Origin of the sequence: Luteibacter sp. UNC138MFCol5.1 (assembly GCF_900110505.1) — a bacterium.
Classification (GTDB): domain Bacteria; phylum Pseudomonadota; class Gammaproteobacteria; order Xanthomonadales; family Rhodanobacteraceae; genus Luteibacter.
Genome location: NZ_FODZ01000001.1, coordinates 462,216 through 519,886, shown reverse-complemented (window position 1 = coordinate 519,886; position 57,671 = coordinate 462,216). Strand labels below are relative to the sequence as shown.

The following is a 57,671-nucleotide window of genomic DNA, read 5'->3' as shown; positions in this document are numbered from 1 at the left end:
GCCGTCCGGAAAACGCGTTCTTCAGCTGCGGCCGCTGCCGCAAGACGACGCGCCACGACAACCGCACCATTCGCGCATGGCAGGCCGGCAAGGACAGGTACTTCTGCGCGACATGTCACCGTGCCTGGCTAGCCACGCGACCGGCGCATGAGGCGCCCCGATCACCCTCCGGGCCGCGACCCTCGCAAGCGGCGCCGCACCCTGACGACGCACCCCCATCGCGCGGCACCGCGACGAGGCGCACCGACGAGGCACCCCGCCGCGACGCTGCCGAGGCAAACACGCGCCCGCCGCCCGTGTACCGAGGCTCACCCCGGGGCTCGAAAGGTTGCCTCGGCATGGTCATTCTCATCATCGGCCTGCCGATCGGCATCGCCCTCGCCTGCCTGCATTACGCGACCGGCAGCTGACCATAGGTGCCCTCCCCCGGGGCGAGCGCGCTCGTGGTAAGCACGCTCCTGTGGGATGCGCGCTGTCGTGGGAAGCGCGCTCGCGCGCGAAGGGTGCTCGCGAAAGCCTCCCACAGAACGAGGACGGACGCCCACGCACTGATGATCACCGCACCGACAGTCCCAAAACTTCCGTGCGCATTTGCGGCCACCGGCGCCAAACGCCCCCACCTCGGCATCAACCAGCCCCAACCCCGCCGACAGACACCGCCGCCCCCATTCGCTACACTTCACCGCCGCACGCGGGCCTATAGCTCAACGGTTAGAGCAGGGGACTCATAATCCCTTGGTTCCAGGTTCGAATCCTGGTGGGCCCACCAACGCACTCCGGGCTATCTCGCCAGAAAAAAAGTGTTCTGAAAAGCATAGATCGGCCCAGCCGGCCATTTTTGATTTTTTGAAACGCGACGATCTTTTCATGTCATGGCACGGCGACCTGCCTTAATGGGCGAAAAATAATCCGAAGACATCGTGAGGAGCCCGTTCCGGGTGCGTGACCCACGTTGCGCAAACCCTTACTATGCTGGCAGTAAGGCTATAGGGGATAGCATTGGCCAGCAGACCGCGCTACTCAGCAGAATTCATAACGCTCGCGGACATCTACCGCGCCTACCGAAAAGCGAAGGCTGAAGCGTTCTACGAGGGAATGCATTGCGACCCACTGAAGTTTGACGCCTATGAGCGCAACCTTGGTGTAAACCTCAAGGCGCTGCAAAGCCGCCTTGAGCGGGGCGACTGGGTGGACGACACCAGGTTCATCGGTGGGTACGCTTACGTCCCCAAATCAATCACTGAGCCTGACTCTTGGAAGTCGGGGTCTATGCATTTCTCGATCTCTGATGTTACCGATGATTGGAGTCATCGTTATCAAGAATCGTCGCGAGAACGCGCCCGCGCCGACTTCCGACTAGTTATTCGGGCCTCGATCGAGTATCAAATCGTTTCTGCTCTATGGATCATCAAGGCCGGTGAAGGCTACGACGCGAAGCTCGATCCTAAATGCACCTACGGTAACAGGTTGCGTCGTGCAGGGTCATCGAAACACAGCGCGGGCGTAGTCAACGAAGAGTGTGCAGGCTTATTTGTTCCATACTTCGGCGCGTACAGCGCCTGGCGAAAGCGTGGTCTTCAAGCAATGCGCACAGCCCTCGTTCGGGACCTCCCGATTATCTCCGTGACAATGGATATTCGGCGCTTCTATCACAACGTGTCCCCTACGTTTCTTCTAGCGCCCGAGTTTATGGAAGTGTGCGGCGTCCATCTAAGCGAAGATCAGAGATTATTTACTCAAGATTTCATCGAAAGCATCCAGAATTGGTACCGAAGGACTCCCGACGCCAAGGTGCGTCCAGAAGGCGGCCTTCCAGTGGGCCTGTCTGCGTCGAAGATCATCTCAAACCTTGTATTGGTTGAATTTGACCGGCTTATCCAGAAAAAACTCAAGCCAATCTACTACGGCCGATACGTCGACGACCTTTTCCTTGTGTGTTCACGAGATGCTGGAATTAGCTCCGGGCGAGACTTCCTCAAGTGGATCGCTGAGCTCTCCCCGAAATCGTTGAAGGTAATCAGTGGAGACCGCAGTCCACCGACGCTGCTCTTCGCACCGCCATATGCCGAGGACTCACTTATCGAGTTTTCCGGTGACAAACAGAAAATCTTCGTGCTATCCGGGCGACAGGGCCTGGATCTGATCGACCAAATCGAGGATCAGATCAAGCAGAAGTCAAGCGAGCATCGACTCCTTCCGGACCTCCCTGAGGACGACAGTGAGATGATTTCGAAGGCCTTGCTTGCCACTCCTGATGCGACGTTAGAGGCTGATGCACTTCGAAAAGCTGACGTTGTGTCAGTTCGGAGGCTAGGCTTTGCTCTTCTTCTTCGGGACATCGAAGCTCATGCACGCGATCTAAAGCCGAGGGCTTGGCTTAGTCAGCGAAGTGCCTTCTACGGTCTCGTGCTTCGCCACGTCCTAACACCAAGGGGATTCTTTAATTATCACGCGTACTTGGATCGTGTCTTCGGGCTGATGGTCGCTTGCGGCGACCACGAGTTCGCGAGCCAGTTTCTTGACGCCTTTGAAAGGGTCGCAACGCTAATTAAATCTACCTCGACTGCCGGGACAGATCAGGCAAAGGCCTTTAGAAGCTGCCTAAAGTTTTACGGCGAAGGCTTCTACAGAACGGCAATCCAGTCGTCAACTGTTGGCGGATTCAAGTTCTCGCCAGAGTTTCTTGGTGTTCTTCGTAAGATCAAGAGGACTTACGACGTTCGCGGCGTGCCGCAGGCTAAGAATACAGTAAAGGACCTTTCCGAGCGCGTTCTTCGATGTGATTTCGGAAGACGTTCCTATAAGGACTTTTGGTTCGAGGATAATCGTGATTCGGGACGCCAGCCTCCGGTGTCGAAAGACAAGAACGTACTGCGCGCGCTCCGCCTGGCTGGAATCACTAGATTTCGCAAACGCGTAACAAGCGGGCTCAAGAGACCGTATTGGCCTGCGATAGCATTTCCGACGCGGCCGTTATCTGTTGCAGAGATTATTTTCTCAGCACCGGCTCTTCTTGAAAGTCCGGTGCAGCTAGAAGACGCAATTTTCTCGCTTCGGGGCGCGCGAATCCGGATTGACCGTGCTCCACGGATGTCGAGAAACGAACTTCGCCCACACGTAAACAGTCTCTCCATACCATATAGGTCGAAGCCAACCTATAAGGTTGCGCTAACCAGCTTCCTCTCAAGCGACGAGCAATGGAATCGCGCGCTCCTTAAATCTCCAGATCTTGGTGTTAGACGTTACAAACGAATTCATCGACTCATCAATGACATTCTTCGATGTGATGAGCCTGTGGATTACATTGTATTTCCCGAGGCCAGCTTGCCCCGCCGCTGGGCAATTCCGGTGTCCATTAAGCTTGCTAAGCTCGGGATCTCGGTTCTCTGCGGACTAGAGAACTGGAAGCGAACTGGCGCCGTTCGAAACGACGCATTGATCTCGTTGGCCAGCCGCTGGCCGGGATATGGATCACATGTCTTGTATGCTCAGCCAAAGATGATTCCCGCCCATCACGAGGCGGAAGCTGTTGAGAACGCTGGACGCGTCTTCTACAAGCCTCCATGCATTGAAGAATGCAGGCCAATATTTCGGCACGGGTCGCACTTCTTCAGTGTCTTGCTGTGTAGCGACCTCACCAATATAGACAATCGTCGACACGCACAGGGCTTCGTGGATAGTGTGTTTGCACTTGAATGGAACCCCGATACGACGTCTTTCTCAGCACTTGTTGAGTCCGCAGCGCTAGATGTTCATGCGTACGTTGTGCAGGTCAATAATCGCAGGTACGGCGACAGCCGGGTTAGAGCCCCTTTTCGTCGCGACTTCGAGCGAGATGTCGTTCGCGTGAAGGGGGGGGATGAGGACTACTTTGTGGTTGCCTCTCTCAACGTCGCGGCCCTCAGATCCTTCCATAGGGCAGCAACAATATCGAAAGACGATCTCTACAAACCGCTTCCCATCGGATTTGAGATGTCAATTGATAGAGAGCTCGAGGTTTAGGGTACGGCCTCGCAACGTACGAGAGGGCCACTCGGCCCAAGGGAGCGGCGCGAACATTTGATGTCATCGGATTGCCGAGCCGACGCTCCCGCTTTCAGTGACAGATCGAACTAGCGTCCGATGCTGGTCAAGTCACTCATCCTCTACGCGGCGCACGAGCACTAAATCGTGCTCGGGCTCCGTGTAATGGATAAGACCAAAACTCCCGAACTCGATCATGACGCCTGCCCCGAGGTAGGCCCACTGATCGGACGAATATTCGGCAGCACTCCCGTATTGACCGCCGTCGATATCGCAAACTACCGTACCCAGCTTTCCTCCCAAGGAAACGATGTCGCCTAGCTGGCTGACTTGTCCGTCGCAATACTTCATTGGGCACTCCGGAAGATATTCGATTGGGATCGAGCCGGGCACAGGCCGGTACCAGCCTGTTCGGCCCCGCCGAACATATTTGAACACCCATTGTTCATCCCTGTCAGTCCCCGATCAATATTGTTCTTGGTAGCTTGAATCCATCGGCGCGACGCGTTGGAAGCCATCGGCTTTTCGCTCCGCTCGCGCACTGGTTCAACAGGCTACGGAGATAGATATGCAGATCGGATTCATCGGTCTTGGGAGCATGGGCTCCGCCATGGCCCGCAACCTGGTGAAGGCAGGCCATGAGGTGCATGCGTGGAATCGCAGTCGCGTCGATCCCGACGCGGTGCCCGGGGTGACGCTTCTCGACAGTCCGCAGGACGCGTTCCGCGCGGAGGTGGTCTTCACGATGTTGTCGGATGACGCGGTCATCCGCGAGGTCGTGCTGGATGCCGGCCTGCTTCGCGATGCGCGTCCTGGGTTGATCCACGTCGTCACCTCGACGATCTCGGTCGCGTTCGCACGGGAACTGGCTGGGCTTCATGAGGCCGCGGGCCTCGGCTACGTGTCGGCGCCGGTGCTTGGCCGACCGAATGTCGCGGCGAACGGGCAGCTCAACATCCTCGCCGCTGGCAAGCCCGCCACGATCGCCGCCATCGAGCCCGTGCTCGCGCCGCTCAGCAAGAAGGTGTGGAAGCTGGGCGACGACCCGGTGCGGGCCAACGCCGCCAAACTCGCGGCGAACATGATGATCGCGATGGCGATCGAGGCGATGGTGGAAGGCGTCGCGCTCACCGAGAGCGTCGGCCTCGATCGCGCCGATTTCTTCGAGCTCATCCTCGGCACGCTGTTCGCCGGCCGAGCTTATGAGAGCTATAGCGCGCAGATGACCGAGCGCAACTTCGAGCCCGGCTTCAAGGCGAAGCTCGCGCTCAAGGACATGCGCCTCGCCAGCGCGCTGGGCGAGGAATCCGGTCGCCCCCTGCCGATGCTCGACGTCGTTCGCGAGCGGCTGACGCGCGTCGTGTCGGCCGGCCTCGGCGAGAAGGACTGGTCGATCATGGCCGAGGTCGACCAAGCCGGCGACGGGTCGACGTCGTCGTCCGGCCGCAGCGTGGAGGGACACGCATGAAGACCTGGCTCATCACCGGCTGCTCGAGTGGCTTCGGCCAGCGACTCGCGCTCGCCGCCGCGGCGCGTGGCGATCGGGTGGTCGCGACCGCCCGCAACGTCGACGCGATCCGCGACATGGCCGTGCCCTTCGAGGGGCGCATGCTCGCCCTGCCCCTCGACGTGACCCGCGTGGAATCGATCGATGCCGCGGTCGCGACGGCTCTCGAGACATTCGGCACGATCGACGTTCTCGTCAACAACGCCGGCTATGGTCTGTTCGGCGCGATCGAAGAGGGCACGCCGGAGGAATATCGCCCGCTGTTCGAGGTGAACGTCTTCGGCCTGATCGAAACGACACGCGCCGTGCTGCCGACCCTGCGACGCAACGGCGGCACGATCGTCAACATGTCCTCGGGCGCGGGCGTCGCCGGCAGTGGCGGCGGTGGCTATTACAACGCCAGCAAGTTCGCCGTCGAAGGTCTGTCCGAAGCGCTGTCGGGTGAGCTCGCACCGTTCGGCGTGCGGGTGATCCTCGCCGAACCCGGCCCGTTCCGTACGGAGTTCCTGGGTCGCTCGATCACGATGGCGGCGAACGAGATGCCTGAATACGCGGCAAGTTCGCGGCGCCGGTATCGCGAAACGAACGACGGCAAGCAGGCGGGCGATCCCGATAAGGCCGTGGCCGTGATCCTGCAGGCCATCGATGACGACGAGCCGCCGCTGCATCTTCCGCTCGGCCCCGTGGCTCACGCGATCGTCGAGCGAAAGCTGGCCTCGTTGCGCCACGACGTCGACGCATGGCGCGACGTGTCGATCGACACCGATTTCGATAACCCATGAGCACGGGCGCTCGCCCCGCGATGGAGTCAAGCATGTTCCCCACGTTACCCGGCTTCACCCAGCAACTGGTTCCGGTCAACGGCATCCGGATCAATGCCGTCACGGGCGGCGAAGGCACGCCCATCCTCCTGCTCCACGGATGGCCCGAAACCTGGTGGGAGTGGCATCACGTGATGCCGTTACTCGCCAGGCATCACAGCGTGGTCGCCATCGACCTTCGCGGTGCGGGCTTCTCCGATTGCCCGCTGGACGGCTACGACAAGGCGACGATGGCGCGCGACGCGCATGAGGTGATGCGCGCGCTCGGCCATGAACGCTACGCGGTGTGCGGCCACGACATCGGCGGCATGGTCGCGCTGCCGCAGGCGGCGCTGTTCCGGGACGCGGTCACGCATCTCGCGGTTCTCGACGTTCCGCTTCCGGGATGGAGCGGATGGGAGGAGACCATCGCGAAGCTGTGGCACTTCTCGTTCCATATGAATCGCGATCTGCCGGAGCGGATGATCCATGGACGCGAGTACGACTACGTCTCGGCGTTCATGGCCGAGCGGTTCCACGACCACAGCCGCTTCGATCCGGCCGATGTCGAGATCTTCGCCAAAGCCATGGCGCTACCCGGCCGCACACGCGGCGGCATGGAGTGGTACCGGACGCTCACCGCGGACCACGCCGCGTCGCTCGAATACAAGAAGCAGCCCCTGGACATACCCGTCCTCGCGCTGGGCGGCGACCAGCGCTTCGGCCCACGGATGGTACCCATGCTGCGCGAGTTCGCGAGCGACGTCACGGGCGGCTCGATCGCGCAGTGCAGCCACTACGTCGCGGACGAACGGCCCGATGAGGTCGCCGCGGCACTGATCGATTTCCTGGGCGCCCGGTGATCCGGGACGACCTCGGCACGCTTCACGTCAACACCCTAACCCAATGGAGACCATCATGTCTGCACCTGAAATCCGCGGCGTCAACCACGTCGGCATCACCGTTCCGGACATCGAAGCGGCGAAAGCGTTCCTCATCGAGGCCTTCGGCGGCCAGCTCCTCTATCAGTCGTTCGGACCGCAGGATCCGCCGCGACAGGGCCCCGAGTTCGAGCGTGCGGTTGGCGCCTACCCGGGCACCGTCGTCCGCGCCCAGGCGATGGTGAAGATCGGCACCGGCCCCGACATCGAGCTGTTCGAGATGCACGGTCCGGAACAGGCGCAGCCGATCCGCGCCAGCGACTTCGGCATCACGCATTTCGCGCTGTACACCGACGACATCGACGCCTCCGTCGCGCGCTTCGAGAAGGCGGGTGGCAAGGCGCTCACCGCGCCTCGCGCCATTCCGTACGCCACCGAGAAGGGACCGGGCAACAAGGTCTGCTACTGTCAGATGCCGTGGGGCACGACGATGGAGTTCATCACCACGCCCGATCGCATGCCCTACCACGATCAGACGGACCTGCGTCGTTGGCAGGACGAGGGTTGATTGAAGCCGGAAGCGCCGACGGTACGGCTCACACGAGGATCGACGAATGCCATCCATGGTGCGGGCTGCCGCGGCGCTTCTCCTGCTTCTCTCCACGGCCCATGCACAGGTGGCGCCGGTCGATCCCGTCCAGCGCGGCAGTGACATACCGAAGGCATGGCAGGAACCGGCTCGCGATGACGATTTCGTCAGGCGCGAGGTGATGATCCCGATGCGTGACGGCGTGAAGCTGCATACGGTGATCGTCATCCCGCGTGGCGCGACGGGCGAACCGATGCTGCTCGAACGCACGCCATACGATGCGAGCTCGTTCGTATCCGACGGCGGCGCAAGGCTCCGCGATCGCCTGCTCCCGGGCGATCGCGTCTGGGCCGACAACGGCTACATCCTCGTCGCGCAGGACGTACGCGGCAAGTACGGTTCGGAAGGCACGTACGTCATGACGAGGCCTCCCATCGGTCCGCTCAATCCCACGAAGACCGACGACACGACCGATGCCTACGACACGATCGACTGGCTGGTGAAGCATGTGCCCGAAAGCAACGGTCGCGTCGGCATGATCGGTTCGTCGTACGACGGCTGGGCGGTCGTCATGGCGTTGTTGCATCCGCACCCGGCACTGAAGGTGGCGGCACCCGAGAGTCCGATGATCGACGGCTGGATGGGCGACGACTGGTTTCAGCACGGGGCCTTCCGTCAGAAGATGTTCGACTACGTCGTCGAGCAAACCACCGCGAAGGGAAAAGGACGCGCCGTTCCCCGGACGGGGCGCGACGATTACCAGGAAATGCTCGACGCCGGCTCGGCAGGTGCATACGCCGCGCTGCACGGCATCGATCGGCTTCCATGGTGGCAACGCCTGTCGAGCCATCCCGCCTACGACGCGCTCTGGCAGGGCCAGGCGCTCGACCGACTCGTCGCCGCACATCCCTCGTCGGTTCCAACCATGTGGGTGCAGGGACTATGGGATCAGGAAGACATCTACGGCGCCGTCCATAGCTGGGAAGCGCTGAAGGCGAAGAGGATGGCGGCGACCAATCACCTCGCCATGGGGCCCTGGTACCACAGCCAGGTGAACGGCCGCGCCGATGCGCTCGGCCCCTTGCGCTGGAGCGGCGACACCGCGGCCTGGTTTCGCAGCGAGGTACTGCTGCCCTTCTTCGATACCTATCTTCGCGATCGCAAGCCGGCGCGGCCCACGCCGCACGTGATCATCTACAACCCGGCGGAGGATCGCTGGGAGCGCTTCGCCGACTGGCCCGGCGCCGGTCCCGACGAACTCACGCCGATGTACCTGCAACCGGAGGGCGGCCTCGCGCGCACGCTCCCCGACGCGGGTCGCGACAATTACGTCTCCGATCCCGCCAAGCCGGTACCGTTCGAGCCACTGCCGATCCGCATGGGCGATCACGCGAGCTGGTCGACGTGGCTGGTGCAGGATCAGCGCTTCGTATCCACGCGGCCCGACGTGATGAGCTACCAGACGCCGATCCTCGAGGCGCCGGTGCATGTTCAGGGCGCACCTGTCGCCGACATCTTCATGAGCACCACGGGAAGCGACGCCGATGTGGTCGTGAAGATCGTCGACGTCTACCCGGCCAGCAACGCCGACGCGCCGGAACTGTCCGGCTACCAGCTTCCCGTGAGCCTCGCGATGTTCCGTGGGCGTTACCGGAAGAGCTTCGAACATCCCTCCGCCATCGATCCGGGCGTCGTGCAGGAATACAGGTTCCGACTGCCGACGATCAATTACACGTTCAGGCCGGGCCATCGTCTCATGGTCCAGGTGCAGTCGTCGCTTTTCCCGCTCTACGATCGCAACCCACAAACATATGTGCCCAACATTTTTTTCGCGCAACCGCATGACTATCGGCCCGCGACAGTGACGATCGAGCATGGCAGTCAGGGACCGAGCGCCGTCTTGCTTCCGATTGTGCCGTCGTCCACCGCGATCGCGCCGTAGCGCATCGAAACGCGCGAAACCATGCGCACGCGTACGTCGTTTCACGCACGTCGAAAAGCCGCCCAGACACCCAGACGGCCACCGCTGAAATCACTTCCGTGAAGTATCGACGCGCATCAATGTGAGAATCCGGCCCCACTCTGTGATAAGAACACGTGCTTATCATGGGGATTCGGGGCCTCGTCCCGAACGCTAACTGGCAACCACTCGGGAGACAGCACAGAGCATGACGGACGAACCGAAGACCGAATCAGGGGCGAACGACCGCGCGAGCGACGCGCGCACGGACACCCAGGGGAACATCCAGCTTTCACGCCGCAGCTTCATCACGGGCACCGCTATCGCGGCGACGGGACTCATGATCGTCCCACGCCACGTCCTCGGCGGCGTGGGTCACACGGCACCCAGCGACAAGCTCAACATCGCCGGCATCGGCGTCGGCGGCATGGGCGCGAGCAACATCCGCAACCTCGCCAGCCAGAACATCGTGGCGCTGTGCGATGTCGACTGGGGTTACACCGACAAGTCGTTCCACAAGATGTTCGACAGCCTGGGCAAGGCGCAGGCGCGGCTCGACAAGGCGAAGACGCCCGCCGAGCGCAAGAAGGTGCAGGAGGACATCGAGCACATTCGCCTGCTCTCGCGCCAGTATGGCTCGATCAAGCGCCATACCGACTTCCGCCGGATGCTCGACGAGCAGAAGGACATCGACGCGGTGGTCATCGCCACGCCGGACCACCTGCACGCGACGATCGCCAGCGCGGCGATGAGCCACGGCAAGCACGTCTATCTTCAGAAGCCGTTGACGTGGTCGATCCACGAAGCGCGCTTCCTGTCGAAGAAGGCCATCGACAACCCGCGCATCGTCACGCAGATGGGCAACCAGGGGCACTCGTCCGACGACGCGCGCCTGGTCAACGATTACATCGCCGCCAACGCGATCGGCGAGGTCCGCGAAGTCCACGCATGGACGAACCGTCCGCTCGCGTACTGGCCGCAGGGCATTCCCCGCCCGGTCGCCGTGCCGCCCCCGGGTCCCGCGGATTGGGACATGAACGCGGTGACGGCCCGCCTCGCCAACGCGATGGTCGGCAACTACCCGCTGCCGAAGGGTCTGGAGTGGGACCTCTTCCTCGGCCCGGGGCCGGAAGTCGGCTATCACCCGGTCTATCACCCGTTCAACTGGCGCGGCTGGGTGGACTGGGGCGTGGGCGCCATCGGCGACATGGGCGCGCACCTGCTCGACTCGCCATTCTGGTCGCTCGACCTCGGCCTGCCCACCGCCATCGAAACGGTCTCGACGCCGTTCGACAAGGCCTCGTACCCGATGGCCACGATGACGCACTTCGACTTCCCGGCGCGCGGCGACAAGCCGCCGGTGAAGCTCACCTGGTACGACGGCGGGCTGGTGCCGCCGGGCCTCGAAGCGCTCGGCGCCGGCCAGATGCCCGACGGCGGCACGCTCTACGTCGGCTCGAAGGGCAAGCTCGTGCACGAAACCTACGGCGACAACCCGCGTCTGCTGCCGAAGTCGCTGCACGACTCGGTCGGCACGCCGCCGCAGACCGTCGCGCGCATCAAGACGTCCCACGAGATGAACTGGGTGGATGCATGCAAGGGCAAGGGCGAGGCGACGTCGCCGTTCCCGTATGCCGCCAAGCTCACGGAAATCATGCTGCTGGGCGTCGTGGCCCTACGCGCGGGCGGCCGCATCGAGTACGACGCGGCCAACATGCGCATCACCAACCTGGCGGACGCCAACCAGTACCTGACCCGCGAGTACCGCAAGGGCTGGACCCTTTAAGGCTGGCCACCGGCGCGCAGGGACGCGCGCCGTCCGGGCACCGCCCGGTTTTCACATGATCCTTTGTAGGCTGCGCCGCGAGCCGGCCCCGTCCATGCCGGTCAAAGGATCCCATGTCGATCGAACCCGCCCTGCTGCTGACCCTGATGCTCGTGATCGGGTTCTTCTGCCAGTGGCTGGCGTGGCGCGTGCGCCTGCCCGCCATCCTGTTCCTGCTGCTCGCCGGCATCGTCGCCGGACCAGTCACCGGGCTGCTGCGGCCCGACAAGCTCATGGGCGACCTGCTGTTCCCGGTCGTGTCGCTGGCGGTCGCGGTGATCCTGTTCGAGGGGAGCCTGACGCTCCGCTTCCATGAGCTCAAAGGCATCGGCCATGCCGTCCGTGGGCTCGTATCCTACGGCGCCCTCCTGGCCCTGGCGCTGCTCGCCGCGGCGGCGCATGTCATCGGCGGGCTGGGCTGGGAGCTCTCGTTCCTGTTCGGCGCGCTCACCTGCGTGACGGGTCCCACGGTCATCGCGCCCATGCTGCGGACCGTCCGCCCGAACGCGCGCATCGCGAACGTGCTGCGCTGGGAAGGCATCGTGATCGATCCCATCGGGGCGCTGTTCGCGGTGCTGGTGTACGAGGCGATCGCGTCGCATCGCGAGGGCCATTCGCTGCAGGTGTTCCTCGGCACGATCGCGTGCGGCGCGGTGACGGGCGGCATCGCCGCGTTCCTGCACGGCAACCTCCTGCGGCGCCACTGGATTCCCGAGTACCTGCAGAACTTCGGCACGCTGGCCGCCGTGCTCATGACGTTCAGCCTGTCGAACGCGATCGCCCACGAGTCGGGCCTGCTCGCCGTGACGATCATGGGCATCGCGCTCGGCAACATGCGCGACGTGCACATCGACGACATCATGGATTTCAAGGAGCACCTGACGACGCTGCTGGTGTCCACGCTCTTCATCCTGCTGGCGGCGCGACTCGACTGGCCGCTTCCCGACGGCGCGCTCGTCGCCGGGCTCGCGATCTTCGCGGTGGCGCAGGTCGTGATCCGTCCGCTGTCGGTCTTCGTCTCCACCCTCGGCAGCGAACTGACGTGGCGCGAGCGCGCGCTCATCGGCTGGATCGCACCGCGCGGTATCGTCGCCGCGTCGGTCTCCGCCCTGTTCGCCATACGCATGGAGGAGACCGGCATGAACGGCGCGGACAGGCTCGTCCCGCTCGTCTTCCTCATGATCATCGGCACCGTGGTGTTCCAGAGCGCGACGGCGCGTCCGCTCGCGCGCTGGTTCAAGGTGGCCGAGCCCGAGCCGCGCGGCGTGCTGCTGTACGGCGCCAACGCCGTCGCCATCGAGGTGGCGCGGGCGCTGCATGCCATCGAGGGCCTGCGTGTCGTCGTCGCGGACGACGACTGGCATGGCATCCGGACCGTCCGCATGGAAGGCGTGCCGACGTTTTTCGGCAATCCCGCCTCGCAGGCCGCCGACCGCCACCTCGATCTCGCCGGCATCGGGCACCTGCTCGCGATGTCGACGCATCGCGAGCTGAATTCGCTGGTGAGCGTGCACTACCGCGAAGAATTCGGTCGCGACAAGGTGTTCCGTCTGCGCAATCTGTCGCCGGAGGAAAGCCATGGCCGCGTGTCGCTGGCGAGCAGCCTGCTCGCGCCGGCGCTGTTCGCCGAGGACATGACGCACGACCGCTTCGACGACCTGCTGCGCGACGGCTGGCGCGTGAAGACTACGCGCCTCAGCGAGACCTTCGACTGGACGGCATTCCTGGCCCGGTACGGCAGCGACGCCCTGCCGCTCTTCGGCGTCGAGCCGCGCGGCGACCTGCGCATCGCCACGGGTCCGCACCCTCTCGCGCCCCGCCCCGGCTGGACGGTGATCGCGCTCGTGCCGCCCCAGGCGAACGAGGCCTCAGACGGGACGTGAGTCCCGGCGGCACGGCCCCGTGGAGCCACGCACCACGAGCTCGGCCGAGAGGACGCGCTTGCGCGGCGGCACCTCGGGATCGTTGAGGATCTCGATCAGCATCGTCATGGCCTCGCGGCCCAGGGCGTTCTTCGGCTGCGACAGCGTCGTCAGCGCGGGCGTGGTGTAGCGCGAGAAGCGGATGTCGTCGAAGCCGACCACCGACACATCCTCCGGCACGCGCAGCCCGCGCGAGATCAATGCGCGCATCGCGCCGATGGCCATCTCGTCGTTGGAGCAGAACACGGCGGTGAAGGCGCCACCCTGCGCAAGCAGGTGATCGACCGCGCGCTCCCCGGCCTCGATGGAGAAGTCGCCCACCGCGGCCAGCGCCGGATTCGCGCGGATGCCGGCACGCTTCAGTCCCAGCTGGTAGCCCTCTTCGCGATCGACGCAGATGGGACTCGACGACGGGCCCGCGACGAACGCGATATCGCGATGGCCGAGGCTCACGAGGTAGTCGACGGCGGTGGCGGCGGCCGCCACGTTGTCCACGTACACGCTCGAGATCGAACGATCCTTCACGTATTCGCAGGCGTTGACGATCGGCAGGCGACCATCCACCGGGATGGTCGGTATGCGGTGGAACATGGTGATGATGCCGTCCGCCTGCCGCGCGGCCACCATGTCGGCGTACGCCTGTTCGCGGACGAGGTTGCTCTGCGTTTCACCGAGCAGCACGGAATAGCCGTTCTCGTAAGCGACCTGCTCGATGCCGCGGATCACTTCCGAGAAGAACGGATTGGCGATATCGGGAAGCAGCGCGACGATCAGGCGCGTGCGCGCCGTGCGCAGGTTGCGTGCGAGCGCGTTCGGCGTGTAGCCCAGCCGCTTGACGATCTCGTGGATGCGCTGGCGGGTTTCCTCACTGACGATTTCCGGACGCTGCAGCGCGCGCGACACCGTTGCGACGGAAACTTTCGCGATCGCGGCGATCTCCTTGACCGTACGCACGCGTACCGTCTGCGGCGCAACATGAGCGCCACGGCCCTTGCCGCTTTTCTTCTTCGGTCCTGGTCGCTCGACGCTCACCCGATCTCATCCCGTTCCTGCGTGGACGTGAACGAGCGAAACGCCGCTCGCACCGTTCCCTATATGTTGCGGTGCAACGTAACGGCTTGCATAAAACCGTTGCAGGGCTCTTCACCCATCTGATACATATCTTGGCATGTTCATGGCGCGCGACCCGCAAGCCGCCTGTTGAACCTCACACATCCCGTTCATGGTGAAGGACTTCGGGTCCACCGGCCATGCGGATGTAATCGAATACATTTTCAACGGCGGTGGGCCGTTGGGGGAAGCATGGCAAGCCAGTCGATTTCGACAAGCGCCAGGGTAACCGACCGGTGACGCCCGGCATGGATTCGTGCCCCTCGTCGGCACCCAAAGACTCGGAAAACTCTCTCATGATGACTCGCAGGCAGTTTCTTGCGCGGTCCGCGCTGTGCGGCACGGCGTTGGGGCTCGGTCTCGGCACGTCCGGGAAACTTCTCGCCGCCGCATCCGCGGGCAAGACGATGGGCATCCAGCTCTACATGGTGCTCGACGCGTACCAGAAGGATCCCGTCGGCACGCTCAAGACGCTGAAGTCGATCGGCTACGCCGAGATCGAGGCGATCGTCACCACCACCGCCGAAACGCTGCGCGACCAGCTGAAGGAAGCGGGCCTCGCCTGCCCCAGCATGCATTTCGACAGCATGGGTTTCGACAAGGGCATCGATGCCGCGCACGTGCTCGGGTCGAAGTACATCGTCAGCAGCATGCTGCCCGCGACGATGCAGAAGGAAAAAGGCGGCCAGGGCAAGCTCACCTATACGCTCGACGATGCAAAGCGCACGGCGGAGTACGCCAATCGTCTCGCCGAGAAGGCGAAGAAGGCCGGCCTGCAGTACGCGTATCACAACCACCACGACGAGTTCACCGACGTGGGTGGCGGCAAGACGTTCTTCGACGTGCTGCTCGCGGAAACGGATCCGAAGCTCGTGCAGTTCGAACTGGACTGCGGCTGGGTCCACGCCGGCGGCAAGAACCCGGCCGACTACTTCAAGGCCAACCCGGGCCGCATCCCGCTGATGCACGCGAAGGATTTCCTGCCCGGCAACGCGAAGGACTATCCCGGCGCCGAACTCGGTCGCGGCACGCTCGACTATAAGCCGATCATGGCCGCCGCCGACGCGGCCGGCCTGAAGCATTGCTTCGTCGAGCAGGAAGGCCCGTTCGCCCGCATGAGCTCGCTCGACGCCGCGCGCGTCGACTTCGATTACCTGCGCCCGCTGCGCTAAGGAACCCGTATGGAAAAGAACACATTCGACGCCATCGTCGTCGGTACCGGCGTGAGCGGCGGTTGGGCCGCCAAGGAACTCACGGAGAAGGGCGTCAAGACGCTCGTCCTCGATCGTGGCCCGATGGTGAAGCACCTCGACTACCCGACGGCCATGAAGGCGCCGTGGGAACTGCCGTACGGCGACGAGCCGACGCAGGAAGACCTCGCGCGCTGGCCGAAGCACACGCGCCCCTCGTTCTACGGCATCACGCAGTCCACGAAGCACTGGTTCGTCGACGACATCGACAATCCGTACGAGGAGACCAAGCCGTTCGACTGGTTCCGCGGCTATCACGTCGGCGGCCGCTCGCTGATGTGGGGCCGGCAGAGCTATCGCCTCAGCCCGATGGACTTCGAGGCGAACGGCAAGGAAGGCGTGGGCGTGGACTGGCCCATCCGTTACGACGACCTCGCTCCGTGGTACGACCACGTCGAGCACTTCATCGGCGTCAGCGGCAACAACGACCACCTGGCCCAGCTGCCGGACGGCGACTTCCTGCCGCCCATGGACCTCAACTGCGTCGAGAAGGACTTCCAGAGCAAGCTCGACGCGAAGTTCAACCGCAAGCTCATCATCGGCCGCACGGCCAACCTCTCCGCGCCGCTCAAGCACGACCAGAGCCCCCAGCGCGGCACCTGCCAGTACCGCAACCTGTGCATGCGCGGTTGTCCGTTCGGCGGCTACTTCAGCAGCAACTCGTCCACCCTGCCCTCCGCGGAGCGCACCGGCAACATGACGATGGTGACCAACGCCATCGTCTACGAGCTGATCTACGACAACGACAAGGGCAAGGCGACGGGCGTTCGCGTGCTGGACGCGGAGACCGGCAAGCAGACCGAGTACTTCGCCAAGGTGATCTTCATGTGCGCGTCGACCTTCGGCACCGCGCACATCCTGATGAACTCGACCTCGACGCGCTTCCCGAACGGCTTCGGCAACGACAGCGGCGAGCTCGGCCACAACATCATGGACCACCTCTTCGGCACCGGCGCGCGCGCCATGGTCGAGGGCCATGAAGACCGCTACTACTCCGGCCGCCGCCCCACCGGCTTCTACATTCCCCGCTATCGCAACATCGGCGCCGACAAGCAGAAGTACCTCCGTGGCTTCGGTTTCCAGGGTGGCGCCGGTCGTCAGGACTGGACGCGCCTCGTCGAGCAGCAGGCGCTGGGCGAAGACCTCAAGCGCGCCGCGCAGGAGCCCGGCCCGTGGTACGTCTCGATGATGGGCTTCGGCGAGATGCTGCCGTCGCACAAGAATTTCGTCACGCTCGACCGCAACCACAAGGACAAGTACGGCCTGCCGGTGCTCAACTTCGACGCCGCGCACCAGGAGAACGAAATCCTGATGAGCAAGGCGATCATCGAGGACGCGATGGAGATGCTGACCGGCGCCGGTTATCGCGACGTCGGCTCGTTCTCCATGAAGGCCAACGTCGGCGCCGGCATCCACGAGATGGGTACCGCGCGCATGGGCCGCGATCCGAAAACGTCGGTGCTCAATGGCTGGAACCAGATGCACGCGTGCAAGAACGTCTTCGTGACGGACGGCTCGGCCATGGCGTCGTCCGCCTGCCAGAATCCGTCCCTCACCTACATGGCGATGACCGCGCGCGCGGCCAACTACGCCGTGGAAGAACTCAAGCGCGGCAACATCTGAGGACCGACCCATGAATCGTCGCGAATGGTTGAAAAGCATGTCCACGCTGGCCGTCGGTGCCATCGCGGGCCCCTCGTTGCTCGCGGTGTTCGACGCGCATGCCGCGGCGAAGGCGCCGGGCGCCAAGCCGCAGTTCTTCAATCCGGCGCAGTACACGCTGGTCGGCACCGTCGCCGACATCGTGATTCCGCGTACCGATACCCCAGGCGCGACCGACGCCGGCGTGCCGCTGTTCATCGACCAGCTGTTCTTCGCGGTCTACGCGAAGCCCGACCAGGCGCGCTACACCACCGCCATGGCGGCCTTCGACAAGGCGGGCGGCAAGCCGTTCCAGCAGCTCGACCCCGCGCAGCGCAAGGCGCTCGTGGGGCGGCTGCACAAGGAAGCGCTCGCCGTGCCCAAGGGCGGCAAGATCCCGCCGGCCGCCGACTTCGTGCTGATGACCAAGAAGCTCACGATGCTGGGCTTCTTCCTCTCGCAGCCGGGCTGCACGCAGGTGCTTCAATACGCCGCCGTGCCCGCCCAGTGGAAGGCCGACATCCCGCTGTCCGAGGCCGGCAACGGCCGGGCGTGGGCCGTCGAGGCGGAACTGAAGATCTGACGGGAAGACACTCGCCACATGAGCATGCCTGACGACACGACCGATATCGGCCGCCGCTCCGCCCTGAGCCGCCTCGCCACCGCCGCCGCGCTGGCCGGCGCCGCGCCGCTCCTCGCTTCCGCCCAGGCGGTCGCCGGGAAAGCACCTTCGCCGGCACCCGGCGGTGGACGCCTCAAGCAGTCGCTCAGCCGCTGGACGTCCAAGGCGCCGCTGCCCGAACTGTGCAAGCGCCTGAAGACGATCGGCTTCACCGGTGTCGACCTGCTCTACGCGGACGAGTGGTCGGTGGTGGCCGATCACGGCATGGCCGTGTCGATGGGCTATCCCGCCAAGCGCGACAACTTCATCGAGATGGGCTTCAACGATCCGGCGAACCACGCGACGCTGATCAAGGAGATCGAGACCACGATCCCGCTCGCGAAGCGCGCCGGCGTCACCAACATCATCACCATGTTCGGCAACCGCAAGGCCGGCATCGACGACCAGCGCGCGATCGACAACTGCATCGCCGGCCTGTCGAAGATCGCGCCCTACGCCACGGAGAACGGCATCACGCTGTGCCTCGAGCTGCTCAACAGCAAGGTGGACCACCACGGCTACCAGGGCGACCACACGGCGTTCGGCGTGGCGGTGACGAAGGGTCTGAATTCGCCCAACGTCAAGCTGCTCTACGACATCTACCACATGCAGATCATGGAAGGCGACGTGATCCGCACGATCCGCGACAACATCCAGTGGATCGGTCACTTCCATACCGGCGGCGTGCCCGGTCGCCACGAGATCGACGGCACGCAGGAGCTGAATTACCGCGCCGTCGCGACCGCGATCGCGGACCTCAAGTACCAGGGCTTCATCGCGCACGAATTCATGCCGACCCACGCGGATCCGTTCGACTCGTTCGCCGAGGCGTTCCGGATCTGCGCTGTCTGACCCCCTCCCCAAGGAACGCCCATGAAACAGTTCAATCCGACGGCCCTCGCCCTCGCTGCCATCGCCACCCTCGGCGCGACGTCCGCCGTGGCGCAGGACGATCCGAAGGCCACGGAGCAGTGGGAACCGGTACCCAAGGTCGTCACGCCGGGCGCGACGGACAGCGCGCCGCCGTCCGACGCCGTCGTGCTCTTCGACGGCCGCAGCCTGGCCGGCTGGGAAATGTCGAAGGACCAGTCGCCCGCCGCCTGGAAGGTGCACGACGGCATCGTCACGGTCGACAAGACCACGGGCAACATCCAGACCAAGCAGCGCTTCCGCAACTACCAGCTGCACCTGGAATGGCAGATTCCGAAAGACATCACGGGTGAAGGCCAGGGCCGCGGCAACAGCGGCATCTTCCTCGCCTCCACCGGTCCGGGCGACGAGGGTTACGAAGTCCAGATCATGGATTCGTACCAGAACAAGACCTACGTCAACGGCCAGGCCGCGAGCATCTACAAGCAGACCGCGCCGCTCGTGAACGCCGCGCGCCGCCCGGGCGAGTGGCAGAGCTACGACATCGTCTGGACGGCGCCCGTGTTCGCCGCCGACGGCTCGGTGAAGTCGCCGGCGTACGTCACGCTGTATCACAACGGCGTGCTCGTGCAGAACCACACCGAACTCACCGGCGAAACCTTCTACATCGGCAAGCCGAAGTACAAGGCGTACACCGACGCGCCGATCAAGCTCCAGGCCCACGGCGACCACTCGCAGCCGATCAGCTTCCGCAACATCTGGGTCCGGCCGCTGAACTGAGCTAAAGAGCGTTACACGATGGGGTGATCCTGCGATCGAAGGTGACGTCGATCGACGTACAAGATCGGCCGGTTCGGCCGCTCTTGTCTGATGGGTGACAAGTGACGTCATCACATATGGCTCGATGCCAGGGGGCAAGGGAATGTCGATAAGGTACGTTGCGAGGCTGGCTGCTTTCGGCGCATCGCAGCTCTGCGCGGTTTCGGCCTTCAGCCAGGACATCGCCTACCCTCGTGGCGCCGATGGCAGGCCGACCTCGCAAGCGCCGGGCCTCACCGCTCGCGGGACGCCTGACCGGGGACCCATTTCGGTGAATGTAGCGCTACTACGGGAAGGTCCGGACGATGTACTGTCGATTCGGCTTTCCAACACGAGCGCTCATGTCGTCGAGATCGATCTGCGCGAGTCCCCGTGCAGTTCCACGGAACTTGCCACCATGGCTTTCGTAGGAAAGGGCGCGGTCGGCGTTCCACGGGAGCGCATAGGCATCGTGGAGTACGTGCTTCCCGTGAAGAAGGTGATCGAACCAGGTTCGACGCACACGTGCACGTTCTCGATCAGCCGATGGTACGACGGCAGGTGGAAGCCCGCCGATCGGCCGGATGTGAAGATATTCTGGGCCTTCGAGCCGCCCGAAGACGGCGTCTTCGATAAGAAGCTCTATGGGGGAGTGGTCAAGCTCCCGCAGCCCGGCCGCTGAATTGATCCGGATCACTCCGCGACGGCCGGGGCCTGCGAAGGTCCCAGCCATTGCAGCACCCGGCGTATCCACGCCCCTGCCGCATTACGATTCCAGACGAGCGTCGCGACGCTCTCCGCCGGCATGTCGTACTCGATCCGGTTCGCGCCCTGGGCGATCGACACGCGCCGCGCTTTCTTGTTGATGTTCACCAGGACGAGCACGTAGGCGTCGTCGCTCTCGTTCTGGAAGGCGACGTTGGCGATGTTCTTGTCGGCGTCGGTATCCGTGGACTTCAGGCGCACCGCGCCCCGCGTCACGAACTTGCTGAAGTGCGCGATCGCGTAGTACTCGTCGTTGCGCGTGACGGTCCCGGTCTGCGAATCGATCGTGACGATGCCCTTGCACAGCGCGCAGCCGCCGAAGTGCGGCCCATGGTTTTCGTCCAGCGCGAGGTTCCAGTAGATGGCCCCCTTCGCCCACTGGCGGATGCCGGTGACGAGGAGGTTGCGCGAGAACCAGAGCAGCTCGCCGTTGACGCTCAGCTCCCAGTCGCCACCGGAACACTCCGTGATGTAGGTGTTCTTGTCGGGATGGGCGCGGTGCACGCGCCCCTGCTCGTGCTGGCTGCCTTCGTAGCAATGCCATGCCACGCCGTCGACGTAACGTGCCGCGGCGGGATCGCCGAGCACCGCCAGCGGTTGCTCGGGATGGCTCCAGTTGTGATCCCAGTCGAGGATGCGTGTCGGCGGCCGGCGCCCGGCAAGCTTCGGGCCCAGATATTTCGCGATGATGCGGGCGCGCTGCTCGGGGCCCATGAGCATCCCCGGGTAGCTGATGGGCGAGAAGGCGGGCTCATTCTGCAGCGTCAACGCGGCGATGGGAATGCCGTAGCCACGATACGTGTCGACGTACTTCACGAGGTAGTCGGCGTAGACGCTCTCGTATTGCTCCTGGAGTTCGCCGCCGATGAGGTTCTCGTTCGTCTTCATCCACGCCGGCGCCGTCCACGGCGAGGCGACCACGAACAGGTCCGGCTCGATCGCCATCGCTTCCTGGACGACGGGGATCACGTCCTCCTCGTTGGCCGTGACATCGAAGCGGCGCAGCGTCGGGTCGGTCTGGCCGAACGGGATGTCGTCGAGCGTGTAGAGGCGCAACGAGAAGTCCGACGCGCCGATCGTGAGGCGCATCATGTCGAGGTTGAGGTTCGGTGGCGGTCCGTACAGTTCCCGCAACAGCTCGCGTCGCCGCGGCGCGTCCAGTTTCGTGTGAAGAAGCCACGCGGAGGCGTCCGTCATCGCCGCGCCGAAACCGACCATGGTCTGGTAGCGCGCGCTGGCGTCGATCGCGATGTCGGCGGGCGACGCGTCGTTCGGACGCACGACCAGGTCGGACTGCCGGGCGAGCTTGAGCCGGTGATCGGCCGTGCTCAGCCACACCTCCACGCGGGAGGCGACCGGCGGCGCGGGGGCGGCGTCCACGGCGACCGCCGCAGGTGAGCGGAACGACGGCGCGAGGACCGCGCCCAGGCTGAGCAGCGACACGAGCGCGACGACGATGGCGATCGCACGACGGGACTCCGTCCGTCGCTCATCCATGGATCACGGCCGCACCGGAGGCGGCGTACGGGGAAGGAAGCCGTGCGCGCATGGGGGCATCATAGCGGCGAACGGGGGGCCTTGCCGATGTCCTCGGCCCTTCGGTTCAGGAGAGGGCGCTAACGGCGTCTAACAGCATATAACTGGCCGCCGCGAAGCAAGGCGCGCAGGCTGTGGTCGATTCCTCCCGAGGAGGTGGATCGATGAACCGCCCGATGTCCTTTCCCATTCGCTTCGCCCTGCCGCATGGGCTCGCCGCGCGCATCATGCTGCTGCAATGCGCGGGTATCTTCTTCGCGCAAGTGGCCTGCGTGCTCCTCATTCTGGCCGGGGCGCCCGTCGCCGTCGGCGCCACGGTCGCGTTCGTGTCGATGCTGCCGTGGACGTGGCATGCGATCGGCGTCGCCGTGCGCCCGCTCAACGAGACGGCCGAGCTGCTCGAACGCTTCGATCCGGCGTACGTGCTCCCGCCGCCACCGGCGAGCGCGTCGGCCGACATGGCGCGGACGACCCACGCGCTGCGCGCGATCCACCTGCGCGTACGTGATCACGTGGCGGAGCGGCTGGCGTTCCTCTCCGCGATCGCGCACGACCTGCAGACGCCCATCGCGCGCATGCGTCTTCGCGTCGAGGCCATGGAAGAGGTGCCCGGGCGGCCGTATGTGATCGACGATCTGCACCGCATGGAGCGCCTCGTCCGCGACGGGGTCCGCTATGCGCGCTGCGCCGAAGCGCCGAGCGAGTCACCGGTGAAGCTCTGCCTCATCGCCTTCGTCGACAGCCTCGCGTGCGATTACAGGGACGCGGGGAAGCCGGTCGCGTTCGCGGCGGTGCCCTCCCTCGTAATCCACACCTGCCCCAACGACCTCCGGCGCATCCTCGCCAACCTCGTCGACAACGCGGTGAAGCACGGCGGGCATGCGGAGCTCAGCATCCACAGAACGGAGTCGGGCGCCGTGGGCATCGACGTGTCGGACCGTGGCCCGGGCATCCCCGAACACGAGCTGGACGCCGTCCTGCGCCCGCTCTATCGCGTGCGCCGTGGCACCGACCCCGACACCGAAGGATCCGGACTCGGTCTCGCGATCGCGCATCGGCTGGCGCTCAACCTCGGCGGCCGGTTGCGCCTCGCCAACCGCGACGCCGGTGGCCTATGCGTCACCCTGCTGCTGCCCTGCGCCGACGTCGACCATCAACGCGCCGAGCTCGCGCAGGTCCCGCGTATCGGCACCTTCGACGAAGGCATCGCGGTATGACACCAGGAGCGCGTCCGCCTCGGCGTGGCGCGACGTGGAACGCCAGTGACGCGCGAGGTCCATCGCGCAGCGAAGCGCCCACGCCGATGCCGACTGCGCCGTGGCGAGATCGAGCGCGCGCTGAAGCGTCTCCTCGAACGTGCTGTCGGAAGCGCCCAGCCGCCGCGACACCGCGGCCTTGAGTCGAAGCAGTTCGGGCAGCGCGAAGGCTTCGCCTGTGCGCTCGCAGTGCGCGATGCTCGCCTCGACGAGCTCCTGCGCTTCGAGGGGTCTGTCGCTGGAGAGCAACGCCTCGATCAGGGCGATCTCGAACGTGGTCGTCAGCAGTTCGTAGCGCATCGCCTTCAGTCGCGCGAGGCTGTCGCGGATCGTGTCCACGGCCCGACCGGAACAGCCACCGAGTACCTGCACGATGCCTTGGAAACCGTCCGCCGCCGCGATGTACGGGCGGAAGATGTTCGCGTTCGCGGCGACCGAGAACGTGGAGAGCGCTTCCTTCACGCGATCGATCTCGCCCGTCCAGATGTGCACCGAAAGCGTCCAGATCAACGCGATGCAGTGGGTGACCGGATGATCGAGCGCGACGGCTTCGCGCAACGCGCGGTGTACCCAGTGCCGCGCCTGGTCGGCGTGCCCCTGTAGCCACAGCGTGCGCGCCAGCGCGATGCATGAGCGATTGCGGTGATCGAATCCGTAGTGGATCGTGCGACTGAGCTCGGAGGGCAGGCTGTAGCGCAGCGAAAGCTCGAGCGAGCGCCGTGCGGCCGCCTGGTCGCCCAGCAGGTGCTGCGACACGCCGGCGAGCGACGCCGCGACCGCGATGGCCTCCGGTTCGTCGATCGCGCGGCCGACCTCGGTGGCGAGTTCGGCCCACGCGAGCGACGCCGCGAAGTCGCCGAGGCGTTCCTCGTAGATCTGCAGCCGGCCGAGGATGCGCAGCTGGTCCCAGGGACGGTCCAGTGCCTGGGCGATCTCGAGCGCACGGCGCAGGGCGACTCCCGTCGCATCGGTATTGCCGAGCGTGAACATGCGCACGAGTCCGAGCGCGGCCTGCAACTCGAACTCCACCGCCGTGCCCACGTACGGCATCCCGAGGAGGTTCAGCGCGCGCTCGCACCACGTGCGGCATTCCGCCATGAACGAGAAGCGCAGGAAAAGCCGCGAGCTGACGGTGGCGAGGGGGATGGCGATGGTGCTTTCGCCCTGCGGGCCGAAGCTCCATTCCAGCGCGCTGCGCACGTTGCCGAACTGGCAACTGAGCCGCATCGACTCGCGCACCGCTTCCTCGCCCGTTTCGCCGAGCGAGTCGAGCACACGCAGGAAGTACGCCGCGTGCCGGCGCTGCAGTGCGCGCACCTCCGCGTCGCCGTGCCGTGCCATGCGCTCGCGCGCGTAAGCTCGGGTCATTTCCAGCAAGCGGAACGAGCCGGCCGCGACGCCGCGATCCACGGCCACGAGGCCCTTGGCCGCGAGGGCGTCGAGGGTCGCGATCGCGGTGTCCGCGTCCATGCGCGCGTCGGCGAGGACATGCGCGGTCGCGTCGAAGGAAAACGGGCCGACGAACACCGACAGCCGATCGAAGGCGAGCCGCTCGGCGGTGGAGAGCAGCTCGTAACTCCAGTCCAGGGTCGCGCGCAACGTCTGCTGCCGCGGTACCGCCGTACGCCGGCCGGACCAGCCGAGGCTGAAACGCTCGCCGAGCATGGCGTGCGTCGCCGCGACCCCATGCGTGCCCACGCGCAGCGCCGCCAGTTCGATGGGCAGCGCCATGCCGTCGAGTCGCCGGCAGATGTCGGCGATCAGGCGTCGATCTTCAGGGCCCGGCTCGGGCATCGCGCTACCCGCCCGCGCGCGCTCGATGAAGAGCTCCATGGCGGGAAAGGCGAGCAGGTCGTCCGGAACGCCGTCCCCTTCCGCGGGAAAGGCGAGCGGGTCGAGCCAGTGCACGTGCTCGTCGGTCGCGCGCAGCGGCTCGCGACTGGTGGCGAGGATGCCGACGCCGGGCGCCGACGATCGTACGCGTTCCAGCGTCACCGATGCGGCGTCGACGACGTGCTCGCAGTTGTCCACGACGATCAGGAGCGTCGAGGCGCGCAGGTGCGCGATGAGGACGCTCACCGGATCGTCGGTTTGCACCGGTATCTCGAGGGCGCTCGCGAGCGCGAAGGGAACGAGCGCGGGATCCTCGACCTGCGCGAGATCCACGAAGCGCACGGTGCGGCCTTCGTCGACGAGCCGGTGTCCCACTTCGACGGCGAGGCTCGTCTTGCCGACCCCGCCGGCGCCGGCGATCGTGTAGAGCACCGATGTTCCGAGGCGGTCGAGCACGCGCGCGACGTCGTTCGCGCGACCGATCAGCCGCGCGCGACGCGGCAGCCGTCCGGCGCCCGCGACGAGACCGCCATGCACCGGCGTGGCCAGAGGCATGGACGCTTCGGCGAAGACGCGCTGCACGGGCGCGACGAACGCGTAACCGACGCCCACCTGCGTGGCGATGTAGCGGGCCCCGGCCTCGCCGTCACCGAGGATCTTGCGCAACGATGTCATGTGGAAGCGCAGGCTGCCTTCCTCGACGACCACGTCGGGCCAGACGCGCCGGATGATGTCGCGCTTCGTCAGTACGCGGCCCGGACGCTCGACGAGCGCGACGAGAAGGTCCAGCGCCCGGCCGCCGATGTCGACCGGCTGGCCATCGCGCAGCAGCCGTCGCTCGACCGGCAACAGCCGGAACGGGCCGAAGACCACCTCGGCACCCTCCACCTGCACGTCGTCGGAGATGGTGCCCATGTGTCGCTTCCCGGCCTTTCGTCAACGAAGACGGGGAACTATCGGAAGAACGCGCGTGCCATGCAACCCTACGAAAGGGTGGTCGTGGGACGATTCCATCGCGGCTTGGACGAAAGCATCGCCGCGTGCACTCACTTGCGCGCGCGAGGCTTCACTCGGGTGCGTTTGCCGATCGTCGCGGGCTGCTGCGCGCCCTTCGGACCGTCGCTTCGGGAGGCGCCGAGACGCTCCATCCAGGCCAGTCCGTCGACGTACGACAGGAAGTGCTGAAGGTAGCCCGGCGACGTTTCGCGCATCAGCGCGATCGAACGATGCACGAGGGCACTGGAGTTCAACGGGCCGGCGTCGTCGGCCGTATACGCGAGGGATTCGCGCATCTGGCTTTCGGTGCGCACGCTCGACCAGAGCGCGCGAAACGCGTCGAGGACACCAAGCTCGGGATACGGCACCGGCGCCGCCGCGTCGCGCGCCGCCGCGCGCGCGGAGAGTTCGTCGACGAGCTGACGCAGGCCGCCCGCGGCGGACGTCGCCACCGGGACCTGCTTCGCATCGTCGTCGCGGCGCTTACGGGCCATGCGCCGCCGGACCGGTGCTGGAGGACTTCGGCACCGGCGCGAGTTCGACGCGGCGGTTCTTCGCACGGCCTTCTTCGTCCGCGTTGGAACCGACCGGCTGCTCGGCGCCGAAGGCGGCGGCGAACACGGACGACGCGGGCACACCGTCGTCGATCAACGTGCGCGTGACCGTCAACGCGCGCTCCGCCGAGAGCTCCCAGTTGTCGGCGAACCGGCGGTTGCCGTCGTGCACCTGCTGGTCGTCGGTGAAGCCGCTGACCATCAGCAGTTCGCCGCGCGACGCGAGATAACTCGACAACGGCCCCGCGAGCGTCTTCAGCAACTCGCGGCCCTCCGGCTGCAGCTGGTCGGAGTTGAGCGCGAAAAGCACGCTGCCGCGGATACCGATGCGTCCGTTGACCAGCGTCACGCGCCCCGCCGCGAGCGGCACGGCAAGCGCCTGCTCGAGCGTCGTGCGCCGCTGCTCCTCGGCCTGCCGGTGCTTCACCTCTTCGTCGAGACGGCTCGACAGCGCGAGCTGCATCCCGATGACGCCGACGAGGATCAGCACGAACGCGCCAAGCAGCACGGACATCAGGTCGCCGAAGGCGGCCCAGATCGGCGTACCGGATTCGTTCTCGAATTCCAGCTCGTCGCTCATGCCGCGCCGGCTCCGGCGCGATCGCGCTGGCTGGCGAGGCGTTGCAGGTCTTCGACGATCTGCTTCTGCGAAAGCATGCTGAGGTCGACGACCTCGCGCGCCTGGGCCACGTAGTACGCCAGCTGCTCGTCGCTGCGGGCCATCGACTTGTCGAGGGCGGAGGCGACCTGCTGCAGGTGCTCGGTGAGCACGCCGTTTGCTTCTCCGAACGAGGCCACCGCCGCGCCGAGCGCTTCGCCGAGGCCGGCGATGCCCGATGCGCCTTCGCTCACCTGCGCCGCCACGGTTTCGAGCTTGCCGGTCTGGGCTTCGATGTGATCGGTGAAGCGCGTGCCGACACGATCCAGCAGCTCCGCCGATTGCGCGACGAGTGCATCCACCGCCGTGCGCTGCTCGGTGGAGGCGTGGTTCACGGCATCGAGGAGGGTTTCGAGCGTCGCGAGCAGGCGCGTGCGCTCCTCGAGCATCGCCGTGTCGCGCAGCATGCTGTCGGAGAGTTTCTGGCGCAGCTCGGCGACGACCTCGGCCGCCACCTTCGGCGCTTCCGACGCCGCGTCCAGGAGACGCGAGATCTCGGCGATTGTCTGGCTCGCGCTGGCCTGCGCCTGCGCGGCGACCTGCTTCGCCGTGGACTCGAACACGTCGCAGATCGCCTGCTGGCGCGCGACCGTCGCATCGCCCGTGGCGACCCACTGCTCGCCCAGCGTGTCGCCCATGCGGGTGAGCGCCCCCGTCCATGCGTCGAGACGCGCGTCGTCGCGCGCCTGCAGCGTTTCCTGCAACGCGAGCTGCGTCGCGTCGACCTTCTCGACGAGCGACGCGGCATGTCGTTCGAACGTCGCCGCCGCCTGCGCCAGCGCCTGTTCGGTGCGTTCCGCGGCATCGCGGTTTGCCGCCTGCTGCTGCGACAGCGCGGCACCCCAGCCCTCGGCGATCGCCGCGCCCGTGGCGTCCAGGCGCGAGGTCACGTTGTCGACGAGCGTCGCGGAACGCTGACCGAACGTCGTGCCGAACGCCTCCAGCGTGCCGGCGAGCTCGCGGGTCAGGGCTTCGTGGCTGTCGCGCTGCTGCCGGACGAGGTCGTCGTTCGCCGCGCGTTGGGCGGCCAACGCGTCGGTCCAGATCGACGACACCTGCGTCGCGGCGGCTTCGAAACCGGTGGAAAGGCCTTCGAGTTGTTGCTTCACGGACGCGTTGATCGCCTCGTGCAACGCGGTGGTCTCGCGCGCCAGCGCGGCCATGGTGGTGTCGACCACCGGCTGGAAGGCTGCACCCGCGGCACGGGCGCTCTCGACGACGCTCTCGCGAAGCGACTGCTCCACGGCCGCGGCGAGTCGCTGGTGGATCGCTTCGGTCTTCGCCTGGAACGTCTCCTGGCTGGCGAGCTGACGCTCGCCGGCCACGGTGCCCTGGCGTTCGATCGCTTCGATCATCGCCTGCAGGCGATCGACGAGTGCCGGCATCGCTTCGCTCTGCCGCTGCAGCAGGCGGAACGATTCCTCGCGCTGGTGCGCGCGGGAATGCACGCGCAGCGTGGTGGCGATCGCGGCGTCGAGCTGCTGCACCACGGCGACGCGTTCGCGGCGGCACAGCGCGGAAAGGAGTCCGAGCATCGCGGAACTGGCGACGCCCGCGATGGAGGTGCCGAACGCGAAGCCGAGGCCCTTGACCGGCGCGGCGAGCGAGTTGCGGATCGCCTGCAGGTCGGTGGCGCTCTCGAGCGCCAGGCCCGTGCCGTGCAGCGTGGCCATCATGCCCAGCAGCGTGCCGAGCATGCCCAGCAACACCAGCAGGCCCACGAGGTAAGGGGTGAGCACCGGCGGCGGCAGCGCGACGCGCTCGCCCTCCACGCGCAGGCGCACCGTCTGGCGCAGCGCGGGATGCAGGCGGCCGACCCAGGCGGCGAGCGAGGGCGGCTCGCCGGACAGCTCGCCGACGGCCGCGCCCAGCGAACCCGTCGCCTGACGGTAACGGAAGAGTTCGAGCGCGCCCGCGACGTAGCAGACGCCGATCAACGCCGCGATCGCCGCGCCGAGCGGATTGCTGCCGACATAGCCGGTGCCGATCCAGGCGACGACCGCGAGGCCCACGACGAACACGAAGAGATAGAGGAGATTCCTGAACATGATTTCTCGGTTAGCGGGCGCGGAGCGCCGCAAGCAGGCCTTCGACCGGTTGAAAACGAACGTCCAGTTCGGCGAGCAGGACGCTCTGCATGTCCTTGCGAAAGATGTCGAGCCACGCATCGTGCGTGGCCGTGGCCGGAGCATCCGGCGAGCCCTCGTCCGCGTGCGCGCGACGGAGGCGTTCGAAATGGGTTTCCAGCAGGCCGGGCACCGTGCCCAGGAGACGCTGCTCGCGCGGGCTCAGGGCCAGCTCCATCACGGCATCGAGCTCCGCCAGCCGTGCCATGTCCTCGGACGCCCGGCCGAGGAGATCGCGCAGTTCGCCCCGCAGGCGGCCGGTGGTGCCCTGCATGGCGCGCTGCAGCGTGAGGTAGCGCTGCCGGTAGGGCGCATAGTCGGGCGGCGGCGGCACCCAGCCCTCCACGGGAGGCACCTGCGCCGGCTCGCGCTGGGCCGAAGGCACCAGCTCACGCGCGTTGGCGATCGTCTCGGCCAGGGCCTCGCGCAGGCGCGCGCATTCGGCCGCCGGGCCGTCCTCGAAGGCCGGTGCCTCGTCGTCTGGCTCGGGCAACCGCCCGTCGAGCGCCGTCGACAGGGCGATCGCCTGCGTCCAGTTCAGCCACCCGCTGAGGTGGTCCGGCAACGACTGGCTCGATTGTGGGGCGTCGACGTCCGCGAGGCGCGCCAGGAGGCGGATGAACGTCGGCCCGCGGACGGTCGTCCGACGAGTTGCTTGCACGATGAGACTGGCTGAAAAACCGCCATTTTACACGCTATCGGCGACCGGGACCCTGTCGCGGCACGCGCTGGTGTACAACGCCATGAACCGCTCGTCCCCGACGCCCACCCCATCGAGGTACCTGCCGTGACGACGAAGAAGCCCGGTTACCGCCGCCATCCGCTTGCCGGCCTGTGGGCGCTCTGCCTGCCGCTGTGCCCGCCCGCGGTCGCCGCGGCGCTCCACGTGCCCCAGGTTCAGGTCGGCCCGCCCGTCGAAGCGATGTACCGCTGTCCCGGAGGCAAATCCTTCCGTGTGACGTACTTCAACGGCAGCAACGGCCAGAGTTTCGCGTTGCTGCCGGTGGACCGCGTACCGCAGCTGCTCGTCGCCACGGCGTCCGCCGATGGCGTGCGATACCAGTCGGGCTTCGTCACGTGGTGGAGCAAGGGCCGCCAGGGCGACTACTACGACACCCGCAAGGACCCGGACCGCCCCCTGCTGCGCGGCTGCGTCTCGAAGTGACCGGCAGCGCAGAAAACGGCAATCCCCGCACGTACGCCAGGCCTAGCATCGGGAGGCAGGCTGACGGGACAACCACCGTGGAATCGCAACGCAAGGTCGCCGTGGTCACCGGCGCGTCGCAGGGCATCGGCGCGGGAATCGTCGAGGCGTATCGCCGACTCGGCTTCGCCGTGGTCGCCAACTCGCGCGGCATCCGTCCGTCCACCGACGACGACCTGGTGACGGTCGCCGGCAGCATCGCCGATCGCAACGTGGCGGCACAGGTCGCCACGACCGCGATCGAACGCTTCGGCCGCGTCGACACGCTGATCAACAACGCCGGCATCTTCCTTTCGAAGCCGTTCGTCGACTTCACCGAAGAGGATTTCCGCAACGCCGTCGACGTCAACCTGGCGGGGTTCTTCCACATCACGCAGTTCGTCGCGCAACAGATGCTGCGACAGGGCTCGGGCCACATCGTGCAGATCACCACGACGATCGTCGATCAACCCATCGCAGGCGTACCCAGCGGGCTCGCGTCGCTGACCAAGGGGGGCCTCGCCGCCATCACGAGGGGCCTTGCCATCGAGTACGCCAGGTCGGGCATACGCGTGAACGCCGTCGCGCCGGGCATCATCAGCACGCCGATGCATGCGAACGATTCGCTGGAATTCCTCGCCGGCCTGCATCCGGTGGGCAGGCTGGGCGAGATCGCCGATGTAGTCGACGCGATCCTCTACCTGGAACGCGCCCGGTTCGTCACCGGCGAGATCCTCAACGTGGATGGCGGGCAGCATGCCGGCCGCTGGTAAGGAGTGCGTGCGATGCCCATCGTGACGATTCAGGTGACACGCGAAGGGACGGCCCCCGGTGCCACGAGCACCACGGCCGAGCAGAAGGCGGCCCTCATCCAGGGCGTGAGCCAGCTCCTGCTCGACGTGATGGGCAAGCCGTTCGACAGCACGTTCGTGGTGATCGAGGAAGTGGACCTCGACAACTGGGGCTGGCATGGCCTGCCCGTCAGCGAACTGCGCAAGCGGGCCGGCCGGCCCCGGTAGGAGCGCACCTGGGCGCGATCGGGCGCTCCCTCGGCCTCCATCGCGCCCAGGTGCGCTCCTACGGCCTCAGAGCTTCGCCGATTCGCGCCAGAGGTCGGTGCCGCCGTCGCTCGCGTAGCGGTCGATCTCCGCCAGTTCCTCCGCCGTGAAGGCGAGGCCGCGCAGCGCGCCGAGCGAATCGTCGAGCTGCTCGACCGTGCGCGCGCCGATCAGGGCCGACGTCACGCGCGGATCGCGAAGCACCCACGCGATGGCCATCTGCGCCAGCGTCTGGCCGCGACGCTCGGCGATGGCGTTCAGGGCGCGAACGCGCTCCAGGTTCGTCTCGTTGAGCTGGCTCTTGCCGAGCGAGCCGTCGCGCGTGACGCGTGCGTCGCTGGGGACGCCCTTGAGGTACTTCGACGTGAGCAGGCCCTGCGCGAGCGGCGAGAACGCGATGCACCCCGTACCGAGGTCTTCGAGCGTGTCGAGCAGGCCGTCCTCGATCCAGCGGTTGAACATCGAATAGTTCGGCTGGTGAATGAACAGCGGCACGCGTTCCTCGGCGAGGATCGCGGCGGCCTTGCGCGTCAGCTCCGGCGAATAGCTCGAGATGCCGACGTAGAGCGCCTTGCCCTGGCGATGGATGTGCGCCAGCGCGCCCATCGTCTCTTCCAGCGGCGTGTCCGGATCGACGCGGTGCGAGTAGAAGATGTCGACGTAATCCAGCCCCATGCGCTTCAGCGACTGGTCGAGGCTGGCGATGAGGTACTTGCGGCTGCCGCCGATGCCGCCGTATGGGCCCGGCCACATGTCCCAGCCCGCCTTCGTGGAGATGATCAGCTCGTCGCGGTAGGCGGCGAGATCGGTCGCCATGACGCGACCGAAGTTCTCCTCGGCCGAACCGTAGGGCGGCCCGTAGTTGTTCGCGAGGTCGAAGTGCGTGATGCCGCGGTCGAACGCGCGGCGCAGGATGGCGCGGCCGGTCTCGAAGACGTCGGCACCGCCGAAGTTCTGCCACAGGCCCAGCGAGATCGCCGGGAGGTCGATGCCGCTGCGACCGCAGCGGCGGTAAGGCATGAGGTTGTCGTAGCGGTCCGGTGCGGCTTGGTAGGTCACGGGTAACTCCGGGGGACGGGGGAACGAAATCAGGCCCCGGATGGTACGCCATGGCCGCGTGGGCGATCTTGCCCGATCACCCCATGCATCACCCCGTCATCAATGCTTTGGATGGTTCGTGAGCCGAATAGCCGCTATATTCGGCTCACGAAATGAGCCGAATACTGGCAGCCTTGGCAGTAAGCAGCCGCACGGTGGCCCCCAATATCGTCGTGGTCCCGTGACATGCGTGAACCAAACCTGCCGCGCATGAAGACGTTCGGTTCCGCGCTGCGCCTCTGGGCCGGCATGCTGGCGTGCGGCGTCGCCGTGTTGCTCGGCTCGGTGCTGATCGGCGGCGCGGATTCGTCGGTCGCCGCCTCGTGGAAGGCGCTGGTCGGGTCCACCGGCACGCCGATGGACGCGATCGTGTGGCAGCTGCGCATTCCGCGTTCGGTCGCCGCCTGCGGCGTGGGCGGCCTGCTCGCCGTCTCCGGCTGCCTCATGCAGATCCTCGTGCGCAATCCGCTCGCCGATCCGTACACGCTTGGCCTTTCCGGCGGCGCCGCCGTGGGTGCCCTCGGCGCGATGCTCGCGGGTGCGGGTGCCGTCGCGACGGCGCTGGGTGCGGCCGCCGGCGCGCTGGTCGCGTGCGTGGCCGTGTTCGTGCTCGCGCACCGCGACCTCCTGGCCCGGGCCCGCGCCGCGCAACGCGAAGATTCCACCGATCTGATCCTGATCGGTGTGATGCTGGCGGCGGGTCTCGGCGCCATCGTCAGCATGATGCTCGTCCTCGCACCCGACAAGAACCTGCGCGGCATGCTGTTCTGGATGATGGGCGACCTCAGCGGCGTCGCGAACTGGCTGCTGCCCGTCGCCACGCTGGCGGCGTGCGTGTTGCTGGTCGTCCCGCTGGGGCGTCAGCTGAACCTGCTGATGCGTGGCGAGGAATCCGCCAGCGCGCTCGGCGTACGGCCCAACGTGGTCAAGTCGGCGATCTTCGTCATCGCGTCGATCGCCACCGCGGTCGCGGTGACGACGGCCGGCACCGTCGGCTTCGTCGGCCTCGTCGTCCCGCATGCGCTGCGCCGCGTCGTCGGCAACGACCAGCGCGTGCTGCTGCCCGCGTGCGCGATCGGCGGCGGCATCGTGGTCACCATCGCCGATACGATTTCACGCGTGGTCGCCGATCCGATCCAGCTCCCCGTGGGCGCCGTGATGGCGATCATCGGCGTGCCGACCTTCATGTTCCTGCTGGTGCGCCGCCGATGAGTCTGGAACTGACGGCGAACGCGCTCCGCGTGACGATGCGCGATCGCGAACTCGTGCGCGGCCTCGACATGCGCGTGGCGCCGGGCGACGTCTGGTGCGTGCTGGGACCCAACGGCGCCGGCAAGTCCACGCTGTTGCGGACGCTGGCCGGACTGCGGCCGGCCGACGGCGGACGCGTCCTGCTCGGTGGCCGCGATGTCGAAAGCTTCCGGCCGATCGAACTCGCCCGCCGGCGCGGCTTCCTGCCGCAGACCATCGTCGACGCCTTCAGCCTCACGGTGATGGAAGCCGTGATGTCCGCACGCCATCCCAGCCTGCCGTTCTGGGCGTGGGGCGAGAGCGACACGGCACCGGCCGTGGACGCGCTGCACACGTTCGAACTCGAGGAACTCGCGCAGCGCGACGTCACGACGCTCTCGGGCGGCGAGCGCCAGCGCGTGAACATCGCCACGCTGTTCGCGCAGGATGTCGAGCTGCTCCTGCTCGACGAACCGCTCTCGTCGCTCGACCTGCATCACCAGATGAAGACCCTGCACGAGCTGATGCGCGTGGCGACGGAGCAAGGAAGGTCGGTGGTCTACACGGTCCACGACATCAACCTCGCCTTCCAGCACGCGACGCACGCCGTGCTGCTCGATGGCCGGGGTGGCGCGCTCGCCGGTCCCAAGAACGACGTCGTCACGAGCGAGCACCTGAGCGCCGCTTTCCACCATCCGATCCATGGCGTGATGCTCGACGACGAGCTGTTCTTCCGCGCCGGCCGCCTCAACGGAACGTCCCCATGATCCGCTATGTCCTCCTGCTCGCCTGCCTCGTCGCGGCGCCGGCTTTCGCCTCCGTCACCGTGGTGGACGACGCGGCCCGCACGGTGACGCTGCCCGCACCGGCGCATCGCATCGTGAGCCTCGCGCCCAACATCACCGACGCCCTGTTCGCCGCCGGCGCCGGCGCCTACGTGGTGGGGACATCGCGGTTCAGCGACTACCCGGAAGCGGCAAAGCAGGTCCCCGTGGTCGGCGACGCGACGATGATCGACCTGGAGCGGATCGTCGCCCTGAAACCCGACATCGTGGTCGTGTGGAAGAGCGGCAACGCGGCGGCGCAGGTCGAGAAGATCGTGCGCCTCGGCATTCCCGTGTTCTACGCGGAAACCACGCGACTGGCCGACGTGGCCGCCGCGACGCGCCGCTTCGGCGTGCTCGCCGGCACCAGCGGCGTGGCGGACCGGCAGGCGACCGCGTTCGAGGAGGCGCTCGCCGGGCTGCGCGCGACCTATGCGGGAAAGAAGCGGCTGAAGGTCTTCTATCAGATATGGGACCGCCCGCTCATGACCATCGGGCGCGCGCAGATCATCGACGACGCGTTGACGCTGTGCGGCGGCGACAACGTCTTCGCCGACCTCACGGTGGCCGCCCCGACGGTGAGCCGGGAAGCCGTGCTGGCGCGCGACCCCGACGTCATCGTCAGCGGCGGCGCCGAGGGTGAGTCGCTCGACGACTGGAAGCGGTCCGGATTCCTGACCGCCGTGAAGCACCAGAACGTCTTCGCGATCGACGCGCCGACGCTCGCCCTGCCCTCGCCATCGATCCTTCCGGGTGTCCGCACGCTATGCGTCGCGCTGGACGCGGCGAGGATTCGTGCCGCGCCCTGAAGGCTTTCACGGCATCTTCTTGCGGTCGTCGTCACATATGGCCCGCTTACACTTGCGGTGAGAACGCCCGGACCGAGAACGCATGACCCCGACCGCGACGACGCCAGGCTCCCGCGATCTCAGCTGGCTCGACGGCGCCGGTGAGGTCGGTGAGCTCATTCGCTCCATGGACTGGACGCCCACCGGCCTCGGTCCGCCCGAATCGTGGCCGCAGAGCCTGCGCACGGTCACGGGCATGCTGCTGCTTTCGCCCGTGCCCATCGTGCTGCTGTGGGGCGAGAAGGGCATCATGATCTACAACGATGCCTATTCGGTTTTCGCGGGAAACCGGCACCCCGCCCTGCTTGGCTCCGAAGTGCGCAAGGGCTGGGACGAGATCGCCGACTTCAACGACAACGTGATGCGCGTCGGCCTCGCCGGCGGCACGCTCGCGTACAAGGATCAGCAGCTGAGCCTGGTCCGGCATGGCAAGCCGGAGCCGGTGTGGATGGATCTCGACTACTCGCCGGTGCTGGGCGAGGACGGCAAGCCGGCGGGTGTGATCGCCATCGTCGTGGAGACGACCGAGCGCGTGCTGGCGGATCAGCGCGAGCGGGAGAACCAGGCGCGCCTGCAGTTCCTCGACGAGCTGCGCGAAGCGACCGCGCGCCACACCGACGCGGACGCGATCCTCGCCACCACGATGCGACTGCTGGGCGAGCACCTCGGCGTCGCCGTCTGCGCCTATGCCGACATGGAACCCGACGAGGACGGCTTCACGATCCGTGGGGACTGGTCGCGGCCGGGATCGCCCAGCATCGTGGGTCACTACAGCCTCAACGCCTTCGGCACGCTGGCCGTGCGGAACCTGCACGCGGGCGCGCCGCTGGTCATCGACGACATCCGGGCCGAGCTGGCTTCCGAGGAAGCGAAGACGTTCCTCGACATCGGGCTCGCGGCGACGGTCTGCATGCCGCTGCTGAAGGAGGGCCGCCTCACCGCCCTGATGGCGATCCACGACAAGGTGCCGCGACGCTGGCAGCCTCGCGAGCTCGCGCTGATGCGTGAGGTCACGGAGCGTTCTTGGTCGCACATCCAGCGCGTGCGCGCCGAGGCCGATGCGCGCGAGAGCGAGCGACGCTTCCGCGAGGAGCTCGAAGCGCAGGTACGGGATCGCACGGCCGCGCTCGAACGCAGCGAGGCGAACAGCCGGACGATCCTCGAGACCTCGCACCTGTTCCAGGGCCTGATCGACCTCGACGGCACCGTCCGCTTCGCCAACGCGACATCGCTGGCCGGCATCGGCCGCACGCTCACGGAGGTGGTCGGCCTGCCGCTGTGGCTCACCCCATGGTTCAGCGAGACACCCGGCATGCCCCGGACGATCGAGGCCGCCGCGCGCCGTGTCGCGGCGGGCGCGACCGAAAACCTGGGCGTGGTGCTGGATCTCCCGACCGGCACGCGCGCCTTCGACCTGTCGCTGCGCCCCGTCGCGAACGACGACGGCAAGGTCGTGGCCATGGTGTACGAGGCCGTGGAAAAGACGGCGCGCGTGAAGGCCGAGCAGGCGCTGCTGCAGATGCAGAAGATGGAGGCGCTCGGCAACCTCACCGGTGGCATCGCGCACGACTTCAACAATCTCCTCATGGCCGTGCGCGGCAGCCTCGAACTCCTGCGCGAGCGTCTTTCGGACGAGCCGCTGCTTCTGCGCCTCGTCGACAACGCGATGGCCGGTGCCGATCGCGGCAGCACGCTGACGCGCCGCATGCTCGCCTTCGCGCGACGCCAGGAGCTGAAGACCGAGCGCATCGACGTGCACGCGCTGGTCGACGGCATGCGCGAGCTGATGCAGCGCTCGCTCGGCGGAACCATCGTGGTGGAAACGCATTTCGCCGCCGATCTGTCGCCGGTGGAAGCCGACGCCAACCAGCTCGAATCGGCGTTGCTCAACCTCGCGGTGAACGCGCGCGACGCGATGGACGGCGTCGGCACCATCGTCATCGCGACGAGCGAGGCCTGGGTGCACGACACGGATGGCCCGGTGGCGCCGGGCCGGTACGTTCGCCTGTCGCTCTCCGATTCGGGTGCGGGCATGGACGATGCCACGCTGAAGCGCGCCACGGAGCCGTTCTTCACGACCAAGGGCGTCGGCAAGGGCACGGGCCTGGGACTGTCGATGGTGCACGGCCTCGCCGAACAGCTCGGCGGCGCCCTGCTGCTCAGCAGCCGGCGCGACATCGGCACCACCGCGGAGATCTGGCTCCCCGCCGCGGCGGCTGCCGATCCGGCCGTCCATCCCGCGGTGGCCGTCAGCGCGGAGGCGGTACCCGGCCGCTGCTCATCGGCCGGTTCGATCACGATCCTCACCGTCGACGACGACGATCTCGTCCGCGCGACGACCGTCGAGATGCTCGAGGACCTCGGGTACTCGGTCGTCGCGGCGCGCTCCGGCGCGGAGGCCCTGCGCCTGCTGGAAGGAGCGTGCGTGGACCTGGTGATCACCGACCACGCGATGCCGCAGATGACCGGAGCCCAGCTCGCCGCGGCGATCAGGGAACGCCTCCCGGACCTGCCCATCGTCATGGCCACCGGCTACGCGGACCTGCCGCCGGGGCAGACGCTCGACCTTCCCCGCCTCGCGAAGCCGTACTCGCAAGCCACGCTCGCGGATATCGTGGCGCGTACCGTGGTTGCCAGGGAGCAGGCGGCAGGGTGAATCGTCGGATGGGATGCCTGTGCCGCACCATGCAGGTATGATGACCGTCCGATTTCTCCCATAGAGGTATTCGTCCGATGCGCCAGTGATGCCCTTTGCCCGTCCCGGGCGAACTCGACCTTCCCGACTTCGGGGAAGCCGACGGCATGCATTGGAATCGCAAATGACGACGACGTACCTGGCGCTCGATGGCGCTTCTTTCATCCTGCCGGATGGCAGGACACTCTTTTCGGACCTCCACGACACCTTCGACGAACGGCGCACCGGGCTCGTCGGCCGCAACGGTGTCGGCAAGAGCGTGCTCGCCCGTGTGCTCGCCGGGCAGGCCGAAGCGACGAGCGGGCGCGTCGTGCGCCACGGAACGGTGTACTACCTCGCGCAGCGCGTCGCCGACGACGTGGACGAGACGGTCGCCTCGCTCGCAGGCGTCGGCGCAACGATCGACGCACTCGGCCGCATCGAGGCGGGCAGCAGCGATCCGGCCGACTTCGACGCGGTGGACGATCGCTGGGACGCGCGCGAGCGGCTGCGCGATGCGCTGGACGCCGACGGCCTCGCGCATGTGGGCGTGGGCGATCCGGCACGGCGGCTGAGCGGCGGCGAAGCGATGCGCGTCGCCCTGCTCGGCGCGCGCCTGCGTGGTGCGGATTACCTGATCCTCGATGAGCCGAGCAATCATCTGGATGGCGCGGCACGCGCGGCGTTGCTCGACTGGATCCGCGCGTGGCCGGGCGGACTGCTCGTCGTCAGCCATGACCGGACCCTGCTGCGCGCGATGGAGCGCATCGTGGAACTCACACCATCCGGGCTGCGCAGTTACGGCGGCGGTTACGACGTTTACGCCGAGGCGCGTCAGCGGGAGCGTGGGAACGCCCTGCGCGAGCTGGAGGCGCGCAAGGCGGAAAGGAAGCGCGGCGAGGCGGCGCTGCGCGATCAGCGGGAGCGTCAGGAGCGACGGCAGTCGCGTGGCAGGAAGGATGCCGCCGACGCGAACCAGGCACCGATCCTGCTCGGCGGGCAGAAAGGACGTAGCGAAGCGAGCGCCGGCCGGCTCCGGCGGCGGCAGGAGGATGCGCGCGATGCGCTGTCCGCGCGCGTGGCCGATGCGTCGAAGCGCGTCGACGACGACGCGTCGGTGGCACTGCTCGTACCCGTTGGAACGGCCGGCGGCCCGCGCCGCGTGGCCTTGCTCGATGGCGTCACCCTTCCCTTCGTGCGCGGTGCGGCGGCACGCGTCGATCTGATCGTGGGCGCGGGCCAGCGTATTGGCGTCGTCGGGCCGAACGGCAGTGGCAAGTCGACGTTGCTGCACGTGCTCGCGGGGAACCGCGACCCGATCGACGGCCGCCGCGACGTGCCGGTGCGCGTGGCCTTCCTGGATCAGCGCCTGGCGACGCTGGACGCCTCGCGCCCTCTGATCGATCAGATGCGCGAGGCGAACCCCGCCGCCGGCGAGGACGCGCTGCGATTGCGGCTCGCCTTGCTCGGCATCGACGCGGGCGGTATCTCGGCGAAGGTCGGCAGCCTCAGTGGCGGCGAGCGGCTGAAGGCCGCGCTCGCGCACGCGCTGGTGGCGGAGCCGCCACCGGGCCTGCTGCTGCTCGACGAGCCGGGCAACCACCTCGACCTCGCGTCGCTCGAGGCGCTGGAGGCCATGCTGTCGCAGTACGACGGCGCGCTCGTCGTCGTATCGCACGACGAGGCGTTCCTCGACCGGCTAGGGCTGACGCACCGCCTGGAGGTGACGGCGAGCGGCTGGGTGATGCAGCCGCTCTGAGCATCCTTTACTTCGACTCGCCCTTCGGAGGCAGGCGGTATCGCTGGTTGCCGTACGCCCAGCTGGGCCAGAGGGCATGCGCGAGGGCCGTTTTCTCCAGCTGCGGATCGACGGCCTCGGGGTCGAGCTTCTCGCCCTGCACGAGATAGTGGTACTGGGTCGCCTCCTGGTTCGGGCGCAGCACGACCAGCGTGTCGCCCTTGAGGTAACCGTAGTTGTCGCCGTACTGCATGATCGCGCGATCGGGATAGCGCTGCGTCAGGTCCGCGCCGAGCATGGGATGCTCGCTGCTGATGCCGATGAGCGAGAGCAACGTCGGTGCGAGGTCGACCTGGCTGACGATGTGATCGTCCTTCTTCACCGGCACGCCGGCACCGATGATCAGCGCGGGAATGTGGAAGTGGCGGACGGGCACGAGGCTCGCGCCGAAGACGCGCGCATCGTGGTCGGCGACGACGAGGAACACGGTGTGGTTCCAGTACGGCGACTGCTTCGCCTTCTCGAAGAACCGGCCGATCGACCAGTCCGCGTAGCGCACGGCGTTCGCGTTGCTCGCGGGATCGCCCTCGGCCTGGATGCGGCCGGCCGGGTATTCCCACGGCGTGTGGTTCGAGACGGAGAACGCGACGGTCAGGGTGGGCTTCTCGCCGTCGTCCATCAGGCGGTGATGCAGCTCGTTGAACATGTCCTCGTCGGACGCACCCCAGGAGCCGACGAACGACGGCTTCGTTTCGAACGTCGCGCGGTCGACGACTTCGTTGAAGCCGTTGCCGAAGAAGAACGAGCGCATGTTGTCGAAGTGCGCCTCGCCGCCGTAAAGGAAGCGCGTGTGGTAGCCGAACGTGTCGAGCAGCGCGCCGAGCGTGAAGAAGTCGCGCTGGCTACGCGGAAGCTTCAGCACCGCTTCGGCCGGTGTGGGCAGGAAGCCCGTCGTCACCGCTTCGAGGCCGCGCGCGCTGCGCGTGCCGGTGGCGTAGGCACGCGTCAGCCACCAGCCGTCGTTCGAAAGCTTGTCGAGTTCCGGCGTGTAGCCGGCGCCGCCGAGGCTGCCGACGAACTGCGCACCGAGGCTTTCCTCGAGGATGATCACGAGGTTCAGCGGCTTGTCGCCCTGCCGCGTCGCCTGCTGGCGATGCAGGCTCGGGTACGTCGGATCGAGCGGCGCGCCGTCGAAACCGGCGGCGGCGCGCACGATCGACTGCATCTCGTCTTCCGGCATCTTGCCGTACACGGCCGACGCGGAACGCTCGTTGCCGAGCGCGATGGCGGCGTTGAGCACGTTGTAGAGGGAGTCGAGCGGCAGCGTGTTGACCATCGCGTCGCTGGTGAACGCCACCTGCGACGCGTTGAGCGGACGGTGCTGCAGCGTGCCGCGGCCGCCGAGGAAGAGGACGACGAAGATCAGCGCCGTCGCCACCGGGCGCAACCAGCCGCGCATCGGACGCGCATCCGGACGGCGCGTCGGCAGCAGGCGGAAGCCGAGCCAGCCGAGCAGGACGAAGACGACGAGCCCGGCGCCGACGGAGAGCTTGTAGCCCTGCCAGAGCATGGATGCCACTTCGTTGGGGCTGGTCAGGTACTCGAACCAGAGGCGGTTCGGCCGGGTGTCGTACTCGACGATGAACTGCGGCGTGGAGACTTCCAGCAGCACGAAGGCCAGCCACCAGAAGCGCAGCCACCAGGCGGCCAGCCGGGTCGGCCATGCGCGATGGCCCAGCCAGGGCGACAGCAGCGCCGGCCAGGCGACGATCATCGCCACCAGGGAGATGTCGATGCGCCAGCCGCCGAGCAGGATGGGCCAGATGCCACCGGCATCGTGCACGCGGCCCCACTGCCAGACCGACAGGCCGATACGTGAGAGCGTCAGGAAGACGAGGGCGACGACGATGAAACGCCAGGAAAGCTTGCGCACGAATAGGTCCCGGATCGAGCGCGGCGGACGGCCGCGCATGGAAAACGCATGTTACTGGCCCGTGACTTTACACTGTGCGCCTTGTCAGCAACTTACGGCCGCCTTTCGCCGACGGCCCCAGCGAGGATCCACGATGTTCAGACTGGCCGATGCCACGCCGATCGCCACGGGCCACGTCCGCGAGGTGTACCAGCATCCCGACGACGAGAACCTCCTGATCAAGGTGATCTCCGCCGCGTCCATCGAGCAGCGCTGGAACGACACGCCGTGGTACCGGCGCCTGGCGCGCAGCGGCCCGTACAAGGACTTCGTGCGCGAGTTCCGGGAGTACGTCACGAGCATCTACGTGGGCGGGTACGAGACCTCGCCGATCGCGCGCGTCGTGGGGCTGGAGATGACCGACATCGGCCTCGGCCAGATCGTGGAGAAGGTGCGGACCCCGGACGGCCGCCTCGCCCCGACGCTGCACGACTGGGTGAAGGCGGAAGGCTTCACGCGCAGGACGGAGCAGGAACTCGAAAGCTTCTACGCCCGGCTGCTTTCGCACAACACCATCGCCGCCGACCTCCACGCCTGGAACGTGGTCTACGGCGAGGATTCCCGCGGCGGCCCGCGGCTCGTGATGATCGACGGCTTCGGCGAGAAGAACATCGTGCCGCACTGCTCGATGAATCGCGCGCACAACGCGTCGCGCACGAAGAAGAAGTACGAGCGGATGCTCCGGCGCACGCGCGCCGAGGCACCCGCGGTCTAAGGCCGCGTCGGGCCGGGTTCGCAACCGGCCCGCGTCGCTTCCGCGGGCAGCAGCGAGAAGCTGACCCGGTTCGCCTTCCCGAGCGGCACCGCCTTGCCCGCCACGACGCATGCGTCGAGCGCCTGGTCGTTGATGAGGATCCACCGATGCGCCGGATCGGCCGCCTGCCAGGCACGCGCATCGCGCAACTGGCTGGCCGCGTCGCGCGCGAATCCGAACTCGGCGACCGGCCGGCGCGCCTGGTACATCAGTTCCTCGCGCCACAGGACGAGGCCGAGCTGGCCATCGGGGCCGATCGTCGTATCGGCCTCTTCCATGAGCTGGCGGGTCGACTGGTTCGCATCGAGCAGGGGGAAGGTGCCGAGGGGCCAGATGATCCATGCGAGCGCCATGCCGCCCGCGAGCGCGGCCACGCCACGGCGCGGCCGCGCGATCGCCGCGGCGAGGAAGAAGCCCGCGCCGACGAGGATGACGCAGATCCATAGCGCCTCGCCGTGGCCGCTCAACTCGTAGCCCTCGGCGATGCGGCGCGCCGCCTTCGGCGCCTTGATCAGGGCCCACAGGCCGGCCGCGCCGAAAATCGCGCCGCAGGCGATTCCGATCGCGAACGCCGCGCGCTGCAGCCAGCGCGTCCTGAGCAGCTCCAGCACGTACGGCGCCATCGCGAGCGCCAGCATCGGCAGGGCCGGGAGGATGTAGATCTCGCGCTTGCCGCTCGGGATCGAGAAGAACACGAGCACCAGCACGACCCACAGCAGCGGCATCCACACGCGCCCGTCCCGCTGGCGCAGCGCCTCGCGCCATGGCTTCGCCACGAACGGGATCAGCAGCCAGGTCGGCACCCAGTGCGTCAGGATGACCAGCAGGAAGTACCAGGGGGCTTCCTCGTGCTGCCAGGAGTTCGCGTAACGCTCGGCTGTCTGGCGGAACAGGATGTCGCGCACGTACGCCATGTGCTCCGGCGTCGGCTGGCCGTACGCCGTGAGCAGCATCGGCGCCAGCCAGAGGGACACCGCGACGAGGAACGCCGCCGCGCCGCCGGCCCATCGCCAGCCATCGCCGCGCGTCGTCGTGACGCCAGGCCACGCGCGCACGCGCAGCAGCACGTACGGCAGCAGCATCAGCAGGACGACGACGCCCACGCCCTTCGTGATCACGCCCAGGCCGGCGGCGAAGCAGCCCAGCCAGTACATGCGCCAGTTCGGGCCGCGCAGGCAGTGCAGCAGGATCCCGGTGTTGCCCAGGGTGATCCAGAAGAGATTGAGGGGATCGATCTGGGCGTGACGGATCACGTCCACGAACTGCATGGTCGCCAGCACCAGCCCCGCGGCGACCAGTCCCACGCGCGGACTCCACAGCCGGCGGCCGAGGTGCCAGACCAGCGCCAGGGTGCCGAGGCCGGAAAGCAGCGAGGTCAGTAGGAACGCGCCGCGCCAGCCGCCGGTGATCCACATCCAGAAGGCTTCCGTCCACATGAGCATGGGCGGCTTGTCGGAATACAGCTCCGCGCCCCGCTGGGGGAACAGCCATTGGCCGGTTTCGAGCATCTGGCGGGCCACGAGCGCGAAGCGGGGCTCGTCCGGCGGCCAGGGGTCCCGCATGCCGATGCCGGCCGCGAGCACGACCAGCGCGATCAGCATGAACCAGGCGAATTCACGTAAGGGGAGGCGTTCGTCGTTCTGTGGCATCTCGACCGGCGGTCCTGGCGGGCTGGGGCGATCCTAGCCGAAGAAAAGTCTTTCTACCCTATCAAGGGCTTAGTCGACGTGACCGCATTTTCTCGCCGGAGCCGTTTCAATTTCGTGGAGCTGGCACGTCTTAAGGGTTCGCCGGTGCGGAAATCGGCGTTCGTCCCTGCCCGTACGGGCGCCGATTTCCCACCGTGCGACCATAAGCATTCCCCTCCAGCCCATGAACGCGGTCAGGCAAACCATGGATCCATCCGAGGCGGCCGCCTCGTCGGGCGGCAACCGGGCCCGGCAGGTCGTCGACCTGTTCCGTGAGCACAACGCGGCGCTCGTCGCCTTCCTCCGCGCGCGCCTGAATTCGCTGGCCGACGCCCAGGAAGTGGCGCAGGAGGTCTACCTCAAGCTGCTCTCGCTGAGCGACGAAACGGTGATCGACGCACCGCGCGCGTTCCTCTTCCGCGCGGCGTCCAACCTCGCCGTGGACCGGATCCGCATGCGCAACGTGCGGGCGACGGCGCCGGTGGATCCGGATGCCGACGATTGGCATGTCACGCCCGTTCCCGAGCAGCACGCCTCGGCCCACGAACAGTGGCGGGACCTGCGCGTCGCGCTGGACGAGCTGCCGCCGAAAACGAGTCGCGCCTTCGTGATGCACATGATCGACGGACGCGACTTCGCGACCATCGCGCGTGAGATGAATCTGAGCGAGCGCATGGTGCGCTACCACGTCGGCAATGCCCTGGCGCATTGCCGAGAACGCCGCGACAGCGCGGAGAACCCCCGATGACAACGACCACCTCCCCGTTCGACCGGCCACTCGAGCACACCGCCGCCGACTGGTGGACGCGGCTGCGCGATCCTTCCCTGCCCGACGCCGAGCTTCTCGCCTGGAGCGAGTGGCTGGAGGCCGATCCGCGCCACGCCGACGCCTTCGAACAGGCGTCCGCGCTCGCCGAGTCCATCGCCGCCATGGGCGGCGCCGAGCGCCGCGCGTTCGTGGACCGCTACGTCCCCGCGACGGCGACGGCTCCCGCGCGCGCCCGTCGTCCGCGCTTCGCCCTGGCGCTCGCCGCCGGTGTCGCGCTGGCGGTCGTCGGCGCGGGCGCGTTCCTGGCCCTGAAGCCCCGCACCCAGGACGTGAGCGCCAGCTACGCCAGCGAACGCGCCGGTCATCGCGACATCGCGCTTCCCGACGGCTCGAGCATCGAGCTGGGTGGCGCCAGTTCGGTGACCGCGCGCTACGGCCGCGACGAGCGCATGGTCGATCTCGACGCGGGCGAGGCGTTCTTCCGCGTCGCGCACGCGGAGCGCCCCTTCATCGTCAACGCCGGGCCCCTCCGGATCCGCGACCTCGGTACCGCCTTCAACGTCCGTCGCACGGGGGAACGGGTCACGGTCACGGTGACGGAAGGCCGCGTTCGCGTGTCGCCGATGGCGGCCCAGAGCGATGCCGGCACGGTCGAACTGGGCGCCGGCCGCGAAGTCTCGTTCGATCCTGAGACCCAGGCGATGCGCATCCTCGACGTCGATCCGGCCAACGCCGTCGCCTGGCGCGGGCATCGGCTGGAGTTCGTCAACGAACCGCTGGCCTCGGTGGTGGAGAACGTGAATCGCTACAGCAAGCGCCCGGTTCGCCTGGCGGACCCCACGCTGGGCAAGCTGACGTTTACCGGTACGGTCGAGGTCGATACCATCGACAGCTGGGTGGCCGCCCTGCCGCGGGTTTTCCCGGTGCGTGTCGCCACCTACCCCGATCGACTGGAACTCGCCCGTCAGACGACGATGGCGCGGAGTGCCCAGCCGCGCTGAAAACCCAAGGGGCCGCAGGTCTTGCCGTACATGCTTCGCGGGCGCCGGCGCGCACTCACCGGCGCGTTCGCGCTGGTCGTCGCGATGCGCTGCGCCAGCGCGGCCGACGCCGCGGCCGACGGCAACCTGCCTCCCAAGGCGTTTTCCATCGATCCGCAACCGCTGGCGACCGCCCTGCTCGCATGGGGTCAGCAGGCCAACGTGCAGGTGCTCACCGCCTCCGGATCGATCGCGAACTGGCGCACCGGCGGTGCGAAAGGCGTGCTGACGCCGAACCAGGCGCTCGACGAACTGCTCGAAGGCACCGATCTCGAACGCGAGTCCTACGACACGCGCACCGTCGTCGTCCGCCAGCGCCAGAAGGCCGGAAACGCGACACCCGCGCCGGTCGATGCCGACGTGACGTTCGACCCGGACAGCGTGGTGCCCCTGGCGACGGTCGACGTGCGTGGCCTCGTCTCCGACACCGGCTTCAAGGCCGATTCGACCCGCACGGTCACGCGCAACGAAACCCGCCTGAGCGACGTGCCGCAATCGGTCACGGTGGTCACCAAGCAGGCCATCGAATCGCAGCAGGCGGTCGACATCGGCGACGTGGCGCGTTACGTCGCCGGCGTCCAGTACGTGGATGGTTACGGCGGATCGCCACTTTTCCTCATCCGCGGCTTCGATGCCGGGCATGGCATGACGGACGGCATGCCGAACGGCATCGCCCGCACCGAAGACCTGCCTCCGCTCATCGGCATCGAGCGCGTCGAAGTGCTGCGCGGCCCGGAAGCGATCCTCGGCGACGCCTCGCAGAACAACAATTTCGGCGGCTCGATCAACGTCGTCATGAAGCGGCCGCAGGCGAGCACCGTGCGCACGCTGACCTATTCGCTCGGCGAGTACGACGGCGCACGCGTGGGTCTCGATCTCGCCGGCACCGCGTCGAAGGACGGTGCGTTCACCTACCGCCTCGTCGCCGCGGGACAACGCGGCGAGAAGACGCCGCAGGGTTACGGCGGCGGGCGTGGCGCCTACCTCGCCCCGTCGCTCGCGTGGCAGGGTGACCGCACGCGCGTCATGGCCGGACTGGAATTCGTCGACAACCGCGTGCCGGGTCCCGACCACTCGGTATTGCTGGGTCCGACGCTTTCGACCGCGACGCTTTCGGACGTCTCGTCGAACGATCCGACGGACGTCTCCACGTTCCGCACCAGTCGCGCCGTGTTCGAGCTGGATCATGACGTCGCCGACGACTGGACGTTCCACAGCCAGGGCCAGTACGTGCGCCAGCGCAGCGACGGCCGCAGCCAGTCGTATCTGATCGGTGGCTTCGCCGGTGCGCTCGACGCGGTGGATCGCCGCTTCCGCTATTCCGGCACGTACTGGACGTGGCAGAACGACCTCACCACGCGCTTCGAGCACGGCGACGTCACGCATACGCTGCTGATGGGCATCGACCTCGCGCGCACGCACGCCGGCGACGACGGTAACGGCAATGTGGAGGTGAGCGACGACATGGCAGGCTCGATGGATCGCGGGTCCGTCATCGTGACGCGGCCCATCGCGTACGACCTGCGCACGACGAGCGACTTCTCGAAGAAGTACAACGCGATGGTCACGCCCGTGAGCACGACGGTGCAGAATCTAGGCGGTTCGTGGCAGACCAACGCGGGCATCTACCTGCAGGACCAGATCGCGATCGGCGAGGACTGGAACGTGCTCGCCGCGCTTCGCCGCACCAGCTATCGGCTGGAGACGCGATGGGAAGACGGCTCGCCGCGGCGCGTGCACCAGTCGCGCTGGATCCCGAAGCTCGGCGTCGTCTACAAGGTGTCGCCCGATGTCGCGCTGTACGCGGACACCTCCACCGGCTTCCAGCCCGATCCACTGCTCGGCAAGGATGGCCAGCCGCTGCCGGTGGCGACGTCGCGGCAGGTGGAGGTCGGCGGAAAGTTCGACCTCTTCGACCAGCGGGCACGCCTCACCGCGGCGGTCTACCGCATCCGCGTCGATCACAGCGTCGACCTCGTCTCGCCCGAGCCGCCTTTTTTCGCCACGCCTGGCCCCGGCCAGACCAACCGCGGACTGGAAGTGGAGTTCGCGGGCGAAGTGGCACCCGGGCTCGACGTGCTGGCCAGCCTCACCGAGGCGCGCATCCACAACAACGACGACACCCGTCCGACCGGCGCACCGAAGCATCAGGCCGCCGTATGGGGCAGCTATCGCTTCGGCAGCGGCGAGGTAAAGCCGTGGGGCGTGGCCGCCGGCGTGCTCGCAAGGAGCCGCAGCCTGGGCCGCACCACCGCCGACGGCCGTTATTTCGGCATTCCCGGCCAGGCCAGCGTCGAGGCGAACGTCTCCCGCTACGGCGAACGCTGGCGCGTCACGCTCGGCGTCAAGAACCTCTTCGACCGCACGCTCTACGCGGTGAACTTCGACGAGACGTTCGTGCCTGTGCGGCAGGGGCGCGTGGTGCTGCTGACGGGGTGTTACGATTTTTGATCGATGGCGCGTTCGTGCGTTTCGGGACGACGACTTTCGCGAAGAGCTTCAGGTCCTGTGGCTCACGGCCCCAAAGGCGTCGCGGCCAGGGCCGCTCCCACGGCGCTCCTACAACACTGCGTGTTGTCTTGCGAATGCCCTGAGCGCCACGTCGCACGCTTCGCGGCGGAACGCGTCGCGCTCGGCGCGGCCGCTCGCCGTGTCGATACGGGGAATCTCGTAGCAGCCGTCCGGCCCCATGATGCCGCCGTGGCGTTTCCAGAAACGGTCGTAGGCCGCGGCGGTGACGCCGGTACGGCGGTCCAGCGGATGGGCGGCGCGCGAGACGCCGCGGACCCGCTCGATGCCGTAATGCGTCGCGAGCGCCCGGACCACCGAGAGCAGCAGGTCGCGGGGTCGCAGGCCGCCGGTCGCGCGCGTGAAACGGGCGATCGCGTTGCGGCCGAGGTAGGCCCACGACCCGCGCATCGCACCGATCAGCAGACCCTGATCGCCCGCGAAGGTCACCGTGCACGACGACACGACTTCCTTGTCGCCGTTGAGCAGGAACAACCCCAGCTCGCCAGTGCACTCGTGCTCCGGCGCGCGGGCATGCAGGTAGGCGATCTCACCGTTGCCCAGCGGCAGCGTCGCGAGCCGCACGTCGTGGCCCCGGAGCATGCGGTTGCTCAGCCGCTCGGGGAACTGTCGGGCGACGAAGCGGTAATGCGATTCGATCATGCGCGCGCGGACGTCGAGATCGAACGAGCGCGAGATGTAATGCGACTGCCAGCGTTCGTAGACCCGGGGATTGGTCTCGGCGGCGGCCCGCATGACACGCGAGGTGCCCACGAGCCGCAGCCACTCGGCCTGGCGCTTGAACGCCGCGAGCGTGCGCAGGAAGTAGGCGAGGCGGCGCTCGGGCATGGGACGCGACCGGCGCAATGCCGCGCGACGCCTCGCATGGCCGATCACGAGGGCCAGCGGGCCGCGCTCCTTCGGCTGGCGGGGCGACGCCCAGCCGTGGGGCAGGTCGTCGAACGGCGCACTGTGTGGGTAACGGGACTGCATGTCCTTAAGACGTGCAGGGCGCGGAAAATTGAAATGGGCAAGACAGGTGGGAGCCGATCGCATCGGCGATCCCGCGCAGCGGGCCCAGTGCCGGGGACGCCGTAACGGCGGAGGATCAGCCGCTCCGCTTGCGCCGCTCGTCGCGCCAGACGACCCAGGCGCCCAGCAGGGTGAGCAGGGCCAGGCCGTACCAGGTCAGGGCGTAGCTGAGGTGGTTGTCCGGGAAGGCGATCACGGTGAGGCCGCCGACGGGACCCTCGTTGCCGTCGCCGCGACCCGGCGAGGACGCCGCGTCCGCATCGACGAAGTAAGGCGCCACGTCGGACAGCCCCCTGGCCGCCGCGATCGCCGGGACGTCGCGGGAATACCAGCGGTCGGCCGCGGGATCGTTCGGCTGGAGGAAGGCGCCCTTCGGCTCGCTGATGCGCAGCAGGCCCGACACGGTCGTCTCACCCGAGGGCCCCGGTGCGCATGTCGCCTTGCCGCCGCACCAGGTGGGCGACACGAAGCCGCGATTGACGATGACCACGTCGCCGTCGCGCAAGCGCATCGGCGTCAGCAGCCACGAGCCCATGCCGAGTTCGGTACTGGCGCGGACGCGCACGCTGCGGTCCTGCAGGAATTCGCCGGTCAGCTTCACGCGGCGGTACTCGTCGTCGGCCGCGGTGATCCGCGGCCACTGCGCACGCCCCGGGGCATCGACCGGCGCGGCATGGACGCGCGCGTCGACGCGCGCCACGAGGTCGTGCTTCCAGGCGCGGCGATGCACCTGCCACGTACCGAGCGCGACGAAGCCCGCGAACAGCGCCACACCAAGCAGCGATAGCGCTCCCAGAACGAAAACGCCGCGAGGACGCGGCGTTTTCTTCTCCGTGGCGACGTCCGCGCTCAAGGCAGGTTCTTCACCTGCTGCTCGGTCATCTGGTGCGACATGCCGGGCATCATGTTCGAGTTGAGATGGAACATGACCCAGATGGACCCGGCCAGGGTGATCACCACGATCACGAGGGTGAAGATCAGCGCCAGCATGTTCCAGCCGCCTTCCGACCGCGGGTTCATGTGCAGGAAGTAGATCATGTGGACCACGATCTGGATCGCGGCGAAGGTCAGGAGCACCACCGCCAGCGTCTGCGTATTCGGGATGACCTTTTCCATCACGAGCCAGAACGGGATCGCCGTCAGGACCACGGCGAGGAAGAACCCCATCATGTAGCCCTTCAGGGTGCTGTGACCGACGCCGTCGTCGTGGTGGTCGTCGTGCGCGCCATGCGCGCCGTGCGAATCGATCTGCGCGCTCATGGCAGGGATCCCATCAGGTAAACGAAGGTGAAGACACCGATCCAGACCACGTCGAGGAAGTGCCAGAACATCGACAGGCACATGATGCGACGCTTGTTGGCCGGCGTGAGGCCGAGGCGACCCACCTGGAACAGCAGGGTGATCAGCCAGATGATGCCGAAGGTGACGTGCAGGCCGTGCGTTCCGACGAGCGTGAAGAACGACGACAGGAAGGCGCTGCGCTGCGGACCCGCGCCCTCATGGATGAGGTGCGAGAACTCCCACAGCTCGATGCCGAGGAACGCGGCGCCGAAGAGGCCGGTGATGATGAGCCAGGCCATCATCGTGCCCTTGCGGTCCTTCTGCATCTCGAGCACGGCGAAGCCGTACGTGATCGAGGACAGGAGCAGCATGGTCGTGTTGACCGCCACCAGGGGCAGGTCGAAGAGGTCGGCGCCGGACGGACCGCCCGCATAGCTTCGGCCGAGCACGCCGTAGGTGGCGAACAGGCAGGCGAAGATGAGGCAGTCGCTCATCAGGTAGATCCAGAACCCGAGCAACGTGCCGTTGGCCGGGTGGTGGTCTTCCTTCATCCAGAACTCGACGTCCTGTTCCGCAATGGCCGCGGAGGGCGTGGCGTGCATATCAGACATGGGCGGCAAGCTCTTCCGTGCGGGCGGCCTCGGTCCGGGCCACGACGTCGGCGGGGATGTAGTAATCGCGCTTGTAGTTGAACGTGTGGCCGATCGCGGTGGCGACGAGCGCCACGAACGCGATACCGGCGACGAGGAACATGTGCCAGATCATCGCGAAGCCGAACACGAACGAGATACCGGCGAGGATCACGCCCGCGCCCGTGTTCTTCGGCATGTGGATCGGCAGGTAGCCTTCCAGGCGACGGCGCGCGTTGCGCTCCTTCATGTCCCACCAGGCATCGTTGTCGTGGATGACCGGCGTGAACGCGAAGTTGTAGGCGGGCGGCGGCGACGAGGTCGACCACTCGAGCGTGCGGCCGTGCCACGGATCGCCGGTAACGTCGCGCAGCTGGTCGCGGCGCTTGTAGCTGACCCACAGCTGGATCAGGAACGAACCGATGCCGAGGGCGACGAGGAACGCGCCGAACGCGGCGATCTGGAACCAGATCTGCAGCGAAGGATCCTCGAAGTGGTTCATGCGGCGGGTGACGCCCATGAAGCCGAGGACGTACAGCGGCGTGAAGGCCACCCAGAAACCGACCAGCCAGAACCAGAAGGAGCACTTGCCCCAGAACTCGTCGAGGCGATAGCCGAAGGCCTTCGGGAACCAGTAGTTGATGCCCGCGAACAGGCCGAAGATCACGCCGCCGATGATGACGTTATGGAAGTGCGCGATCAGGAACAGGCTGTTGTGCAGCAGGAAGTCGGCCGGCGGCACCGCCAGCATGACGCCGGTCATGCCGCCGATGACGAACGTGACCATGAAGCCGACGGTCCACAGCATGGGCACGTCGAACTTGATGCGGCCGCGGTACATCGTGAACAGCCAGTTGAAGATCTTCGCGCCCGTGGGGATCGAGATGATCATCGTGGTGATGCCGAAGAACGAGTTGACGCTCGCGCCGGATCCCATGGTGAAGAAGTGGTGCAGCCACACGAGGTACGACAGCACCGCGATCACGACCGTGGCGTAGACCATCGACGCGTAACCGAACAGGCGCTTGCGGCTGAACGTCGCCACGACCTCGGAGAACACGCCGAACACCGGCAGCACGAGGATGTAGACCTCGGGGTGGCCCCAGATCCAGATCAGGTTCACGTACATCATGGCGTTGCCGCCGAAGTCGTTCGTGAAGAAGTTGGTGCCCGCGTAGCGATCGAGCGCCAGCAGCGCCAGCACCGCCGTCAGCACCGGGAAGGCCGCGACGATCAGCACGTTGGTCAGCAGCGAGGTCCAGGTGAAGACGGGCATCTTCATCATGGTCATGCCCGGCGCGCGCATCTTCACGATGGTGGCGAGCAGGTTGATGCCGGAGAGGGTGGTTCCCACGCCGGCCACCTGTAGCGACCATATGTAGTAGTCGACACCGACATCTGGACTCTGCGCCAGGCCCGAGAGCGGCGGATAGGCCAGCCAGCCCGTGCGGGCGAACTCACCGACGAACAGCGACGCCATCACCAGCATGGCGCCGGCGACCGTCATCCAGAAGCTGAAGTTGTTGAGGAACGGGAACGCGACGTCGCGCGCGCCGATCTGCAGCGGCACCACGTAGTTCATGAGGCCGGTGACCAGCGGCATCGCCACGAAGAAGATCATGATCACGCCGTGGGCGGTGAAGATCTGGTCGTAGTGATGCGGCGGAAGGAAGCCGGGATTGCCGTTGAAGGCGATCGCCTGCTGGGCGCGCATCATGATGGCGTCGGAGAAGCCGCGCAGCAGCATCACGATGCCGAGCACCATGTACATGATGCCGATCTTCTTGTGGTCGATGCTGGTGAACCACTCGCTCCACAGATAGCCCCAGAGCTTCGCCCGGGTGATCAGGGTGAGCAGGGCGATACCGCCGATCGCCACCGCGATGAAGGTGCCGATGAGGATCGGCTCGTGGTACGGAATCGCCTCGATGGTGAGGCGTCCGAAGATCAGTTTGGCTAGATCGGGCATGTTCATTACCGGACTCGGCAAAGGCTTGAATACTTGGAAGGCGCCGCGCTCTTAGAGCGGACGTCCGGCAGGGGTCATCGGCTGGCCGCCGTTGCTCGCGACGCACAGGGCGCCCACGTAGCGACGGTCGTCGTCCGCCAGGCCGACGCGCGCACGGGTCGCGGCATCGAGCGAGGTGACGTTGTACGCGCCCACCACGCCCTGCCCGCCGCGGGCATCCAGCGCCATCATGTCGTTGGCGCACATGCGGTTGGATTCGACGCAGCGGTTGAGGATGGCGTTGTACAGGCCCGGGGCGACGCTGCCGTAGTAATGGACCGGCTCCTTCTCGCTCGGCTGTTCGAGCTTCAGGTAGTCCTCGCGGCCGAGCTCATCGGCGCTGGCCTTGGCCTTGGCCACCCAGGCGTCGAAGTCGCCTTCGGACAGGCTGTGGAAGCGGAAGCGCATGTCCGAGAAGCCGGCACCGCTGTAATTGGCCGAAATGCCTTCGAAATCGCCGGTTTTGTTCATCACGGCGTTGAGCTGCGTCTCCATGCCCGGCATGGCGTAGATCATGCCGGCCAGGGACGGCACGAAGAACGCGTTCATCACCGTGGAGGCGGTGATGTGGAATTCGATCGGGCGGTCGACCGGGGCGGCCACTTCGTTGACGGTGGCGATGCCCTGCTCCGGGTAGAGGAACAGCCACTTCCAGTCCAGCGCCACGACGTCGACGCGCAGCGGCTTCACGCCGGCGACCAGCGGACGGCCCTGCGACACCTGGTCGAGCGGGCGGTACGGGTCGAGCTTGTGGGTGCTGGTCCAGGTGATGGCGCCCAGGGCGATGATGATGAGCAGCGGGGCGGCCCAGATCAGCAGTTCCAGCACCGTGGAATGGTTCCAGTCCGGGGCGTACTCGGCGCTGGCGGCCTTGTTCGACTCACGGTACTTCCAGGCGAAGTGCAGGATCATCACGATCACGGGGACCACGATGAGCAGCATCAGGACCACGGAAATGATGATCAGGTCGCGCTGCTGCCGGGCGATGTCGCCGGACGGCGAGAAAAGCACGGCATCGCAGCCCGAAAGCAGCAGGGCGAGGGCGGGGATCAGCAATCCGCGCAACATCTTCATGGACATTCGCATGATGGAGGCAACCGTGGGGACACGAAAAAATACGCCGATCCGCCTGCGCTCACCATAGGACACTTTGTCCCATGGCTCTACAAGCCGAGTAGTGCGATCCTTCGCTATCCTGCCATCCACCTCCCCGAGCGGGCCGAATCCGATGTCGAGCATTTCACACGCCCATCACAATGCCGCGGAAGGCGCCGAACACGACGTCCGCCGCCAGCACCAGACCAGCCACGCGGCCGTCGCCCCCGGTGAGATCGCCGTCGGCGTCGTCATCGGCCGTGCCTCGGAGTACTTCGACTTCTTCACGTACGGCATCGCGTCCGTCCTCGTGTTCCCGTCGGTGTTCTTTCCATTCCTGAGCCAGCTGGATGGCATCCTGCTGGCCTTCGCGATCTTCTCGTTCGCCTTCATCGCCCGCCCGATCGGCACGACGCTGTTCATGGCGATCCAGCGCAACTGGAGCCGCGGCACGAAGCTGACCGCCGCCCTGTTCCTGCTGGGCACCTCCACCGTCTGCATCGCCTTCCTGCCGGCGAACACGACCAACGGCTACGCGGTCATTGTGGTTCTTGCCGTACTGCGGTTCTTGCAGGGCATTGCGCTGGGCGGATCCTGGGACGGCCTGCCGTCGCTGCTCTCCCTCAACGCCCCGAAGGAGCGCCGCGGCTGGTACGCGATGCTCGGCCAGCTGGGCGCCCCGACCGGCTTCCTGATCGCCGCCTCGCTGTTCCTGTTCCTCAACACGCAGCTCTCCCGCGAGGACTTCCTCGGCTGGGGCTGGCGCTATCCGTTCTTCGTGGCCTTCGCGATCAACGTGGTGGCGCTGTTCGCCCGCCTGCGCCTGGTGGTGACCGAGGAATACACCCAGCTGCTCGAAGAGGGCCAGCTGGAGCCGATCGGCATCATCGAGATGTTCCGCGCACAGGGCTACAACCTATTCATCGGCGCGTTCGCCGCCCTGGCCAGCTACGCCCTGTTCCACATCGTGACGATCTTCCCGCTGTCGTGGATCACGGTGCACCAGACGCAGGAGGTCGACAGCGTCCTGACCGTCCAGATCGTCGGCGCCCTCGTCGCGATCCTCGCCACCGTGGCCTCGGGCGTCATCGCCGACAAGGTGGGCCGTCGCAACACGCTGGGCACCATGGCGGTGCTGATCGGTCTGTTCGCGATCGCCTCGCCGTGGCTGCTCGGCGGCGGCCGGATCGCCCAGGACGCCTTCCTGATCATCGGCTTCGCCCTGCTCGGCCTCTCTTACGGCCAGGCCGCGGGCACCGTCACGGCGAACTTCTCGCGCCGCTTCCGTTACACCGGCGCGGCCCTGACGTCCGACTTCGCCTGGCTCATCGGCGCGGCCTTCGCCCCGCTGGTGGCCCTCGGCCTGTCGATGCGCTTCGGCCTCGGCGCGGTCAGCGTGTACCTGCTCTCGGGCGTGGCCTGCACCCTGCTCGCCCTGCGCATCAACAAGGCGTTCGAGACGGACCGCAACAAGGCCTGAGCCAGCCCCGGTAAATCGCCGCCCGATTCGCGGCGGCGAGCGCCGGCCCGCCGGCGTACCCTTTGGCCATGCTTTTCGACCTACCCGACCGCGACACGCTCTACCGGGCCCTCCTCGACCGCGACCCGGCCTATGATGGCCACGTCTTCGTGGGCGTCACGAGTACCGGCGTCTTCTGCCGCCTGACCTGCGCGGCCCGCAAGCCGCTGCTGGAGAACACCCGGTTCTTCGATTCGGTGGCGGCATGTTTCGAGGCGGGGTTCCGCCCCTGCCTCCGCTGCCGGCCGCTGGATCCGGTGGGCCAGCGCGAACCCCTCGTGTCGGCCCTGCTTCGCGCGCTGGAAGACGAGCCCGAACGGGTCTGGTCGGAAGACGACCTGGTGCGACTCGGCTACGACCCGTCGACCGTCCGCCGCGCCTTCAAGCGCCACCTCGGGCTGACGTTCCTGGACATGGCCCGTCTACGGCGCGCCGGCCGGGGCATGGAACGCGTCGTCGCGGGTGCGTCGGTGATCGACGCCCAGCACGCCGCGGGTTACGACTCCGGTAGCGGATTCCGCGACGCGATCGTGCGCCTGCTCGGCGACTGCCCGGCTGACCTTCGCGGGCGCGAATGGCTCAAGGCCGACTGGATCGAGACCCCCATCGGCAGCATGCTCGCCGTGGGCGACGAGCGCTCGATCCATCTGCTCGAGTTCTTCGATCGCACCGCGTTGCCGACCGAGCTCAAGCGCCTGCGCACGGCCACCCGGTCCACGGTCACCTTCGGCCGGACGCCGGCGATCGATGCCATCGAGGCCGAACTTCGCGAGTACTTCGGAGGAACCCGATGCCGCTTCGAGACACCGCTGACCCTGCACGGATCGGCTTTCACGAAGGCCGTCTGGGACGAGCTCGTCGCCATTCCGCCCGGCACCACGCGCAGCTATGCGCAGATCGCGGCCGCCGCGGGGCGGCACACGGCGGTGCGTGCCGTCGCTCGCGCGAACGGTGCGAACCAGCTGGCGATCGTGATCCCCTGCCACCGGGTGATCGGTGCGGACGGGTCGCTGACCGGCTATGGCGGTGGGCTGTGGCGGAAGGACTGGTTGTTGCGGCACGAACGAAGGTTCGCTTGAGCGCTCTCGCGAAGAGCCGTCGCGGCCAGGTCCGCTCCCACAACAGCCGCGGTGGTGGGAGCGGACCTGGCCGCGACAGCCTT

The 57,671-nt window shown here is 67.0% G+C and carries 47 protein-coding genes and 1 tRNA gene (1 of these 48 only partly in view); 31 read left to right on the top strand and 17 right to left on the bottom strand.

From position 1 onward, the window contains the following. The 3 genes from BMY69_RS02195 to BMY69_RS02185 all read left to right on the top strand — a co-directional run. Positions 1 to 410 carry the 3' portion of a hypothetical protein gene (locus tag BMY69_RS02195; protein ID WP_090175190.1) on the top strand. 76 nt of this gene lie to the left of the window's left edge, so only the last 410 of its 486 coding nucleotides appear in the window; its start codon lies beyond the left edge, outside the window; it ends in the stop codon at positions 408 to 410. Positions 411 to 693: 283 nt separating this feature from the next. Further along, positions 694 to 769: transfer RNA gene (locus BMY69_RS02190), tRNA-Ile, on the top strand. A gap of 230 nt (positions 770 to 999) precedes the next feature. Then, complete coding sequence (locus BMY69_RS02185; RefSeq protein WP_143070367.1) at positions 1,000 to 4,002, top strand: RNA-directed DNA polymerase; 3,003 nt, start codon at positions 1,000 to 1,002, stop codon at positions 4,000 to 4,002. Between the two features lie 132 nt (positions 4,003 to 4,134). Here the strand turns inward: BMY69_RS02185 and BMY69_RS02180 are convergent, their stop codons facing one another. Next, entirely contained in the window at positions 4,135 to 4,374 is a 240-nt protein-coding gene (locus BMY69_RS02180) for a hypothetical protein (protein ID WP_090175188.1), read from the bottom strand. Between the two features lie 217 nt (positions 4,375 to 4,591). Here BMY69_RS02180 and BMY69_RS02175 point away from each other — a divergent pair, with 217 nt between their 5' ends. The 7 genes from BMY69_RS02175 (at position 4,592) to BMY69_RS02145 (ending at position 13,468) form a co-directional block, all read left to right on the top strand. After that, a complete protein-coding gene (locus BMY69_RS02175; RefSeq protein WP_090175187.1) occupies positions 4,592 to 5,491 on the top strand; it encodes an NAD(P)-dependent oxidoreductase in 900 nt (299 codons plus the stop codon). Next, positions 5,488 to 6,312, top strand: a complete 825-nt coding sequence (locus BMY69_RS02170) for an oxidoreductase (protein ID WP_090175186.1) — start codon at positions 5,488 to 5,490, stop codon at positions 6,310 to 6,312. Before BMY69_RS02175 ends, BMY69_RS02170 begins: the two co-directional genes overlap by 4 nt. A 32-nt stretch (positions 6,313 to 6,344) precedes the next feature. Beyond that, on the top strand, positions 6,345 to 7,193 hold the full coding sequence (locus tag BMY69_RS02165) for an alpha/beta fold hydrolase (RefSeq protein WP_090175185.1): 849 nt from the start codon (positions 6,345 to 6,347) through the stop codon (positions 7,191 to 7,193). 55 nt (positions 7,194 to 7,248) lie between these two features. After that, a complete protein-coding gene (locus BMY69_RS02160) occupies positions 7,249 to 7,779 on the top strand; it encodes a VOC family protein (RefSeq protein ID WP_090175184.1) in 531 nt (176 codons plus the stop codon). A gap of 46 nt (positions 7,780 to 7,825) precedes the next feature. After that, positions 7,826 to 9,742 (top strand): CocE/NonD family hydrolase, encoded by a 1,917-nt coding sequence (locus tag BMY69_RS02155; protein WP_090175183.1) that lies wholly within the window; start codon positions 7,826 to 7,828, stop codon positions 9,740 to 9,742. 226 nt (positions 9,743 to 9,968) lie between these two features. Then, on the top strand, positions 9,969 to 11,546 hold the full coding sequence (locus BMY69_RS02150; RefSeq protein ID WP_090175182.1) for a Gfo/Idh/MocA family protein: 1,578 nt from the start codon (positions 9,969 to 9,971) through the stop codon (positions 11,544 to 11,546). Positions 11,547 to 11,659: 113 nt separating this feature from the next. Beyond that, positions 11,660 to 13,468: a cation:proton antiporter gene (locus tag BMY69_RS02145; RefSeq protein WP_090175181.1), complete on the top strand. Its 1,809-nt coding sequence runs from the start codon at positions 11,660 to 11,662 to the stop codon at positions 13,466 to 13,468. Here BMY69_RS02145 and BMY69_RS02140 read toward each other — a convergent pair. After that, positions 13,454 to 14,461 carry a LacI family DNA-binding transcriptional regulator gene (locus BMY69_RS02140; protein WP_090175564.1) on the bottom strand — a complete coding sequence of 336 codons (1,008 nt, stop codon included), beginning with the start codon at positions 14,459 to 14,461 and terminating at the stop codon, positions 13,454 to 13,456. The genes BMY69_RS02145 and BMY69_RS02140 overlap by 15 nt on opposite strands. A gap of 452 nt (positions 14,462 to 14,913) precedes the next feature. On the opposite strand from BMY69_RS02140, the gene BMY69_RS02135 reads away from it, so the two are divergent. The 6 genes from BMY69_RS02135 to BMY69_RS02110 all read left to right on the top strand — a co-directional run bounded on the left by BMY69_RS02135 (position 14,914) and on the right by BMY69_RS02110 (position 20,519). After that, positions 14,914 to 15,789, top strand: a complete 876-nt coding sequence (locus BMY69_RS02135; RefSeq protein ID WP_090175180.1) for a sugar phosphate isomerase/epimerase family protein — start codon at positions 14,914 to 14,916, stop codon at positions 15,787 to 15,789. 9 nt (positions 15,790 to 15,798) lie between these two features. Then, positions 15,799 to 17,490: a GMC oxidoreductase gene (locus tag BMY69_RS02130; RefSeq protein ID WP_090058763.1), complete on the top strand. Its 1,692-nt coding sequence runs from the start codon at positions 15,799 to 15,801 to the stop codon at positions 17,488 to 17,490. A 10-nt stretch (positions 17,491 to 17,500) separates the two neighbouring features. Further along, a complete protein-coding gene (locus BMY69_RS02125) occupies positions 17,501 to 18,091 on the top strand; it encodes a gluconate 2-dehydrogenase subunit 3 family protein (protein WP_090175179.1) in 591 nt (196 codons plus the stop codon). A gap of 18 nt (positions 18,092 to 18,109) precedes the next feature. Next, the gene (locus BMY69_RS02120; RefSeq protein WP_255364432.1) at positions 18,110 to 19,021 is read left to right on the top strand and encodes a hydroxypyruvate isomerase family protein; all 912 of its coding nucleotides are present in this window, start codon (positions 18,110 to 18,112) and stop codon (positions 19,019 to 19,021) included. A 21-nt stretch (positions 19,022 to 19,042) separates the two neighbouring features. Then, positions 19,043 to 19,819, top strand: coding sequence for a 3-keto-disaccharide hydrolase (locus tag BMY69_RS02115; RefSeq protein WP_090175178.1), 777 nt, complete (start codon positions 19,043 to 19,045; stop codon positions 19,817 to 19,819). Positions 19,820 to 20,255: 436 nt separating this feature from the next. After that, complete coding sequence (locus BMY69_RS02110) at positions 20,256 to 20,519, top strand: hypothetical protein (protein ID WP_090175177.1); 264 nt, start codon at positions 20,256 to 20,258, stop codon at positions 20,517 to 20,519. Positions 20,520 to 20,530: 11 nt separating this feature from the next. On the opposite strand, the gene BMY69_RS02105 is transcribed toward BMY69_RS02110, so the two are convergent. Next, complete coding sequence (locus BMY69_RS02105; RefSeq protein ID WP_090175176.1) at positions 20,531 to 22,099, bottom strand: glycoside hydrolase family 30 protein; 1,569 nt, start codon at positions 22,097 to 22,099, stop codon at positions 20,531 to 20,533. A gap of 215 nt (positions 22,100 to 22,314) precedes the next feature. Here BMY69_RS02105 and BMY69_RS02100 point away from each other — a divergent pair, with 215 nt between their 5' ends. Next, positions 22,315 to 23,355, top strand: a complete 1,041-nt coding sequence (locus tag BMY69_RS02100; RefSeq protein ID WP_177191049.1) for a sensor histidine kinase — start codon at positions 22,315 to 22,317, stop codon at positions 23,353 to 23,355. Here the strand turns inward: BMY69_RS02100 and BMY69_RS02095 are convergent. The 5 genes from BMY69_RS02095 to BMY69_RS02075 form a co-directional block, all read right to left on the bottom strand. After that, the gene (locus BMY69_RS02095; protein ID WP_090175174.1) at positions 23,251 to 26,142 is read right to left on the bottom strand and encodes an ATP-binding protein; all 2,892 of its coding nucleotides are present in this window, start codon (positions 26,140 to 26,142) and stop codon (positions 23,251 to 23,253) included. The genes BMY69_RS02100 and BMY69_RS02095 overlap by 105 nt on opposite strands. Positions 26,143 to 26,273: 131 nt before the next feature. Next, a complete protein-coding gene (locus tag BMY69_RS02090; protein WP_090058782.1) occupies positions 26,274 to 26,717 on the bottom strand; it encodes a DUF2894 domain-containing protein in 444 nt (147 codons plus the stop codon). After that, positions 26,707 to 27,357, bottom strand: a complete 651-nt coding sequence (locus BMY69_RS02085; RefSeq protein WP_090058785.1) for an OmpA family protein — start codon at positions 27,355 to 27,357, stop codon at positions 26,707 to 26,709. The genes BMY69_RS02090 and BMY69_RS02085 overlap by 11 nt, the downstream gene beginning before the upstream one ends. After that, positions 27,354 to 29,483 carry a DUF802 domain-containing protein gene (locus BMY69_RS02080; RefSeq protein ID WP_090175173.1) on the bottom strand — a complete coding sequence of 710 codons (2,130 nt, stop codon included), beginning with the start codon at positions 29,481 to 29,483 and terminating at the stop codon, positions 27,354 to 27,356. The genes BMY69_RS02085 and BMY69_RS02080 overlap by 4 nt, the downstream gene beginning before the upstream one ends. Positions 29,484 to 29,493: 10 nt before the next feature. Further along, a complete protein-coding gene (locus tag BMY69_RS02075; RefSeq protein WP_090175172.1) occupies positions 29,494 to 30,225 on the bottom strand; it encodes a DUF3348 domain-containing protein in 732 nt (243 codons plus the stop codon). Positions 30,226 to 30,348: 123 nt separating this feature from the next. Between BMY69_RS02075 and BMY69_RS02070 the strand changes: the two genes are divergently transcribed. The 3 genes from BMY69_RS02070 (at position 30,349) to BMY69_RS02060 (ending at position 31,763) form a co-directional block, all read left to right on the top strand. Continuing rightward, complete coding sequence (locus tag BMY69_RS02070) at positions 30,349 to 30,726, top strand: MliC family protein (RefSeq protein ID WP_090175171.1); 378 nt, start codon at positions 30,349 to 30,351, stop codon at positions 30,724 to 30,726. Between the two features lie 77 nt (positions 30,727 to 30,803). Then, on the top strand, positions 30,804 to 31,517 hold the full coding sequence (locus BMY69_RS02065) for an SDR family NAD(P)-dependent oxidoreductase (protein ID WP_090175170.1): 714 nt from the start codon (positions 30,804 to 30,806) through the stop codon (positions 31,515 to 31,517). A gap of 12 nt (positions 31,518 to 31,529) precedes the next feature. Beyond that, positions 31,530 to 31,763: a tautomerase family protein gene (locus tag BMY69_RS02060; RefSeq protein ID WP_090175169.1), complete on the top strand. Its 234-nt coding sequence runs from the start codon at positions 31,530 to 31,532 to the stop codon at positions 31,761 to 31,763. A 66-nt stretch (positions 31,764 to 31,829) separates the two neighbouring features. Here BMY69_RS02060 and mgrA read toward each other — a convergent pair whose 3' ends face one another. After that, on the bottom strand, positions 31,830 to 32,861 hold the full coding sequence (gene mgrA, locus BMY69_RS02055) for an L-glyceraldehyde 3-phosphate reductase (protein ID WP_090175168.1): 1,032 nt from the start codon (positions 32,859 to 32,861) through the stop codon (positions 31,830 to 31,832). Between the two features lie 225 nt (positions 32,862 to 33,086). On the opposite strand from mgrA, the gene BMY69_RS02050 reads away from it, so the two are divergent. The 5 genes from BMY69_RS02050 (at position 33,087) to BMY69_RS02030 (ending at position 40,235) form a co-directional block, all read left to right on the top strand. After that, complete coding sequence (locus tag BMY69_RS02050; protein ID WP_218143108.1) at positions 33,087 to 34,112, top strand: FecCD family ABC transporter permease; 1,026 nt, start codon at positions 33,087 to 33,089, stop codon at positions 34,110 to 34,112. Further along, a complete protein-coding gene (locus tag BMY69_RS02045; RefSeq protein WP_090175167.1) occupies positions 34,109 to 34,897 on the top strand; it encodes an ABC transporter ATP-binding protein in 789 nt (262 codons plus the stop codon). The genes BMY69_RS02050 and BMY69_RS02045 overlap by 4 nt, the downstream gene beginning before the upstream one ends. Beyond that, positions 34,894 to 35,763, top strand: coding sequence for a cobalamin-binding protein (locus tag BMY69_RS02040; RefSeq protein ID WP_090175166.1), 870 nt, complete (start codon positions 34,894 to 34,896; stop codon positions 35,761 to 35,763). Before BMY69_RS02045 ends, BMY69_RS02040 begins: the two co-directional genes overlap by 4 nt. Positions 35,764 to 35,845: 82 nt before the next feature. Then, a complete protein-coding gene (locus BMY69_RS02035) occupies positions 35,846 to 38,458 on the top strand; it encodes a response regulator (protein WP_090175165.1) in 2,613 nt (870 codons plus the stop codon). Between the two features lie 163 nt (positions 38,459 to 38,621). After that, entirely contained in the window at positions 38,622 to 40,235 is a 1,614-nt protein-coding gene (locus BMY69_RS02030) for an ATP-binding cassette domain-containing protein (RefSeq protein WP_090175164.1), read from the top strand. Positions 40,236 to 40,242: 7 nt separating this feature from the next. Here the strand turns inward: BMY69_RS02030 and BMY69_RS02025 are convergent, their stop codons facing one another. After that, positions 40,243 to 42,147 (bottom strand): LTA synthase family protein, encoded by a 1,905-nt coding sequence (locus tag BMY69_RS02025; RefSeq protein WP_217642676.1) that lies wholly within the window; start codon positions 42,145 to 42,147, stop codon positions 40,243 to 40,245. Between the two features lie 133 nt (positions 42,148 to 42,280). On the opposite strand from BMY69_RS02025, the gene BMY69_RS02020 reads away from it, so the two are divergent. Beyond that, positions 42,281 to 42,901, top strand: a complete 621-nt coding sequence (locus tag BMY69_RS02020; RefSeq protein WP_175472919.1) for a YrbL family protein — start codon at positions 42,281 to 42,283, stop codon at positions 42,899 to 42,901. On the opposite strand, the gene BMY69_RS02015 is transcribed toward BMY69_RS02020, so the two are convergent. Continuing rightward, a complete protein-coding gene (locus BMY69_RS02015; RefSeq protein WP_090175162.1) occupies positions 42,898 to 44,589 on the bottom strand; it encodes an ArnT family glycosyltransferase in 1,692 nt (563 codons plus the stop codon). The genes BMY69_RS02020 and BMY69_RS02015 overlap by 4 nt on opposite strands. A gap of 244 nt (positions 44,590 to 44,833) precedes the next feature. Between BMY69_RS02015 and BMY69_RS02010 the strand changes: the two genes are divergently transcribed. From BMY69_RS02010 to BMY69_RS02000, 3 genes are read left to right on the top strand one after another with little or no spacing between them, the layout of a single operon-like run. Further along, positions 44,834 to 45,376: an RNA polymerase sigma factor gene (locus BMY69_RS02010; protein ID WP_090175161.1), complete on the top strand. Its 543-nt coding sequence runs from the start codon at positions 44,834 to 44,836 to the stop codon at positions 45,374 to 45,376. After that, positions 45,373 to 46,398, top strand: a complete 1,026-nt coding sequence (locus tag BMY69_RS02005; RefSeq protein WP_090175160.1) for a FecR family protein — start codon at positions 45,373 to 45,375, stop codon at positions 46,396 to 46,398. Before BMY69_RS02010 ends, BMY69_RS02005 begins: the two co-directional genes overlap by 4 nt. 30 nt (positions 46,399 to 46,428) lie before the next feature. After that, positions 46,429 to 48,888: a TonB-dependent siderophore receptor gene (locus BMY69_RS02000; protein WP_090175159.1), complete on the top strand. Its 2,460-nt coding sequence runs from the start codon at positions 46,429 to 46,431 to the stop codon at positions 48,886 to 48,888. A 108-nt stretch (positions 48,889 to 48,996) separates the two neighbouring features. Here the strand turns inward: BMY69_RS02000 and BMY69_RS01995 are convergent, their stop codons facing one another. From BMY69_RS01995 to cyoA, 6 genes are all read right to left on the bottom strand, one after another. After that, positions 48,997 to 49,938, bottom strand: a complete 942-nt coding sequence (locus BMY69_RS01995) for a DUF535 family protein (protein ID WP_177191048.1) — start codon at positions 49,936 to 49,938, stop codon at positions 48,997 to 48,999. Between the two features lie 115 nt (positions 49,939 to 50,053). Next, entirely contained in the window at positions 50,054 to 50,830 is a 777-nt protein-coding gene (locus tag BMY69_RS01990) for an SURF1 family protein (RefSeq protein ID WP_090175157.1), read from the bottom strand. Beyond that, entirely contained in the window at positions 50,827 to 51,237 is a 411-nt protein-coding gene (cyoD, locus tag BMY69_RS01985) for a cytochrome o ubiquinol oxidase subunit IV (RefSeq protein WP_090058831.1), read from the bottom strand. Before cyoD ends, BMY69_RS01990 begins: the two co-directional genes overlap by 4 nt. Further along, positions 51,234 to 51,809 (bottom strand): cytochrome o ubiquinol oxidase subunit III, encoded by a 576-nt coding sequence (cyoC, locus tag BMY69_RS01980; protein WP_254779459.1) that lies wholly within the window; start codon positions 51,807 to 51,809, stop codon positions 51,234 to 51,236. Before cyoC ends, cyoD begins: the two co-directional genes overlap by 4 nt. 52 nt (positions 51,810 to 51,861) lie before the next feature. After that, positions 51,862 to 53,835: a cytochrome o ubiquinol oxidase subunit I gene (cyoB, locus tag BMY69_RS01975; RefSeq protein ID WP_218143123.1), complete on the bottom strand. Its 1,974-nt coding sequence runs from the start codon at positions 53,833 to 53,835 to the stop codon at positions 51,862 to 51,864. Positions 53,836 to 53,907: 72 nt separating this feature from the next. Further along, positions 53,908 to 54,969, bottom strand: coding sequence for a ubiquinol oxidase subunit II (gene cyoA / locus BMY69_RS01970; protein ID WP_218143107.1), 1,062 nt, complete (start codon positions 54,967 to 54,969; stop codon positions 53,908 to 53,910). Between the two features lie 154 nt (positions 54,970 to 55,123). Between cyoA and BMY69_RS01965 the strand changes: the two genes are divergently transcribed. Both BMY69_RS01965 and BMY69_RS01960 read left to right on the top strand, forming a co-directional pair. After that, complete coding sequence (locus BMY69_RS01965) at positions 55,124 to 56,470, top strand: MFS transporter (RefSeq protein ID WP_090175155.1); 1,347 nt, start codon at positions 55,124 to 55,126, stop codon at positions 56,468 to 56,470. 68 nt (positions 56,471 to 56,538) lie between these two features. After that, on the top strand, positions 56,539 to 57,588 hold the full coding sequence (locus BMY69_RS01960) for a bifunctional transcriptional activator/DNA repair enzyme AdaA (protein WP_090175154.1): 1,050 nt from the start codon (positions 56,539 to 56,541) through the stop codon (positions 57,586 to 57,588). Positions 57,589 to 57,671: the final 83 nt, after the last annotated feature.

Coding starts and splice junctions, on each gene's coding strand:
- cyoC (WP_254779459.1), bottom strand. CDS start 51,809: ATGAAGGAAGACCACCACCCGGCCAACGGCACGTTGCTCGGGTTCTGG.
- BMY69_RS02060 (WP_090175169.1), top strand. CDS start 31,530: ATGCCCATCGTGACGATTCAGGTGACACGCGAAGGGACGGCCCCCGGT.
- BMY69_RS02090 (WP_090058782.1), bottom strand. CDS start 26,717: ATGGCCCGTAAGCGCCGCGACGACGATGCGAAGCAGGTCCCGGTGGCG.
- BMY69_RS01995 (WP_177191048.1), bottom strand. CDS start 49,938: ATGCAGTCCCGTTACCCACACAGTGCGCCGTTCGACGACCTGCCCCAC.
- BMY69_RS02155 (WP_090175183.1), top strand. CDS start 7,826: ATGCCATCCATGGTGCGGGCTGCCGCGGCGCTTCTCCTGCTTCTCTCC.
- BMY69_RS02135 (WP_090175180.1), top strand. CDS start 14,914: ATGATGACTCGCAGGCAGTTTCTTGCGCGGTCCGCGCTGTGCGGCACG.
- BMY69_RS02040 (WP_090175166.1), top strand. CDS start 34,894: ATGATCCGCTATGTCCTCCTGCTCGCCTGCCTCGTCGCGGCGCCGGCT.
- BMY69_RS02000 (WP_090175159.1), top strand. CDS start 46,429: ATGCTTCGCGGGCGCCGGCGCGCACTCACCGGCGCGTTCGCGCTGGTC.
- BMY69_RS02145 (WP_090175181.1), top strand. CDS start 11,660: ATGTCGATCGAACCCGCCCTGCTGCTGACCCTGATGCTCGTGATCGGG.
- BMY69_RS02005 (WP_090175160.1), top strand. CDS start 45,373: ATGACAACGACCACCTCCCCGTTCGACCGGCCACTCGAGCACACCGCC.
- BMY69_RS01965 (WP_090175155.1), top strand. CDS start 55,124: ATGTCGAGCATTTCACACGCCCATCACAATGCCGCGGAAGGCGCCGAA.
- cyoA (WP_218143107.1), bottom strand. CDS start 54,969: ATGAAGATGTTGCGCGGATTGCTGATCCCCGCCCTCGCCCTGCTGCTT.
- BMY69_RS02030 (WP_090175164.1), top strand. CDS start 38,622: ATGACGACGACGTACCTGGCGCTCGATGGCGCTTCTTTCATCCTGCCG.
- BMY69_RS01960 (WP_090175154.1), top strand. CDS start 56,539: ATGCTTTTCGACCTACCCGACCGCGACACGCTCTACCGGGCCCTCCTC.
- BMY69_RS02095 (WP_090175174.1), bottom strand. CDS start 26,142: ATGGGCACCATCTCCGACGACGTGCAGGTGGAGGGTGCCGAGGTGGTC.
- BMY69_RS02080 (WP_090175173.1), bottom strand. CDS start 29,483: ATGTTCAGGAATCTCCTCTATCTCTTCGTGTTCGTCGTGGGCCTCGCG.
- BMY69_RS02150 (WP_090175182.1), top strand. CDS start 9,969: ATGACGGACGAACCGAAGACCGAATCAGGGGCGAACGACCGCGCGAGC.
- BMY69_RS02050 (WP_218143108.1), top strand. CDS start 33,087: ATGCGTGAACCAAACCTGCCGCGCATGAAGACGTTCGGTTCCGCGCTG.
- BMY69_RS02170 (WP_090175186.1), top strand. CDS start 5,488: ATGAAGACCTGGCTCATCACCGGCTGCTCGAGTGGCTTCGGCCAGCGA.
- BMY69_RS02010 (WP_090175161.1), top strand. CDS start 44,834: ATGGATCCATCCGAGGCGGCCGCCTCGTCGGGCGGCAACCGGGCCCGG.
- BMY69_RS02110 (WP_090175177.1), top strand. CDS start 20,256: ATGGCTTTCGTAGGAAAGGGCGCGGTCGGCGTTCCACGGGAGCGCATA.
- cyoD (WP_090058831.1), bottom strand. CDS start 51,237: ATGAGCGCGCAGATCGATTCGCACGGCGCGCATGGCGCGCACGACGAC.
- BMY69_RS02100 (WP_177191049.1), top strand. CDS start 22,315: ATGTCCTTTCCCATTCGCTTCGCCCTGCCGCATGGGCTCGCCGCGCGC.
- BMY69_RS02175 (WP_090175187.1), top strand. CDS start 4,592: ATGCAGATCGGATTCATCGGTCTTGGGAGCATGGGCTCCGCCATGGCC.
- BMY69_RS02035 (WP_090175165.1), top strand. CDS start 35,846: ATGACCCCGACCGCGACGACGCCAGGCTCCCGCGATCTCAGCTGGCTC.
- BMY69_RS02125 (WP_090175179.1), top strand. CDS start 17,501: ATGAATCGTCGCGAATGGTTGAAAAGCATGTCCACGCTGGCCGTCGGT.
- BMY69_RS02120 (WP_255364432.1), top strand. CDS start 18,110: ATGAGCATGCCTGACGACACGACCGATATCGGCCGCCGCTCCGCCCTG.
- BMY69_RS02105 (WP_090175176.1), bottom strand. CDS start 22,099: ATGGATGAGCGACGGACGGAGTCCCGTCGTGCGATCGCCATCGTCGTC.
- BMY69_RS02160 (WP_090175184.1), top strand. CDS start 7,249: ATGTCTGCACCTGAAATCCGCGGCGTCAACCACGTCGGCATCACCGTT.
- BMY69_RS02115 (WP_090175178.1), top strand. CDS start 19,043: ATGAAACAGTTCAATCCGACGGCCCTCGCCCTCGCTGCCATCGCCACC.
- BMY69_RS02165 (WP_090175185.1), top strand. CDS start 6,345: ATGTTCCCCACGTTACCCGGCTTCACCCAGCAACTGGTTCCGGTCAAC.
- BMY69_RS02085 (WP_090058785.1), bottom strand. CDS start 27,357: ATGAGCGACGAGCTGGAATTCGAGAACGAATCCGGTACGCCGATCTGG.
- BMY69_RS02045 (WP_090175167.1), top strand. CDS start 34,109: ATGAGTCTGGAACTGACGGCGAACGCGCTCCGCGTGACGATGCGCGAT.
- BMY69_RS02020 (WP_175472919.1), top strand. CDS start 42,281: ATGTTCAGACTGGCCGATGCCACGCCGATCGCCACGGGCCACGTCCGC.
- BMY69_RS02015 (WP_090175162.1), bottom strand. CDS start 44,589: ATGCCACAGAACGACGAACGCCTCCCCTTACGTGAATTCGCCTGGTTC.
- BMY69_RS02130 (WP_090058763.1), top strand. CDS start 15,799: ATGGAAAAGAACACATTCGACGCCATCGTCGTCGGTACCGGCGTGAGC.
- BMY69_RS02180 (WP_090175188.1), bottom strand. CDS start 4,374: ATGAAGTATTGCGACGGACAAGTCAGCCAGCTAGGCGACATCGTTTCC.